This is a genomic window from Cytobacillus sp. FSL R7-0696 (assembly GCF_038006865.1).
Taxonomy (GTDB): Bacteria; Bacillota; Bacilli; order Bacillales; family Cytobacillaceae; genus Cytobacillus; species Cytobacillus kochii.
Window position 1 is genome coordinate 2,537,547 of sequence record NZ_JBBOWA010000001.1, and the last position, 54,733, is coordinate 2,592,279.

Here is a 54,733-nt window from a genome sequence, read left to right on the forward strand (position 1 = left end):
TTTCATGTCAGAAATTCGAGGCGAAATCGTTATTTAAAGTAAGGGAACAGATTTACGATAATAAATCTACGCAACACGATATATAACTTACGCAAGGAGTTGAGTGAATTTGAGTGGTGAATTAGTATTATTAGCACAAAAATTGTTAGACGAGGGTTATAGACCGAATAAGGTTTCGAAAATTTTAGGCGTTCATCATTCAAAGATTAATAGGTTAATTAGTAGGGGGATAATTGAAGTCTATACTCCGTTCGATGACGAAGAGGATAAAAAACACCTTTATCAAAATTTTGAATGGCTATGGGAGGAAGATGAGTTAGAGAAAATATTATGGAAAGCTTACGAAGGAGAATTTACATTTTCAAAAAACTATAATGAGGATACTATTCGAATAGGCAACTATGTTAATAAAAAATACGGTGGATTACATGAGTACTTTGATATGAAGGGATTTAGAAGAGTAAAAGAAAATATGCTTATCATATGCCCTAGATGCCAAACTGAAACAAATTTGAATAAATGGTATAGAGAGAAAGATAGACCTTTTGGTTTATATTATGAATGCCCTCAATGCAGAAAAGAAACGTCGAAAAAATATAACGGCAGTAATCCAGAGAGGATTTTCGGCTATAACTGTTCTAGGAGAGAACTAGTAGAAATGATGTTTACAGGAACGATGTTGTTAGCGGCCGGGTCGACGATTTTAATTGCGGCAGCAGACAAGACGGCAGAGACTTACGGGTTTCACGGAGTGGGAACAGTATTGCGGATTTTATTGCCGTTAGCTGGGCTAGTTGCAGGCGTGTATTTTATCGAAACGAACGCGTTAATCGGGTGGTTAAAATGACACTGCGCGAACTTGTTGCGAGTCTAAACGCAAGGAAACGCTTAGTCAACGCATTCAAAAGTGGCGAAATATATCTCGGCACAGCAGAGCGACCAGTCTTTCCGAAAATACATTCCGTTAAAATCAAAGCACACTCAACGCAATATACCTTCTCATTGCCAAACGGCTTAAATCCCGACAAATTAAAACGAAATTACTTTGCGATTATGCAACACTTTGGCGAGCAAGTGCGGTTAGATGGCGAAATAAAACTGTTCACATTGACGGTCTATGCGCAAGCACTTTCGAATGACATGCCTTATGATATCGATGAGATTCGCGAATATGTAGTAAAGCACAAACTTGGCATCATCTGCGGGAAAGAGAGGGCTGGCGAAATAGTATCATTCGATTTACTTAAGCAGCCACATATTTTGATTGCGGGAGAAACTGGTAGCGGTAAATCAACGCAGCTACGATCGATTCTAACCACGCTAATACTTACGAAAAAGCCTAGCGAGCTAGAGCTATATCTCGGCGACTGTAAAAAGTCGGAGTTTCACATTTTTCGCAAAGTAGAGCACGTTAAATCCGTTTTAAGCAGCGGCAAAGAAATTGCGCATATGTTAGCGCATATAAAGAGAGAGTTAGACGAACGCAGCGACTTAACGGAAACTTTCGAAGTAAGTCACGTTGATGATTTGCCGGCGGAACACAAGCGTCCCTATATAGTTGTATGTATCGATGAGTTCGTTATGTTGCGCAAAGACGAAACGGTTATGGAAATATTGACGGAGATTGTTGCGATAGGTAGGACGCTGGGAGTTTTCGCTATACTTTCGATGCAAAGACCGAACGCCAAAGTGTTAGACACGACTATACGCGCAAATTTGACGGTGAGCATGGGCTTTAAATTGCGGGATAAAACGGAAGCTCGCATTGTTAATACGCCGGATGCAGAAAAGTTAACGGAGCCAGGTCAGTTCATTATGAATAGCGATAGACTCTACGAATTACAAGCGCCATATCTCGAAATGGAGCGAGCTAAAGAGTTATTAAATCCGTTCATGATAGCGAAAGGTAAAAATAAGACTGTTATACAGGAGCAAGCGAATCTAACGGAAGAGGATGTGTTTAACGATGCCATTAACGAAGAGAGATAAGGAGATTATAGCGGACCTTAATCGATTCCGCGTAATGGACCGAGACAGCATAGCGGAAATCCATTTTACGCACAATAAACGTCCTAACTATTCCGCAAATAACGTATTGCTACGGCTATGTAGGGACGGACATATTACGCGTTCAAAAGCTTTCGTTCCTTTCCTATACTTCAGCGTAGAAACGCAATTAAAAAAGAACAGCGCAAAGATAGGTCACTTTCTCGCAATACTTGACGTCTACAAAGAATTGCGCAAGCTAGGCGCGCTAGAAACATTCGTAGTTGAGCCGAAGTATGGACGCAAAGGGACTGTTGAGCCCGACATTTATTGTCGCTATCGCAAAACGGGTTTCTTCGTTGAGGTACAGCGCACGCTTTATAGCGATCGTCAGATGACCGAAAAGCTTGATCGTTATGTTAAGTTTTATCGCGATGGTTCGTTGCCTGGAAACTTTCCGCATGTACTCATCCTCAGTGAACGCCCTTACGCGATAAATGCAATCGACTACCCATTCCGTATATTTCAAGCAAAGACATTTACCGCCTTCATACAGTCGCTGCGTAAGCCCGTAGAACAGAAGCCGAAACAACTGTCAGCGTCAGAAGGTATTCGAATGATCTTAAAGTGAACGAAGCTCAAGTAGCTCGCTAACGTCAGCTATTTCAAGCGCTTTAGCAATGCGCGCAATATGCTCGCGATTAATAGTCGTACGTTGGTTGTTGCAAATTTCGCTGATAACATTCGGTCGCAAGCCCGTCATTTCTGCGAGTGCCGACCGCGTAATATTTCTTTCAGCTAAAATATCCGATACCTTTACGTAAAGCATTCGGCTACACTCCTTGTCCTTATAAGTTGATTTGATTATAACGTTATATCGATATTTTGTAAATAAGTAATTGACATATTGGTATAGCGATATATAATAATATATAAATCGACGTAAAAAGGAGCGTAAACTGATGCACTATCTATCGGACTATCAGACTTTCAATTCGACACAGGAATTAAACGCAAATGTAGACGCACATTTAAAGAACAACGCGTTCAGCCTTAATGATACGGATAGCGCTGCCCTTAATACTATCGCTCGCTATGCGGTCAAGTTCGCAGGCGCTGCGCATTTAAAAGCGACGACGCTCGCGAAACTAATCGACAAGAGCGAAAAGACGGCGCGCCGTATCGTTAATAAGTTGGCGGAGCTAGGCATTATCGAAAAGGTTGCAACCATGCGCAAAGTAAACGGAGGCAAGGGCGCTAACATACTCCGCGTCCTTCCTTTTAAGCAAAATGAGCTGCGTGCTACTCGCAATGACCAGTCGACTTTGTCCAATCGTGAGGAACGCGAAATGCCTACGGAGACAAAGACGCAAACGACGAAAAATGAAAACGAACCTTTTAATTCTATTAATCTTTCAAAAAACAACGTATTAGATACGTCAGTCATTCCTTCGCAAGCATTGAAAAGCTCGCTACCAAGCGAAATATACGACGCAATGGAACGATATTTTGACGCTGAGGGAATCTATAAATATTACGGCATATTGCTTCGAGCTAAACGATCAATACATAACGATATCATCATCGAGGATAACGCTACTCCGTTTGTAGAAACGTTCTTTAACGCGATATTAAAGTACAAGCAGCGTAAATTACATAGCCTCGAAAATTATTTATACCGCGCTTGGCAGACGACAACATCGCAAGTATTGCGTCAGAATGCTTCCGTAGAGCCTTCGCCAGTGCCGGATTACGATTGGCTGAACTCGTAAAGAAATGCCGCGCTTTTCTTTTATAAAGTGGCGTGTTATACTCAAATGGTCGAAAGATCGGTAAATGACCGTACCAGTGACCGCATCAATTAACGGTTGATATAGCGTATGCTTCTTTTCGGGTCAGAGGTTCGAATCCTCTAAGGCGCGTCAAAGCTCTTAAATCTTCTATAAGGTTTATGAGCTTTTTTTGTATGATTAATTTTAAATTAAGCTTCTAGGCATCTAGTTGAAAGCGTTGTAGAAAAGTAAAAAAAAAGCTTCCATAAATGGAAGCCAACAAGGGGGATTTACACTTGTAATAGAAGTTTCTCCTAATAAATCTTTTTATATACCTATATTTTCTTTATTTTACATATTTCTCTCATTAACAAATTATTTCACTTTTCTAACACATATTATTAGTAAAATAGATGAGAAAGATTAGATGTTTAAGAAAGAGGGGCTTTTTATGAAGAAGTGGATATCAACGTTTTCTGTAATCATGATTATTTTTCTTGCTGCTTGTGGAAATGCGGGGAATGATGCAAACTCTAGTGGTGGCGAAGGATCAGTTCCTGCTGCAATCGATGCCAGTATCTCGATACCAAGTCAGATTAAAAGGAACGAAGAAGTACGCTTAGAAGTTACTGTTACACAGGGAGACGAGTCTGTGGAAGATGCAGATGAAGTAAAATTTGAATTGTGGGAAGATGGGAAAAAGGATAATAGTGAATTAATAGAAGCAGAACATGAGAATGATGGAAAGTATGTTGCATCCTATATATTTGAAAAAGATGCTATCTATCATATTCAGTCACATGTCACCGCAAGAAGTATGCACACTATGCCTAAAGTTAAAGTGGCGGTAGGCAGTGCTGAAATAGATAGCGAAGAAGAAAATCAAGGCCATAGCACACATGAGCATGATGGAAATGTAGCGATACATATAAGTCCTACTGCTGATATTAAGACGAATGAGGAAACTCCATTTGATATTCATATTACGAAAGAAGAACAAGGACTTGAAGAGGCTAATGTGAGGTTAGAAATCGTTCAAACGATTGATGAACATCAGGTGGCTTGGGTAGATGCAGTAGAGGAAACTAGTGGGATGTATACAGCAACACATGCATTTACTGATAATGGAACATACAAGATTGTCGTTCATGTTGAAAATGATGAAGGATTACATGAACATAGTGAATTTGAGGTCATAGTAAAGTAAATTAACAGTAAAAGAAAGATATTTGCATATGCAAATATCTTTTTTATCTTATTTAATAATGTACTTTTGTTACGCAAGTGAAGTTGCCTTTAATATTGATGAATTTTATACTAATCATAATCAAACTTTCACACTATAAAGAAGAAGCCCTTTATAATAGAAGTAAGTAATTGAAATCAGGAGAGAATAACTAATGACAAATACTCATTTATTTTTTAATACAAGCATTGGTAAACAGAAACCTAATAGTATAAGGAATAAAGAACAAGTGTGTCCGTTCTGTCAGAGAGAACAATTGACGAACATTATTGCGGAGGATGGTCCAATCATTTGGTTGGAGAATAAATATCCCGTATTAGAAAATGCTCATCAAACGGTCTTAATCGAGACAGCTGAGTGTGACACGGAACTTTCACAGTATGATGACAACCATTTAGTCAGATTGATTACATTTGGTTTAGACAAGTGGTTAAGTATGGAGAAAAGTGATAAATACAAATCTGTGATTTTTTTCAAGAATCATGGGCCGCATTCAGGTGGAAGCATTGCTCATCCTCATATGCAAATTGTTGGTTTATATGATGTCGTGTATCAAAATAAGGTGCAGGCTGACGATTTTGTAGGAGAATTGATTGATCAACATGGTGATACTGAATTTTCTTTATCGAATAAACCTCGTATTGGTTTTTATGAATTTAATGTTAAATTAGGACAGAAAAAGGATATTGCAGCGTTTGCTAAATATATTCAAATGGCAACCAAATATATTCTGAGGGATTTTCCTTTTACATGTAACAGCTATAATCTATTTTTTTATCATTTCGAGAATGAAATATATGCAAAAATCGTCCCTCGATATGTAACAAGCCCTCTTTTTATCGGATATTTCTTGCCACAAGTACCTAATAACATCATGTGGATGGTAAAGGATATTCAAAGTAAATATGTACAATTATAATAGGTATATTTCTTTGTTACAAAAAAGAAATATACGTAGCTGTTGTGATTTTCATCTAAAAAAAATATAATGAAGTATTGTACACAGATTATTTTTAATGAAGAGCCTTTGTTTCATAAGGAGATTGATTAATGACTTCTAAACGAACGACAACATCGAGAATTGATTATACTTTAGTTCTTATTTTATTTTTATTGTTTTTAGTGAGCTGTATTTCTATATATAGTGCACAAACGACTGAACAATACGGTGAGAATTTTTTACTTAAACAAATTGTATGGTATGTAGTGGGAATAGGGATTATACTAGCAGTCATTACATTAGATGCTGAGCAATTAAAGAAAATTTCTTGGTATGCTTACGGTTTTGGACTATTGCTACTTGGATTTCTTGTTGTCGCACCTGAAAGTATTGCTCCTGTAATTAATGGAGCTAAATCATGGATACGGTTGCCTGGTCTTGGACAAATACAGCCCGCTGAGTTAGTAAAGGTTTTTCTCATATTAGCTCTAGCCAGGGTCATCGATGACCATCATCAAAAGACACAATTAAAAACTGTGAAAACAGATTTTTTCCTATTATTTAAAATGCTAATTGTTACTGGCTTCCCCTTGTTGCTCATCATGCAACAACCAGATTTGGGGACTTCCTTGGTAATTTTAGCGATTTTGCTCGGAATGGTTTTTATCTCAGGTATCACTTGGAAAATACTCGCGCCTATTGTAAGTGTAGGTGTAACTTTAGTTGTTGGTATTTTTTATTTTGTATTGTGGCATCCAGAGTTGTTGGAAAAATATTTGGGCGTGAAGGAATACCAATTGGGGCGAATTTATTCTTGGATCGATCCTTATAATTATCAAAGTTCTACAGGTTTTCAACTAACGCGCTCCTTACTTGCCATCGGTTCTGGTGAGACAACAGGAAAGGGCTACGGCACAAGGGAAGTTTACTTACCAGAAAGTCACACAGACTTTATTTTTAGTATCATAGGAGAAGAGTTCGGTTTTATTGGGGCAAGTGTGGTTGTTAGTTTATTTTTCTTATTGATTTATCATTTAACTAAAATAGGCATCAGTACAAGAACGCCATTCTATACATATGTTTGTGTAGGGGTAATTAGTTTAATAACTTTCCATGTCTTTCAAAATATCGGAATGACAATTGGTGTTTTACCGATTACAGGAATCCCACTACCGTTCATTAGTTATGGAGGAAGCTCACTAATGGGTAATATGCTTGCCATGGGACTAATTTTTTCAATTGGTTTTCATAGTAAACGGTATATGTTTTCCAGATCTTCCTAAGAAAAAGAAACCCGAGAATTTAAAATTCTCGGGTTAATGCTGTTAGATAGATGCACCAGTATCCAGTATGATCACCTTCGGATCAACTTTAATATTTAAGTCAGGATATCCCTCTTTCCATTCTTTATAATCAAAATTCCTTATTTTTGTGCTATAAACCTTACCTATTCCGATTGGGTCGGCATTATCTTCTTGAAAAGACTTAATAAGCGCTGAACATTCATTTTTTATTTTTTTATTGATAAAATTCGTTATCTCTTTTATTTTTTTATCATCGATATTATTTCCGGAATATTCTTTTATATTACCTTGGACTTTAATTTTGATAGTGATGTTTGTTGGATCTTTTTTATCTAATTTATATTTATGATTGGAATGTATACTTTTAATAGCCACTTTTTCACCATCCGGCAAGTCGATAGAGAAGTCACCTCTACTATAACGATCAACGAGTAATTTAAAATAAAATAATTTATCACTTGGGAGAATTTTATATGCAGCATGATCTTTAAATAATGATATGCCCGCTAGTTCGATTTCCTGTTCATTTATTTTTTTGATATGTGGTAAGAAGATATCCTTCCCTTCCTGATAAAAATCTCTCATAAATAAGGTTAAGTTCGTTTTAGGTAAATCTCCATAGTCAATATTATGTTCAATTAAGTCAGAAATAAAGGTTCCATTTCCTTGTGGGCCATATTCTCCTTTTAAAATTTCCTCCGTACTACTATCAGTGGTTGCGAAGTAGATTCGTTTGCCAATGGAAGCATCTCGTTGATAGGCGTCTACATAAACAGTTAATCCACGTTCGGCAATGGCAATATTATATAATGTAAGCCTTAAACCTCCGACTACAATTGGATTGGGTGATTGCCGGTTTGCTTTATACAGTGTCTCTCTCCTGAGATCACCGGTTGTTGTAACAGTTTTGTTCTCTACACTCATTTCTTTGTTGAATATTTCCATAAGAAAGGTTGTCTTTAACAAATGCTCATCACTCGTATCAGGGTCAAAGCCAGTTGCGACTGCAATATTGAGCTCATCTATAATTCTTTTCTGTACACATCCAGTTAGTAAGAACAGGCAGCAAATGATACATATCCATTTTTTCATGTTTTCTTCACCTTCTTTATAATGAGGGATAAACAGTACAAAAAGGGAATATAAACAAATACAAAAGCAAAAGACATCCGTTCAACAATTTGATTAAACCTTTCAATGTCTACGCCTTTCTCAAAAAAAGTAACGATAATGACAGAGATGGCTGAAATCAGTATGGCTCCTTTTCTTTGTTTTAATTTAGTGGCTCTTTTAAGTAACCTTGAAGCAATCCAAAGAGAGAGACATATATTCGGTAATAATATCAAACACCAATTGGCGACCCCAATATACTCAAAGCGTTCAACAAATGGAAATTGCACCATTTGCCACATAGAAAGTGTAGCCCAAATCGTATTTTCTAATTGTTTTTTTGAGAAATAGGAAAAAGCAATAATCGCTAATATCGTATAAAAAATTGTCGTGGTGGCGACTCCAATATGGGCCCATTTTTTCGATTTCTGCGGTTGGTTAATAAAAGGATAGATAAATAAAATCGCTTCAAATCCAACAGAAGTTAGTGACATATGATAAGAAGCTTGAAGTAATTCGGTGATTTTATGTTCCCAAATCGGTAATAAGTGGGTGAAGTCAGCGTACTTTAGAGTAAAGGTGAATGTAAATACTAAATAGGCTGGCAAAATGGTTCCAAAAAAACAAATACCCACAACTGTCCTAAGTCCACCGTATACAATATATATTGCTAGAAGTAAGAACAATACCGAAAACGCAAAATTATTTATGTCTGGAAACATCCATATTTGAATGACTTCGATAAAATTCAATATAAAGGAAAGAAGGTAAGTGATATAAAATAAAACAAAGGCGAAGCTTGCTACCTTACTAATGAATCGCCCAAAAAGAAACTCATGAACGGTAATAATATCTCCATTAACCATTTCACATAATTTGTACATCATCCAAATGACGAGATGAATATAAACACCTAGAATGAGAATGGAAATCCATGCATCATGTCCAGCATAGTCGGCAATAATTCTTTGATATCCTAGAATACCAATGCCAATTTGCATAGAGATCATCACATAAAAAACGAGATAAGGAGATATTTTTAAGTTATTGGGAATCGTTTGGCTTTGCATATTCATCACCTCTACTAAGGCTAGGGTTATTCATCAATGTCTTTTGGGTTTTCAGCTTTCTTCTTATTGAATCGTTTTGGTTTTTGCGTTCTTAAAACATGTGGACGCCTGTACATTTTTTGTAAGGGTGCGCGAATAAGTGTATCCTTCATATCTGCTAATCTAAGTGGGTATATTGGCGCCAAAAAAGGTCTTCCTAGTGAGGTCAGGCGTAATAAGTGGGCAATGAGAATACAGAAACAAAAAAGAATTCCTAATACACCCCAAAATTGTGCAAACAGAAGAAAGGGAAAGCGTAAAACCCTAATTGTATTACCCATTTTATAAACAGGTGTTGTAAAGGAACCTAATGCACCTAATGCGACAAAGATTAACAGTACGTTACTAGTAAGACCGGCTTCAACAGATGCTGTTCCAATAACGATACCACCTACGATACCAATGGTTTGGCCGACTTTAGTAGGGAGCCGTGCCCCTGCCTCACGCAATAATTCAATCGTCAGCTCAAGAAATAATGCTTCGAGAATAGGGGGGAGCGGAATGGTTCTTCTTGATGTTACTAATATCCCTAATAAGTCTGGCGGTATGAGCTCGTATTGATATGTCATAGCTGCAACGTAAATCGGTGTAACCAGTACTGAAAAAACAACAGCAAAAAATCGTACTAAGCGAAAAAATGTAGCGACAATCCAATTGAGAAAATAGTCTTCGAAAGCGCTAAAAAATTCAATTAACGTCGTGGGCGCTATTAACACATGTGGTGAACCATCAACGATTATGGCGATTTTTCCTTCAGCAAGAATAGCAGCTACTCGATCAGGCCTCTCGGTGTCCAGTAATTGTGGAAATAGGGAATTGGAATTATCACTTAATAATTCAACAATATTAGAGCTATCAGAAATCGTGTCAATCTCAATATTTTTTATACGTTGTTTCACAGTATCAACATTGTCTTTATTAGTAATTCCTTCTATATGTAAGACAGCTACTTTTGTTTTCGAAAGTTTACCAACAGTGTATTCTTGTGAAATTAATTCTTTAATAGGTAATCTCTTCCTAATCAAATTTAAGTTTTGACCAATAGCCTCAACAAACGCTTCCTTAGGTCCTATTACAGAAAACTCAATTTCAGGTTGACTGAGAGATCGAACAATTTCTTTCTGAGCGGCAATAAATCCGAAACGATTTTTATCAGAATCTAGTGTAACAAGTACATATCCATTTAATAACTTTTGTTCTATATCGCTTGGATTTTTTAAAATATGAATATCTGCAATGGGAACTATTCTATGCAAATCATCCAGTGATTCAAATTTTTTTGTTAAAAGTGCTGGTAAAGCACTTTCCTGAATAATTTGTTCATCTACTAAAGTCGAATAAAAATGAAAACCAAATCGTTCATTCGTTTTTTCATTAAAATAATAGGTAGACTGAAAATCAGTTGACTGCTTTAATAAAGATTTCCAATCATCATTTTTGATTTTTTTAAACTTATCCCATATGCTCAAAGGTATCACCGTCAATCAGAAGTATTAAATGCATCTAATCAATATTGTTACCAAATTTGGTTGTGTTATGAATGATGATTAAAAAATGGTAAAGGAGAGATACAAGTTGGCTCACGATTTGGATCAGAAGATAGAAGCACTAGTGGAAAAATACACGGAATTGTTATTAGGAGAAAGTGACGAAACATTGCAAGAAGAAGTAAAATCATGGATTATTTATTCATTTATTGCTAAACAGATGCCACCTTTAGTAAAACATTGGAATCAATTGTACCCTGAAGGAAAACAAGAAATGATGGAGCTAATTACAAAGATTAAAGATTTAAATGAAAAACAGCGGCTTCAACAAAAGCCTGATGAAAAAAAGGGATAAAAAATAAGAACAGATGATGACTGTCGGTCAACATCTGTTCCTATTTTATTCCTCACTTATCTTAGCTATTGAATGTTACCGTTTGTTCCATATGGAAACTGTGTAGAGTATCCTTGGAATTGTTGGTAAGATTGTTGCAGACTTTGTTGATCTGCTGCATCAAGACTGTACCAACCTCTTTCAAACATGAGGTTATAAAGATGACGTTGTTCATTCTTTGTTTCAGTAAAAATACGCATAAAATCTTCATAAAGTGTTTGATTACTAACTTCATTTAAATAAATGCTATAAGAATCACTCATGTACTTTTCCATTGCAAGTAGGTCGTTTGTAAAATCACGATCATTCATTTGTGGTGTTTTAGCTATTTGTTTTTCAGGATTTTGTACTTTTTTTGAATTAGTCAACTGAGTTTCCTCCTTATTGCATATTATTAAACGGTTGTGTCGTATTTAGATGTTTCAAAATTTGCTCATAATGACGTTGATGCATTTGTCCACATTGCTCAAAAACAGTTTTTAAAGCAGGGTCTTGGCATTGTACCGCATAGAAATGAGCTTTTTTCATTGCTAATAAATTCCAAGAAAGCATATCATTAAAGTAAAGTGCATCTTTTGTTGATACCATAACTGGGGGTTGCTGCATGATTCCTTGTTGATTCGAGAAGTTTGTATTTTGTTGTTGCATCCCAATACCTCCATTTTGATGATTTTCTTCTAAAATAGTTTGTCAATTGCAGAAAAATTTATGCAGAAAGAAAAAAGTGAAAAAGAAATAAAAAATCTATAAGGAAAATGATTGATTAAATTTTTCAAATATTTTATTATTATAAGTATCAAAGGAATTTCCAAAATTTTTTACAGAAAAAATGAATGAGCATTCATTCAAAATAGAAGGAGGAAGAACAGTTGACCAAACAGATTAGAAAGGCTGCTGTTTTAGGCTCAGGTGTTATGGGCTCTGGAATAGCCGCGCATTTAGCGAATATTGGTATACCAACACTTTTATTAGATATTGTTCCTCGCGAATTAAGTAATGAAGAAGAAGTAAAGGGGATTACCCTTAAGGATAAACAGTTCAAAAATAAAATTGCCGAAAGTGGTAAGCAAAAACTATTAAAGCAAAAACCTGCACCGTTAACAGCAAAGAAAAATATTCATCTTATTGAGGCCGGTAACTTCGATGATGATATGGAGCGCTTGAAAGAAGTGGATTGGATCATTGAGGTGGTAGTAGAAAATCTCAGCGTGAAAAAAGACGTGTTTGCCCAAGTAGATAAATATCGACGTCCTGGAACAATTGTCAGTTCTAATACATCTGGTATTTCTATCGAAGCAATGGCTGAAGGACGTTCTGAAGACTTTAAGAAGCATTTCCTAGGCACTCATTTCTTCAATCCACCACGTTACTTAAAACTATTGGAAGTAATTCCAACTAAGGAAACATCGCCTGAGGTACTTTCTTTTATGCAAACTTTTGGTGAGGATGTTTTAGGAAAAGGTGTTGTTATCGCAAAGGATACACCTAATTTTATTGCCAATAGAATCGGCACATACGGTCTCCTTGTAACAGTACAAGAAATGTTAAAGGGTGGATTTACTGTTGGTGAAGTAGATTCAATTACGGGACCACTTATTGGTAGACCGAAAAGTGCGACTTTCCGTACATTGGACGTTGTTGGTTTAGATACGTTTGCCCATGTAGCTAAAAATGTCTATGACCAAGTAGAAGGTGAAGAAAAACAAGTATTCGATGTACCAGATTTTATTAATAAGATGTTAGACAAAGGCTGGTTAGGCAGTAAGACAGGACAAGGATTTTTCTTAAAACAGGGCAAAGAAATTTTAGAATTAAATCCTAAAACCTTGGAATATGGTCCTCGTAAAAAGTTGAAAACGGCAGCGGTAGAAATAGCTAAACAACAAAAAGGGACAGCAAACAAAATGAAAGCGCTTGTATACGCAGATGATCGCGCTGGAGAATTATTATGGAAGGTGTTATCACCAGCATTAGTATATTCTGCGCAACTCCTAGGGGAAATTGCCGATGATATTCAATCCATTGATGATGCAATGAAATGGGGATTTGGTTGGAATATGGGCCCATTTGAAACATGGGATGCTATTGGTTTGGAACAGTCAGTGAACAAAATGAAAGCAGAAGGATTAGACATTCCAGAATGGGTTGAGAAAATGATCGCTGATGGACATACACAGTTCTATAAGGAAGAGAACGCGACAACTTTTGTGTATGAAAATGGTGAGTATCAGCCGATTAAGTTAAACCCAAAAGTAATAAACTTAAAGCAATTAAAACAAAAACAAGGTGTCATTAAGAAAAATACTGGAGCAAGCTTAATCGACTTAGGCGATGGCGTCGCTATCTTAGAGTTCCATTCAAAGAGTAATGCGATTGGTTTAGACATTATTCAAATGATTAATTTCGCTATTGATGAAGTAGAGAAAAATTATAAAGGTCTTGTTATCTCCAATCAAGGAAAGAACTTCTGTGTCGGTGCCAATATCGGAATGATGTTAATGGAAGCCCAAGATGATAATTACTTCGAATTAGATATGGTGATCAAACAATTCCAAAATGCGATGACGAAAATCAAGTATAGTGCTAAACCAGTCGTAGTGGCTCCATTCGGTATGACACTTGGCGGGGGAGCGGAAGTAGCTTTAAGTGCATCACATGTTCAAGCATCTAGTGAAACTTACATGGGCTTGGTGGAAGCAGGAGTTGGATTAATTCCAGGCGGCGCAGGGAACAAGTCACTATATTTGAAACATTTAGCAAGCATGCCTAAAGGAGTTCAATTTGATCTACAGAACGTAGCCAATAAAGTCTTTGAAACAATTGCGATGGCAAAGGTATCTACATCAGGAGAAGAGGCGAGAGAAAATAACTTCTTGAATACTTCGGATGCAATTAGTGTAAATGGAGATCACCTCATTTATGATGCCAAACAAGCAGTATTAGCATTGGCAAATGCAGGTTACCTTCCACCAGCAAAAGTGAAATTCCCAGTTGTTGGTGAAACAGGGTATGCCGCATTACTTTTAGGTGCTAATTCTATGCATTTATCTGGTTATATTTCGGAACATGATTTAAAAATTGCCAAGGCACTGGCATATGTCATTGCTGGCGGCAAGGTTCCTTTTGGTACAGAAGTAGATGAGCAATATATGTTAGATCTTGAAAGAGAAGCATTTCTAAAACTTATTGCAGAGCCAAAATCTCAACAACGGATGCAACACATGCTCTTAAAGGGTAAACCACTCCGTAACTAATCATAGATTGCTAGAAAGAATAAAAGATACCGAGAGTAGAAGGAGAGGGAAAAAGCAATGAAAGAAGCTGTAATTGTTGCAGGTGCTAGAACACCTGTCGGTAAAGCAAAAAAAGGCTCACTTGCCACTGTTCGGCCAGATGATTTAGGTGCACTTGTTGTAAAAGAAACGTTGAAACGAGCTGGAAATTATGAAGGTAGTATTGATGATTTAATTATTGGTTGTGCCATGCCAGAAGCAGAGCAAGGTTTGAATATGGCCAGAAATATCGGTGCATTAGCTGGGCTTCCAGACTCGGTACCAGCAATCACAGTCAATCGCTATTGCTCATCAGGGTTGCAATCAATCGCTTATGGTGCCGAAAAGATCATGCTTGGTCACGCAGATACAGTAATCGCCGGTGGAGCTGAATCCATGAGTCTTGTACCTATGATGGGTCATGTTGTCCGTCCTAATTTAACTTTAGCCGAGACAGCTCCTAAATATTATATGAGTATGGGGCATACAGCAGAGCAAGTTGCTGGAAAATACGGCATTTCAAGAGAAGAGCAGGATGCATTCGCTGTACGTAGTCATCAAAAAGCAGCGAAAGCAATTAGTGAAGGTAAATTTGCTGATGAAATTACTCCGGTTGATGTCACACTCCGTCAAATTGGATCGGATAATAAAGTGAAAGAACACAACTTCCAGTTTTCACAAGATGAAGGTGTACGGAGTGATTCAACAGTTGCAACATTAGGGAAACTGAGACCAGCTTTTAATGTGAAAGGTTCAGTTACAGCGGGGAATTCATCACAAACAAGTGATGGTGCAGCAGCTGTAATGATTATGGACAGAGAGAAAGCAGATGCACAAGGATTGCAGCCTTTAGTGAAGTTTCGTTCTTTTGCTGTCGGAGGCGTGCCGCCAGAGGTTATGGGGATTGGGCCAATTGTAGCAATTCCTAAAGCTTTAAAACTATCGGGGTTAGAGCTATCAGATGTCGGATTATTCGAACTAAATGAAGCTTTTGCTTCTCAATCCATTCAAGTCATTAGAGAATTAGGGTTGGATGAAGAAAAAGTGAATGTTAACGGGGGAGCTATTGCTTTAGGGCATCCACTGGGGTGTACCGGGGCTAAGCTAACACTATCATTAATTCATGAAATGAAGCGTAGAAACGAGCAATTTGGTGTTGTAACGATGTGCATTGGTGGCGGAATGGGTGCCGCAGGTGTGTTTGAACTTCTTTAAAAACGACTAAGTTCTTTTTTTAAACCAATAGTGTTATAGAGCGGAAGACACTCGACTCCTGCGGTTAATAGATCAAAGAAATCTGAGCCCTGCAAAAAGTGAGTGTCTGATGCGCAATGAACCGAAGTGAAAATTTTATTTAATTATCTTTGAAAAACAAAGTTAACGAAAACTGCAAAAAGCATAAAGAATGAAGATGGAGGATGATGAACGTGTCAAATCAAACTGAAAAATTTATTAAAGGTGGAAGCTTTTTAATTGAAGATATTTCTTATGAAAATATGTACACACCAGAGGATTTTAGCGAAGAGCAAATCATGATTGCGAAGACGACAGAAGATTATGTGACAAATGAAGTGGTACCTCAAGTGGATTATTTAGAACAACATGAATTCGATCGCTCTGTAAAACTATTGAAAAAAGCTGGTGACTTAGGCTTACTTGGTACAGATGTGCCAGAGGAATACGGTGGACTCGGTTTAGATAAGGTAAGTTCAGCACTTATTGCTGAAAAAATGTCACGTGTCGGTGGTTTCTCTATCTCACACGGTGCCCATGTAGGTATTGGTTCTCTTCCAATTGTATTGTTCGGAAATGAAGAGCAAAAGCAAAAATACTTACCGGTGCTTGCGACAGGTGAAAAATTAGCTGCTTATGCACTAACAGAACCAAGTTCAGGATCTGATGCATTAGGAGCAAAAACAACTGCTAAATTAAACGCAGAAGGCACACATTATGTATTAAATGGGGAAAAACAATGGATTACGAATGCTGGGTTTGCCGATGTGTTCGTTGTTTATGCCAAAATAAACGGTGACCAATTCACAGCTTTTATTGTTGAAAGAGAATATCCGGGTGTATCAACAGGTGCTGAAGAAAAGAAAATGGGTATTAAGAGCTCTTCTACAAGAACACTTATTTTAGAAGATGCACAAGTACCAGTTGAAAATGTACTAGGTGAAATTGGTCGTGGTCATGTCATTGCCTTTAACATTTTAAATATTGGTCGTTACAAACTTGGTGTAGGTGCAGTGGGTGGTTCTAAGCATGCCTTTAAATTAGGGGTAGCTTACGCTAACCAACGTCAACAATTCAGTACGCCTATTTCTTCTTTTAATTTAACGAAGGAAAAATTCGGAACAATGGCAAGTAAAATTTATGCAGCTGAAAGCTCCGTTTACCGTACAGTGGGTCTATTTGATGACAGAATGAGTCAACTGAGTGATGAAGAAGTCCAAGACGGTAAAGAAGTAGCGAAGTCTATTGCTGAATATGCAATAGAATGCTCACTTAATAAGTTTTTCTCTACCGAAGTTTTAGATTATGTAGTTGATGAGGCAGTTCAATTACATGGTGGTTATGGCTTTATGGCAGAATATGAAGTAGAAAGAGCTTACCGTGATTCTAGAATCAACCGAATCTTTGAAGGAACAAACGAAATCAATCGTCTTTTAGTACCAGGAACGTATGTTAGAAAAGCAATGAAAGGTGAACTGCCTTTATTCGAAAAAGCAATGGCACTTCAAGAGGAATTGATGATGATGATGCCAGAAGAGCCAGGTACTGAAGCATTAGAGCAAGAGAAATACCTTGTAAAGAACGCTAAGAAAATCGCCTTACTTGCAGCAGGTTTATGTGCACAAAAATACGGAAAAGCTTTGGATAAAGAGCAAGAAGTTCTTGTAAATATTGCTGATCTTGTTTCTTACGCCTATTCTATGGAATCTACTGTTCTTCGTACTGAAAAAGCCATAGTAAAAGACGGAGTAGCAAAAGCGGAACAAAAGCTATTGTACACACAAATTTTCTGCCAAGAAGCATTTAATCAAATTGAGTTAATTGCGAAAGAAACTTTAGTAGGTGTGGAAGAAGGCGATACATTACGAATGATGCTTTCAGCACTTAAGAAGTTTACGAGACATACTCCAACAAATGTAATTGCGAAAAAACGTCAAGCGGCTGAGAAAATTATTGAAGCTGAAAGATTCGTAGTATAATATTTATCTTTAATGAATGGAAGGAAAGTAACCTGTTTACTTCCTCCATTTGCGAACTTTATAACTTGAGGCTCAAGAACGAATGTGGGCCTCTTTGTTTTGTTTTTAATATGATAATAATTACAATTCTTCGTTATGAAAATAAAAAGAAATATGTTATGCTAATGAAACGATAGTATTCATGAATATAGGTATGATAAAATAGGTGGTGAAAACATGGCACTTACTTTCTATTGGTATCCTAAATGTGGTACTTGCCGAAAAGCGAAAAAATGGCTAGATGAACATGAAATAGCCTATGATGCGATACATATAGTGGAAAATCCCCCATCCCGCAAGGAAATAGAAGATTTTTACAAAAAGAGCGGGTTAGAGCTGAAAAAGTTTTTCAACACAAGCGGTCAAAAGTATCGTGAGTTAGGATTAAAAGACCGAGTGAAAACGGCCTCAGAGTCGGAACTGTTGGATTTATTAGCATCGGATGGAATGTTAATTAAACGTCCATTAACAACAGACGGTACGAAAGTAACAGTCGGATTTAAAGAGCTAGAATTTGAACAAAATTGGCTGTAAATGGTGGATGCGCTTTATACGTTTTAAACGATCGTTTATTCGGTCATTAAAATAAACAATTTCCTAAATTAATGGAGGTATGAAACATGAGCACACCTAAAGAATTACGTTATTCAGAAGAACACGAGTGGGTAAAAACAGAAGGAGATAAAGTTCGTATTGGTATTACATACTTTGCTCAATCAGAACTTGGAGATATCGTATTTGTTGAGCTTCCAGAAGTAGGAGATGAAGTAACTGCTGATGAACCGTTTGGTAGCGTAGAATCTGTTAAAACAGTTTCTGAGTTATATGCACCAATTAGTGGTAAAATCGTTGAGATTAACGAAGAACTTAGCGATAGTCCAGAATTTGTGAATGAATCTCCTTACGAGAAAGCATGGATGATCGTTGTTGAGCCATCCGATGCAAGTGAAATTGACAAGCTAATGACAGCTGAACAATATGAAGAAATGACAAAAGAAGATTAATTGCAGTTAAATAAAGAAGGTCAAATCATTAAATGGTTTGACCTTTTTCTAAATTTCTATATAGACATACCAGCTAAGTGTTGAAAAGTTTTCAAATGTAAAAAGGCTTACTATTGTAAAATATATAAATGATATATATTAGGTGATGAGCATGCATATAGAACATGGCAATAAAGTCATTATTGTTGAAGGTAAATCTGACAAACGAAAAGTGAAAGGATTAATCAGAGAACCTGTAGAGATCTTATGTACAAATGGAACGATTGGCACTTCGAAGTTGGATGAATTAATTGATTATTTAATTGGGAAGGAAGTCTATATATTAGTCGATGCTGACGCATCAGGAGAAAAACTTCGTAAACAATTTAAGAGAGAGTTACCAGAGGCAGAGCATATCTATATTGATAAAATGTATCGTGAAGTCGAGGCGGCACCCGCGTATCATTTAGCTACAGCCTTAATAAGTGCAAATATAGATATATATACCGAGTATTTAGATAAAGGATGATAACATGATTGACTGGTCAAACAATGACTTAAATGATTTGATCGCAAGGAAGCAATCCGGCTTATTTTATTTATTCACTCCTATGTGTGGGACATGTCAAGTTGCCGGGAAAATGCTAACAATTACTGAGCAACTGTTGCAGAACCTTCCTATAGGTAAAGCCGACCTGAATTTTTTGCCAGGAGTAGCCGAAAAGTATGAAATTGAAAGTGTACCGTGTTTACTTGTGTTTAAAAAAGGAGAGTTAGTTGATAAGCTTTATGCTTTCCATTCCGTACCTTATTTACTTGAGCAAATTCAATCATATGAATTACAGTCTCAATTTTAAAACCACTTATTGTTTAGGAATAAGTGGTTTTCTTATGCTTTCAATCAAGGGGTTTTGCGCAAATATTTAAATATACCCTTCACTCATTCTATGCAGATGAACCGATGGGCTGTATCTTTTTTCTGTCGATAAGTCTAGCTTTTGACATATTTCTCGGGAAATAGGTTGTGAACATTGTTGGAAATAAAATGTTCTGTCGGTTAAAGTCGATAGTTAGGAGAAGGAAATCATTTCTTGGAACAGAATTATAGAATATAAGACGGGGCAGGAGGTGGTTTCAATAGAGAAACTCATTTATCATTTCAATCAATCTTTAAGAGTAAATGATCATATTTTAATGATGTTAAAGGAACCTATAAGGATTCGAGTAGAATTAGAACAAAATCTATTGTATTTGACATTAGACCGTAAAAGGCTGTTAATTAAACATGCTCGCCCATTGAAAAATTATCATATAAACATTCAAACTACTGCTGACCACTTTCATTCTTTGCTTCAAGGGCGTACAAGTCTAAAGAAACAAGTGGATGAAAAGCATATCATCCTTAAATCGACTTTTAGACAATTATTGAAATTAGATGCCATTTTCCTGTTAAATCAAAATTAATCAAAAATATATCAAATGTACTAAAAAAAGATTGACTTCCCAAAAAAAGGTTGTTATTCTATCCTTAGAATAATTAGAAAATTAAATATTCTTATCGAGAGTGGTGGAGGGACTGGCCCTATGAAACCCGGCAACCGGTTGTTTGATACACGGTGCTAATTCCAGCAGAGCATAAAAGCTCTGATAGATAAGAAGAGATGATAAACCCTCTTCTTTGTGAAGAGGGTTTTTGGTCGTCTTTTCTTTCCAATTTAAAAAAGAGGAGAGATGTAAAATGGCAGAAAAAGAAAAGCAACTTCGTTTTGAAACAATTGGTGTTCATGGTGGGCTAAAACCTGATCCAGTAACAGGGGCAAGAGCAGTCCCAATCTATCAAAATAATGCTTATCAATTCCAAAATACAGAGCATGCGCAAGACTTATTTGGCTTAAAAGAAACAGGATATATTTATTCTCGTATTCATAATCCAACGGTTACTGTGTTTGAGGAAAGAGTTGCATTGTTAGAAGGGGGAACAGGCGCATTAGCATTAGCAAGCGGGCAAGCAGCCATTTACTTAGCACTTCTTAATATTGTTCAAGCGGGTGATGAAATTGTAGCTGCCTCTAATTTATATGGAGGTACATATAATTTATTTACAGTCACTTTACCAAAGTACGGCATCAACGTTAGGCTTATCGATATGAATAATGAAGAGGAACTACGAGCAGCAATCAATGAAAAGACACGAGCTGTATTTGCCGAAACCATTGGTAACCCGAGTTTACAAGTACTAGATATTGAAACGGTTTCTAATATCGCCCATGAACATGGTGTGCCGTTAGTGGTTGATAACACATTTGCAACTCCTTATCTATGTCGGCCGATTGAGCATGGCGCAGATATTGTTGTTCATTCTGCTACGAAATGGTTACTGGGGAATGGGACGACAATGGGGGGAATCATTGTTGACGGTGGTAAATTTGATTGGAATTCAGAGAAGTATCCAGGATTAAGTCAGCCGGATACAAGCTATAACGATTTAGTATATAGTGAGGCACTTGGCCCTGTAGCATATATTACTAAGGCGAGAGTGCAGCTTCTAAGGGATTTAGGTCCAGCACTAAGTGCACAAAGCGCCTTCCAATTCACTTTAGGTTTAGAAACGTTAACGGTTCGAATGAAAGAACATATTGCTAATACGAAAAAAATTGTGCAATATTTGAATAATCACCCTGCTGTTAATTGGGTACTTTATCCGGGCGATGACAACCATCCTAATAAAGAATTAGCAGACAAATATTTATCTAAAGGTGCAGGGGCAGTTGTCGTTTTTGGCATATCTGGTGGGCGCGAAGCAGGTGCGAAGGTTATTAATTCGGTTGAGCTGTTCGCACATGTAGCGAATGTAGGTGATGCAAAAAGTCTTATTATACATCCAGCAAGCACAACGCATCAACAACTTAATCAAGATGGGTTAAAACAAGCAGGTGTACCTGAAGACTTAATCCGATTATCAATTGGAATTGAAAATGTAGAAGATTTGATCGATGATCTTGAATCTGCTATTGAAGCGGCAACTGGTATTGCTTCATTAAATATAAGGGCCTAACAACTATTATTTTCAGATTTGACACCTACTTCAATGACATGATACTATTACACAGGTACACAAAAAAATTCAATATATTCATAGTTTGCTCTTATTTAGAGAGGTGGAGGGAAGTGCCCTTTGAAGCCCGGCAACCGTCATTTAATTGAAATGGTGCCAATTCACTCAAAGCATTAGCTTTGAAAGATGAGAGAAAGGAATTTTCATAACAAGCCTTTCTGCTCATAAGCAGGAAGGCTTTTTTTATAAACAATGGATATGCTATAAATGTGTTGGTTTTTCTGGATTGAAGAGGTGAAGTATAAGATGATTTCAATAAAAGATGTAAAAAAGATTTTCTCAACGAAAAACGGGAAAGTAAATGCAGTAGACAATGTTAACCTCGAAATTAACGAGGGTGAAATATTCGGTGTAATCGGATACAGTGGTGCAGGTAAAAGTACATTGATTCGTATGTTAAATGGACTTGAAATCCCGACTGAAGGCGTTGTATCTGTAGCTGGGAATGAAGTTTCTCGCATAAAAGGTGCTAGCTTAAGAAAGGCTAGACAAGAAATAAGCATGATTTTTCAACATTTTAATTTATTATGGTCTCGAACAGTTCGAGAAAACATTGCGTTTCCATTAGAAATTGCTGGTGTACCTAAGAAAGCGCGACTAGAGAGAGTTAATGAATTAATTAAATTGGTCGGACTAGATGGTCGAGAGGATGCCTATCCTTCGCAATTAAGCGGTGGACAAAAACAGCGAGTAGGTATTGCTCGAGCACTTGCCAATAATCCTAAAGTACTGTTATGTGATGAGGCGACAAGTGCTCTAGATCCGCAAACAACTGATAGTATTCTCGACTTACTTGTTGATATTAATGAACGTTTAGGGTTAACTATTGTGTTAATTACGCATGAAATGCATGTCATTCGCAAGATTTGCCACCGTGTGGCTGTCATGGAAGGTGGAAGAATTGTTGAAATTGGCGAAGTGCTAGATGTGTTCCAAAAGCCAAAAGAACCTATTACGAAGCGTTTTGTTCAACAAGTGACCGAACCGGAAGAAACGAAGGAAACGATTACACATTTACTGAGTGCTTATCCAAATGGCCAAATTGTTCAACTTGGATTTGTAGGTGGTTCAGCGGAACAACCATTAATCACAAACTTAATTCGTCACTACAATGTAACAGTGAATGTATTACAAGGAAAGATATCCCAAACACAAAGTGGCTCTTACGGTACCTTATTTATTCATATAGATGGAGAGTCGGATGAGGTTACCCGCGCGATTGAATATATTCATTCGCAGAAGGTTGGCGTGGAGGTGATTTCCCATGCTTAATGAATGGCTACCAAATGTGGATTGGGAAAGAATGTGGGAAGCAACAAAAGAAACTTTATATATGACAAGTATTTCTGTTATAGCCACGTTTATTTTAGGAATTATTCTTGGATTACTTTTGTTCTTAACTTCTAAAGGAAATATATGGCAAAATCAGCTAGTTAATAAAATTATTGCGGCATTTGTTAATGTCTTTCGATCCATTCCGTTCTTAATCTTGATTGTGTTACTAATCCCTTTCACAAAAATGATTTTAGGGACAATGATTGGAGAAAATGCAGCATTGCCAGCACTCATTATTGGTGCAGCACCTTTCTATGCAAGAATGGTGGAAATTGGCTTACGTGAGATTGATAAAGGTGTCATTGAAGCCTCTAAATCGATGGGTGCAAAAACAAGTACAATTATATGGAAGGTACTCATTCCTGAATCTATGCCAGCGCTTGTTTCGGGTATTACCGTTACAGCGATTGCGCTAGTCGGATATACGGCGATGGCAGGTGTCATAGGTGCAGGAGGATTAGGGAATCTTGCCTACTTAGAAGGTTTCCAAAGAAGTAGATATGACGTTGTATGGATTGCAACGATTATTATCTTAATTATCGTGTTTATCATTCAAATGATTGGTGATTTGATTACTTCCAAACTAGACAAACGATAGGAGAGCTAAAAAATGAAAAAATGGTTATCTGTTTTAATGATTGCAGCTGTTGCATTATTTATTGCTGCTTGTGGATCTTCAGATGAAGGTAGCGAAGGATCTGATGAAGGAACAAAAACATTAAAAATTGGGGCATCTAATGTACCGCATGCTGAAATCCTAAATGAAGCAAAACCTTTATTAGAAGAAAAAGGAATTGAGTTGGATATCACAACCTTCCAAGATTATATTGTACCGAACCAAGCGTTAGAGGGTGGCGATATTGATGCGAACTATTTCCAACATATCCCTTATTTAGAATCTCAAATGGCTGAAAATGATTATGATTTTGTTAATGCTGGTGGTGTTCATATCGAGCCAATTGGTGTTTATTCACAAGAATATGATAGCTTAGATGATCTTCCAGAAGGAGCAACAATTATTATGAGTAGCTCTGTACCTGACCACGGTCGTATTTTGACAATGTTAGAAAAGGAAGGTTTGATTACACTAAAAGCTGATGTCGATAAAACGACAGCGACAATTGATGATATTGAGGAAAATACGAAAAATATAAAGTTTGATACGGAGTATGAAGCAGCACTTCTTCCACAAATATATAATAATGGAGAAGGTGACGCAGTTCTAATTAACTCTAACTATGCGATTGATGCTGGCTTAAATCCAGTGGAAGATGCAATTGCACTTGAAGAAAGTGATTCTCCATATGTGAATGTAATCGCAGTTAGAGCTGGGGATGAAGACAAAGAAGAAATTAAAGCACTACTAGAAGTATTACACTCTGAAGAAATCCAAGGTTTCATTGAAGAACAATATGAAGGTGCAGTTGTACCTGTTACTGAATAATAGAAATTTATTAAAGAAGTCTACTTAGTTGTAGGCTTCTTTTTTTGGTAAGGCGATGTATAGGGACTAACTAGTACTATTGATGCAAATAAAGGTAGATTAGACGGCTTTTGGAGAATCCCTAAATTCGATTTGATAGAAACAAGTAGTGAGGGAAATTTGTATTATTAAGAAAGAAAATAATAAATCAAGTTAAAACGCTTTTCCCCCATGATCGGGTTTCCGCGTTCATTAAGGTTAAGGATACGAAAAATTGCTAATAAAAGCGGCTTGCGCGTGCATCGAGAGAGAAAAAACCAAAGATAGCAGAACAAAATCGGTTTGCACGTACATCCAGAGGGAAAATATTAAAGATAGCAGAACAAAGTCTATTTGCACGTGCATCCAGAGAGAAAATCCAAAGATAGCAGAACAAAATCTCTTTGCTCGTATATCGGAAGTAAAAATACAAACCAGCTTAATAAAAAACAGATAAAAATTCTCTGTATATTGCTTAATCTTACAAAGGTGGCCTTAACTGTTGATTAGAGGTATTTTGCACAGACAAAATAGTCATTTCTAACTTGTGTATGAGTAAAGGTGAATATTTGTAAGTAATGACCCATGAATTTATGAATAAAAGAGGTGGATAAAACCAATCGCGATAAATTCAGTAAAAAAGCGTATTTTCATGTTTTATCGTGTTTGAGTGGGGTAAGTTTATAGTGTAGTATTTTTATTGTAATCATTATAACGCTTTAAACGGCGAAAATTTGAAAGGATTGATTCATTATTAGTCAGCTACAGCTGAATTACACAAGCGAAATGGAAAAGGCCATGCACGGAGCATACGGAGTAGGTTATGAAACGTATTGCCAAAGACAAGATGTAAGGATGCGCGTAGAAAAACAGCGTGAAAAAGATTACTTAAAGAGTCAAAGAATTGTTGCCGATATCGAACGTAAAGCACATGCTTAAATAAAGAGTAGAGCTGTCAGATAGACGGCTCTTTTTGTATACAATAAATGAACATGTGATTTCATTACGCCAATGTTAAAGAAGCGTGAAACTATTTATTATGTAAAAATCTGGCTTCTTTTTTTCATATAATTGCTTATGAACAAGGTGATTATGATGATTTTAATTTGGACATAAATGCAAGTAGAAACGAACTTAACAATAAGTCATATATAAATAGAAGAAAAATGAGTTATTTTCGCTAAATTTAGTGTAGAATAATGGATGGTGATAGGTTTACAACATATACATAGTGGAAATATCGTCTAATATGTGCAAAGAGTTGATATCACATTTAATTTGTTATAAGATTGTAATGAGAATAAAGTGAGAATTAAACTAGAAATGAGATTTGACTTAACAGGGCAAATCTTTTTTATTACGGAGGTATAAACATGGCATCTACATTAACAATTAAAGACCTTCATGTTGAAATTGAAGGAAAAGAGATTTTAAAGGGTGTTAACCTTGAGATAAAGGGTGGAGAAATCCACGCAATTATGGGTCCTAACGGAACAGGTAAATCAACATTATCTTCCGCAATTATGGGACATCCGAAATATGAAGTAACAAAAGGAAGTATTATTTTAGATGGTGAAGATGTACTTGAAATGGAAGTAGATGAGCGCGCGCGCGCAGGTCTATTCCTAGCAATGCAGTACCCAAGTGAAATCAGTGGCGTAACAAATGCAGATTTTTTACGTTCCGCAATTAATAGCCGTCGAGAAGAAGGCGAAGAGATTTCTCTAATGAAATTCATTCGTAAAATGGATAAAAACATGGAGTATCTTGAAATGGATACAGATATGGCCCAACGTTACTTAAACGAAGGCTTCTCTGGTGGGGAGAAAAAACGTAATGAAATCCTACAGATGATGATGATTGAGCCTAAAATTGCGATTCTTGATGAAATTGATTCTGGATTAGATATCGATGCATTGAAAGTCGTTTCTAAAGGGATTAACGAAATGCGCGGTGAAGAGTTTGGTTGCTTAATTATTACTCACTACCAACGTCTATTAAACTACATCACGCCTGATCACGTGCATGTAATGATGCAAGGTCGTGTCGTTAAGTCTGGTGGACCAGAATTAGCACAAAGACTAGAAGCTGAAGGTTATGACTGGATTAAAAAAGAATTAGGTATTGAAGACGAATCAGTTGAGCAAGAAGCGTAAGAGTTAGGAGGATCACTATGTCAACAGAAATAAAGTTACCATTTGATAAAGAATACGTACATTCTTTTTCAAAAGATATGGGCGAGCCTGCATGGATGACAGATCTCCGTGTAAACGCACTGGAGAAAGCTGAAGATCTTCCAATGCCTAAGCCTGATAAAACAAATATTTCAAAATGGAATTTCACTCAATTTGATAAGCATATCGTGGGAAGTGAAGATTACTCTTCATTAACAGATTTGCCAGAAGAAGTAAGAAGCTTAATCAATTTAGAATCAGCTGACCAAAATTTATATATTCAGCGTAATAATCGTCCGGCATATATCTCTTTATCAAAGACAGTTCTAGATCAAGGTGTTATTTTCACCGACATCTTTACTGCTGCTAGAGAGCACGGAGATTTGTTGCAAAAATATTATATGACAGATGGGGTAAAGGTTGACGAACATAAGTTAACAGCTTTACATGCTGCACTGATGAATGGTGGCGTATTTGTCTATATTCCTAAAAATGTAGAAATCAAAGAGCCACTACACTCTGTATTTATTCACGACGATCAAGAAGCAAACCTATTCAATCATGTATTATTGGTTGCTGAAGATAATAGTTCTGTTACTTATGTAGAAAACTACATTTCAACAATGGAAGAAAGCAAAGGCATTTTTAACATCATTTCCGAAGTTGTTGCTAATACAAATGCAAAAGTAACTTATGGAGCGGTAGACACTTTATCTGCTGGAACTACTGTATATGTGAATCGTCGCGGAGTTGCTGGCCGAGATGCACGTATTGAATGGGCATTAGGCTTAATGAATGATGGCGATACAGTTTCTGATAATAAAACGAATTTAATCGGCGATGGTTCATATGGAGATATGAAAACAGTCGTTGTAGGTCGCGGGAAACAAACGCAAAACTTTACAACAAACATTGTACACTTCGGTAAAGCATCTGAAGGTTACATCTTAAAACATGGTGTAATGAAGGATGCAGCTACTTCCATCTTTAATGGGATTGGCAAAATTGAGCACGGAGCGACAAAGGCGAATGCAGAACAAGAATCTCGTGTATTAATGCTAAGCGAAAAAGCACGTGGAGATGCGAACCCAATTCTATTGATTGATGAAGATGATGTAACAGCTGGTCACGCAGCTTCTGTTGGTCGTGTCGATCCGTTACAATTATATTATTTGATGAGTCGTGGTATTTCACAAAAAGAAGCAGAACGCCTTGTTATACATGGCTTCCTTGCTCCAGTAGTTAATGCTCTTCCTATCGAAGGGGTTAAAAAGCAATTAACAGCTGTGATCGAAGGGAAAGTTCAATAATGAATGCAAAAGAGATTCGCGAGCTATTTCCAATACTAAATCAAGAAGTCAATGGCCATCCATTAGTGTATTTAGATAGCGGTGCTACATCACAAAAACCAATTCAAGTGATTGAAGCGGTACAAAAATATTATCATAACGATAATTCAAATGTTCATAGAGGTGTACACACTTTAGGTACAAGGGCTACTGACGGCTATGAAGGCGCCAGAGAAAAAGTCCGCAAGTTTATCAGGGCAAAATCCACTGAAGAAATTATCTTTACTAGGGGAACAACGACTAGTATAAATAAAGTGGCTGCAAGCTATGCGAGAGCGAATCTTTCAGAAGGGGATGAGATTGTTATCTCCTATATGGAGCACCATAGTAATATTATTCCTTGGCAACAAGTGGCTAAGGAAACTGGTGCAACATTAAAATATTTACCATTACAAGAAGATGGAACAATTGCTCTGAGTGATGTTTCCGCTACAATTACAGACCAAACGAAAATTGTTTCTGTTACACTTGTATCTAACGTATTGGGTGTAATCAATCCTATTAAAGATATTGCCAAAATTGCTCATCAGCATGGAGCTGTAATGGTTGTTGATGCTGCACAAGGGGCACCGCATTTAAAAATTGATGTGCAAGATCTAGATTGTGATTTTCTTGCTTTTTCAGGACATAAAATGTGTGGACCTACTGGTATTGGCGTTCTATATGGTAAGAAACAACTTTTAGAAAATATGGAGCCAGTTGAATTTGGTGGCGAAATGATTGATTTTGTCGGCTTATATGAGTCTACATGGAAAGAACTTCCGTGGAAGTTTGAAGGTGGCACACCAATTATTGCTGGAGCGATTGGACTAGGTGCAGCGATTGATTTCTTAGAAGAAATTGGTTTAGACCAAATTGAGGCTCATGAACATAAGCTTGCTGCTTATGCTTTAGAGAGACTTTCTGAAGTAGAAGGCATGAAAATTTTCGGTCCAAAAACAGCAGCAAATCGTGCAGGGATTGTTACATTTAATTTAGATGATGTTCACCCGCATGATGTGGCAACGGTATTAGATGCTGAAGGAATCGCTATTAGAGCGGGACATCATTGTGCACAGCCGTTAATGAAATGGTTGAAGCAATCAGCAACAGCTAGAGCAAGCTTCTATTTATATAACACAGAAGAAGATATTGATAAGCTTACAGCAGGGCTTATTAAAACGAAGGAGTATTTCAGCGATGTCTTTTAATAACTTAGATACCCTCTATCGCCAAGTGATTATGGATCACTACAAGAACCCTCGAAACAAAGGCGTGCTTGAAGATGATAGCTTAACAGTTAATATGAATAATCCGACTTGTGGAGATAGAATTCAGTTAACCTTAAAGCTCGAAGATGGGAAAGTCGCTGATGCCAAATTTGAAGGTGAAGGCTGTTCTATCTCAATGTCATCGGCATCTATGATGACACAGGCGATTAAGGGAAAAACAAAGGAAGAAGCAGTAAAGCTATCTCATATTTTTTCTGATATGATGCTTGGGAAAGATTATGACGATGATATCGATTTGGGTGATATTGAAGCACTTCAAGGTGTTTCCCAATTTCCGGCACGTATTAAGTGTGCGACACTAGCGTGGAAGGCGATGGAAAAGGGAATGAACGAGGAAGATACAGCTAAGTAGTCATAGAGTTGTGACGTTAAAATAAATCATGGTGAAGGATGTTTCTAACCATAAGAATGGAGGAATACGAAATGGCAAAAAAAGCACCTGAAATCGGCGATTACAAGTATGGATTTGCCGATAAGGACATTTCCATTTTCCGGTCAAAACGCGGTTTAACAAAAGAAATCGTGCAAGAGATTTCTAAAATGAAGGAAGAGCCTCAATGGATGCTTGACTTCCGATTGAAATCTTTAGAGCACTTCTACAATATGCCAATGCCTCAATGGGGTGGCGATCTATCAGCACTAAACTTTGATGAGATTACGTATTATGTAAAACCATCTGAGAAAACAGAGCGTTCTTGGGATGAGGTACCTGAAGAAATCAAACAAACTTTTGATAAGTTAGGTATTCCAGAAGCAGAGCAAAAATATCTTGCTGGGGTTTCTGCTCAATACGAATCTGAGGTTGTTTACCATAATATGCAAGAGGATCTTGAGTCAAAAGGAATTGTCTTTAAAGATACAGATTCTGCCCTACGTGAAAACGAAGATATTTTCCGTGAACACTGGGCAAAGGTAATCCCACCGACAGATAATAAATTCGCTGCATTAAACTCAGCCGTATGGTCTGGTGGTTCATTCATCTACGTTCCTAAAGGAATTAAAGTAGATACACCATTACAAGCTTACTTCCGTATTAACTCTGAGAATATGGGTCAGTTCGAGCGTACGTTAATCATTGTAGATGAAGGCGCACATGTACACTATGTTGAAGGTTGTACAGCACCTGTTTATACAACAAATTCATTGCATAGTGCCGTAGTTGAAATTATCATCAAAAAAGGCGCATATTGCCGTTATACAACAATTCAAAACTGGGCAAATAACGTGTTTAACCTCGTTACAAAACGTGCAGTTTGTGAAGAAAATGCAACAATGGAATGGATTGATGGTAACATCGGATCCAAACTAACGATGAAATATCCAGCCGTTATTCTTAAAGGTGAAGGCGCTCGTGGTATGACATTGTCCATCGCATTAGCAGGTAAAGGACAACACCAAGATGCAGGTGCGAAAATGCTACACTTAGCACCTAATACATCTTCGACAATTGTCTCTAAATCAATTGCTAAACAAGGTGGTAAAGTAACTTACCGTGGAATTGTTCAATTTGGACGTAAAGCAACTGGCGCACGTTCAAATATTGAATGTGATACATTAATTATGGATAATCAGTCAACTTCTGATACGATCCCTTATAATGAAATCATGAATGACAATATTTCATTAGAGCATGAAGCAAAGGTATCTAAAGTATCTGAAGAACAATTATTTTATCTAATGAGCAGAGGTATTTCTGAAGAAGAAGCAACAGAAATGATTGTTATGGGCTTCATCGAACCATTTACAAAAGAACTTCCAATGGAATATGCTGTTGAAATGAACCGTTTAATCAAGTTCGAGATGGAAGGTTCAATTGGATAAATGCTTAAAACCCTTATTATATAAGGGTTTTTTGTTTGAAATAAAAGAGAAAAAATCTGTTCGTGCCGATTTCGTGCCGATTCAGATTTTTTTCTCGTTTATTTTAGTGTATGACGCGAACTTTTTTAGTTCGTCTTCTTCTATTTTTTCAGTGATATCCAGATAGGTATCTGCAGTTGTTTTTATTGTTTTATGTCCAAGTCTTTTGGATACGAATTTAATGGTAGCTCCTGCTTCTAATAAAAGTACAGCATGTGTATGTCTGAAAACGTGCGTCCCTTTGTAGTCCACTCCAGCAAGTTTGCAATATTTCTGCATACCTTCTCTTATTATAGAGGGTGTGAGGTATCCACCACGAAAATTTTGAAAGATTACCCCTTCTTCGCTTTTATTAAACCCTTTTTTTCCTAAAATAAGTTCATTCTGTGTGAGCTTGAATTTTCTTAGTTCCTTCAATAAATCTTCTTCTAGACCAATCATTCTGTAGGATGCCGAGTTTTTTAATGTTGAGACCTGTATCTTGTTGTTATTATCTCTTCTTATTTGTCTTTCTATTTTCAATTTGTTACCTTCTAAATCTTTCCACTGTAAAGCTAGGGCTTCACTTATACGCAAACCAGTTTGGCTCAACAAATACATTAACATGTAATATACTTTGTAATCTGGATACCGTTGATGTTTATAATCCTTCATAAATAGCAAAAGTTTATTAAGCTCTTCAAGAGTGAAGTATTTAACTTGTTTATGAATTGAATTATCATCCTGAACTGGTACTTTCAATTTATCGGCAGGATTTTTCTCTAACACTTCTAGTTCGTGGACAGCATAATGCAGTATTCCTTTCAAAACTGATAAGTATTTTAGACGCGCTCCATATGAATACGTCCCTTTGTCACTTTGAGAATCTCCAAATAGGTTAATCCATTTTTTGATTTCTGACCGACGCACCTTCATTATTTTCTTATCCCCAAAGTAAGGAAGTATATGTAAACGAACAATTACCTCAAGTTGTTCGAATGTTGATTCTTTCACATTTATTTTTTTATGATCATATAGCCATTCTTTTGCAACCTCTTTAAATAACATATTTCTATCGTTCAAGGATTGTCCATAGTAAATACGTTCTTCTACTTTACTGGCTTCAATTTCGGCTTCTTTTTTTGTTCTGAATGTACCAATACTAAATTCCTGTCCATCTTTCGAAACTCGTCCTTGCCACCTGCCACTACGCAACTTTCGGAAAGTAGCCAATTTGATCACTCCTTTAAAATCCATTTATATTTTAAGGGTTAAAAATAAGAATTCAACATCACCTTAAACAATTCAACTATTAGTTAAATGAAAGGTTTTCACTTTTTCATTAGGGATAGTACCTATAACTTCTAGTAAATCAGGTGCATAAATAATAAATTGTTCAATTATACTAGGGTCATGAATGTCTGGAGTTAATTTATGTTTGATAGATTTCAGATTGATTCCAATTCTATTTTTAATGTCTTTATTAACAATCAATTCAGAGAGAGAGATAGTACAGTTAATTAATGTTTCATCGAAATTAGTAAACTCTTTTGAGATAATTGGAGGCAATAAATCAAAGTGAAATACGTTTTTATTCCAATTTATTTCTCCTTTATAAGGTTTAATAATAAAATAAAATGGTTCTAAATTTCCATCAATATATTGATAGTCTAAAATTTGTTTAGGCACGTATTTTCATCCTTTCTTTTCTAGCTTTTAAGCTCAATGCTTTTTCAACTATTTTCATTGTTTCATTAGAGTACGGTGGAGCTTTAGGGTATCTTGATTCCATGTGTCTTCTGTGGTTTTCATCAGCATTAGCTTGAAATAATTGACTTCGAAAGTGTATTAATCTTTTTCTGGAGAATTCTTGGGTCACATTAAATGTTTTTGAAATAAAATCTACACCATCATTAATATTTGCATAGTTATTTACATCAAGACTTAATAGCATAAAAGTAGGTACACAAAAATGATACATAAAATTGTTAGCTTGGTATTCTTGCCTCATTCTGAATGACCTGCTTAAATTATGTTGAATGCCTACGTGATTAATCACATGTGCAAGTTCATGAGCAAAGTCTTGCCATTGTTCAAATTGATCTTTCTTTTCATCCAAAATGATACTATACATTCCATCCCTACAATTCATTATGCTTTTGTGTTCCCAATGGTGTACCCAAACATCAAGTTTCTCTGCAATTTTGTACATTTCTATCTCGCTAGGAGATTGAATTTCAAGAAATTTATAGAGTTTTTCGATATTTGTTTCTAAAGTTGTCATTTTATAATTCACTCAAATTACCTCCACGAAACGTATGTTCTATTTTTGTGTAAAAGAAAAGCCCATAAAGGGCAATTCTCATTTAATTGTTCACTTCGATCGTTTCTACTACATCTTCGCCTTTTGCATCAAAATTACTATCAACTGGCGCACCAATTCTTACCTCAATAGACTTGATATCACTAACATTTGATTTGTTTAAAATATATACGTTATGACCTTCGTGTTGGACCTGACCTAGGTATTCACCATCTATATGTTCTGATAAAAACATATCAGGCTCTAATTGTTCTTTAGTATCAGTAATAATAGTTGCTTGACCTAAGTAAAATGACATATCTTCTTCTGATGTATTTTCACCAGACATTTCAATTGTAATTGCTTGAACTGTATCACCAACACTCTTCTCGAACATTGTTGCAGCTGATTCAGATTTAATTTCAATTTCCTTTAGTTGTATAGCAGAAATTTCATAATTTAATGGTCCAGATGTTCCTGAAATATCAAGCTCTTTATTTGTGAAAGTGTTAGTTACTTTAGTATCGGCATCTTCTTGCACATCATCTGCCTCATCAGTTGATTTCTGCTCAGATTTATCTTCTTCTTTACTATCTTCGTTTTGATCAGCACCTGAAGTTGAGTCATCATCACTAACCTTAGTATTGTCTGATCCGCATGCTGCTAAAAATATTCCTAATCCTAAAATTAATGTTAAAAATAAGAATCTTTTTTTCATTAGAAATAATCCCCCTTATATATACTTAATGGATGAGATAACCATTAATTACAATCTTATATAAAAATATAAATCTTAAGTATATGAAACAATCAGCCTATAAAAATGAAAAAAATATAGAAGAAAATAAAAGTATTACTTTCTTCTTTGTTTTTGACCTGGTTTACGATCTCTTTCTCTCTCCAGTAGCCGTTCAAGTAATTTTACAGCTTCTTCGTCAGAAATATCGCCATCTCTTGCTGCGATTTGAGTGTTGGGGTCATTTAACATTTCTTTTGCTTTTAAGTGGTAATCTTCACCTTTAAGTAGATGGTCAGTTGATACTTCTAAAGCGTTTGAGATATTTATTATTTCTACATCAGTTAGCGGTCTAGTACCCTTTTCAATCCTATTCATTACACTAACATTTATGTTGACTTTATCAGCTAAATCTTTCTGTTTCCAGCCTTTTTTCTCTCTGAGCAAAACAATTCTTTCTCCGATATTCATTGTCTCACCATCTTTCTGTTTCAGCAACAATTTTAACATTTTTCTGTAACGGAAATGAATTAAATTTCTAAATAAGAAATTATTTTCTGTTTTTATGTTGACATTTCTATTTCAGCAATTTATTATTAAGTTATAAAGTTGCTGAAATAGAAATTTTATAGGAGGTATGTTATGAAGACACTAAATCTTCACTTTATAAAAAGCCAAAGACAATTGATGAATATATCTTTACAAGAAATGGCTGAAAACCTTGGCTTTAAGAACGCTTCAACATATTTGAAGTATGAAAATGGAACTTATGCCTTTAAAGCTGATCAACTACCAAGATTAGCATTAGCGCTTGGATGTAATATCACAGATTTTTTTGTTAATAAAATTGCTAAAACAGCAATTTAAAGGTAGTTAATATTAACCAATTGGTGGTGATTAGAGTGATTAAAATCCAACTGGATGAGCAACAATTGAAAGAAATATATCTTGATGAAATTAACAAACGTTTAAAAGAGATTGATAAAGAAATCTCTTTTTGGGACACAAAAGAGTTGAAGCGCCAGACAAATATGAGTTGGAACACCATTCAAGATAATTTTTTTCACGATCCTGATTTTCCAAAATTTAAATCAGGTCAGAAATGGTATTTCCCTGCATATGAGTGCAAAGTTTTTCTCAGAAACTGGGCTCTAAAACAACAAAAAAAATATAAATTTTTTAACAAGGAGGCTATGTAATGAAAGATTTAAAAATATTCAAAAGTAATTTATTCGAAGTAGCTGCAAAGATTGAGAACAACCAAATTTTATTCGATGCAGAACAAGTTGCTAAAAGTTTAGGTTTTGTTTCTAAGACGACCAAAAACGGTTTTACTTATGAAAATGTTAGGTGGTCACGAGTAAATAGTTTTCTGCCACTTGTGGCAGAAGTGAAAAAAGGTGATCTAATCCCTGAACCATTGGTTTACAAATTGGCATTCAAAGCTCAAAACGAAATAGCCGAAAAATTTCAAGATTGGCTAGCAATTGAAGTAATCCCACAAATCAGAAAAACTGGTTCTTACTCAAATAAAGTTGTTCCTTTAAACAATAAAGAGTCACTAATAGCGGCAATGAAGCTCTCTATAGAAACATCAGAAGAACTGGACCAAGTAAAAGGTGAAGTCGAAGAAATTCGCCACATGGTGGAAGAACAAATCACTCTGACAAGTGGTGAACAAAGGCGTCTCCAAAAGGGGGTTGCTAAGAAAGTATATGAAATTGAAAACGACCCTGAATACAGACCGTTGCTTTTCAGAGAGATACATCGAGAAATCAAAGATCGCTTTGGCGTTGCTAGTTACAAAGACATCAAGAGAAAAGAGCTGCAAGCAGCTCTCAACTACATAGAACATTGGGTTCCTCGAAAAGTTTCTTGAATCAGAAACCATCCGGTGAAGCTGCCAGGCAAAAACCGGATGTGTTCCTTCATAAATATATTTTATTCGAAAACTAGAAATCTAGCAGTACATAAATCGGAACATGACAACTAGAAAACCGAACAAATTGTTCTAACTTGGAACAGAAGGAGGATAGAAGATGCATTACGGTTCTTTTCTTAAGAAATTGAGGGTTATCAAAGGCTATTCGCAAGAGGAAATGGCTGAAAAAATGCTTATGCCACGAACGACAATATCAAAAATTGAAAACAACAAGATGGAATTGAAATTATCTGATGCAGTTAGATGGGGGCAAGTGACGAATGCACCTGAAGCATTAGCAGCTATGTTATGCGGTGTAGATATCGCTTCGTTAACACAAATATTAACGATGTTAGTAGGAGGTTTTAGTAGATGGATATGGTGATTCTAACAATCATGTTTACATTTATCGCATTTTTCTTAGGAGTTATGTTTGGAGATTTTAATAGTAAAAACAAAAAAGAGCAGTGAACTGGCGGGCTCACTACTCAACGACTCATATGAAATAACCAACTTAATTATACCATTCATACGGTGAGGAAACAAGAACTTTTGTTCCCACCGTGCAGGGTCAAAGTATATCTACCAATCCCACCCCATCCCCTTATTTTGGCTCTGCACGGTGCGAATAAAGCACCATGATCTTTGAAAGACGAACAGAAAGGAGAGAGCTATATGAGTAAAAAAGAAACAATTGATGCTCTAATCAATAGACTCAAAAAAGATGGCATAAAAATTGACTGGTGTGTCAAATTCACAAATCTGAAGGAGGGTTGATTGATGGAGCATCCTGAGGTTACACAGTTACGAAGAACAGGCTATCCGAATTTGGTTGCACAGCCAGAGCATGCCGGGATTGACTACTTTGGAGAAGAGATTCTCGAAGGTGATGAAATCGTTGAATATGACGGTGAGATTATCTTGGAGGGCAATCTTCAACGGTATTTATGCGAGGTACTTGGATTTGAGTTCAAAAGCGCATAAAAAAGACTCCTGCTAGCAACAGGAGCCGATAAAACAACAATATTTAAAGTTATTTTAGCACAAAGCTTTGATAACGGTAAAGGGAGGATATCAAATGCAAGCTCAAGTGTTAACACTGACTACTGATATGTCACATGAGAAATGGCTTCAAGCCCGTAGGAATGGAATAGGTGGCTCAGATGCTGCTTCTATTGCTGGATTAAATAAGTGGAAGTCTCCAGTTGGAGTTTACTTAGATAAGCTGGGGCAGTCGCCTGAAGAAGATACAACAAGCGAAGCTGCATATTGGGGTAACAAAATGGAGGAAATAGTCGCTCAAGAGTTTTCTAAAAGAACTGGCTTGAAAGTAAGGAAACGTAATGCGATTCTAAAACATCCAAAACATTCATTTATGTTAGCGAATGTAGATCGCTTAGTCGTTGGTGAAAAGATTGGTCTTGAATGTAAGACTGCTTCCGAATATTTGAGGGATCAATGGAAGGATGAAGAGATTCCTGCATCTTACTTGTTACAGTGTCAACACTATATGGCTGTCACAGGCTATAAAAACTGGTATATAGCAGTCCTTATTGGTGGGAATAAGTTTATTTATAAGAAAGTCGAGAGAGATGAGGAATTAATTGAATACTTGATTGATATAGAATCAACTTTTTGGAATGACAATGTATTAAAAGAAATACCACCAGAATTTGATGGTTCAGATTCATCAGTGGATCTACTCAAAGCTTTATATCCTGAGTCAGTGCCAGATAGCGAGATATCTTTATCACCTGATACCAACACATTTGTAGATGCATTAGAGCAAGTAAATATTGAGATTAAACAACTAGAAACTCAGAAAAAAGAGTACGAGAACAAGATTAAAGCGGTAATGGGAGAGCATGAGAAAGCTGTTGCAAGAGATAGGTTGATTACTTGGAAAACTGTCACTTCTAATCGCTTTGATAGCAAACGATTCTCTAAAGAATATCCTGAGCTTTACAACAAGTTCACTAAGCAATCTATTTCTAGAAGGTTTTCTATTAAATAAGGAGGGTTTCAAGTGGCAACGAATACTGATGTTAAAAATCAATTAGCTAAAAAAACTAATACAAGCGTACAAAAGCAGGTATCTCCAGAAAATACATTAAATGCCCTTTTGAAAAAAATGGGTCCAGAAATACAGAGAGCCTTACCAAAACACATGGATGCAGATAGGATTGCACGAATTGCCTTAACAGCAGTGAGAACAACACCAAAATTGCTTGATTGTGATCAAACTTCTTTCTTGGCCGCAATCATGCAGTCGGCACAATTAGGAGTCGAGCCAAACACGGGATTAGGGCAAGCATACCTTATTCCTTACGGTAAGCAAGTTCAGTTCCAACTAGGTTATAAAGGTCTAATTGATTTAGCAGTAAGAAGTGGGCAGTATAAAGCGATTTATGCTCATGAAGTATATACGAACGATGAATTTGAGTTCCAGTACGGTTTAACAAAAGATTTAATCCATAAACCGGCAACTATTCCAGAAGGTGATCCAATTGGTTATTACGCAGTTTATCATCTTCAAAACGGAGGCTATGACTTTGTCTACTGGACGAGGGAACGCATTGATAACCATGCCCACAAGTTCAGCCAGGCAGTACAAAAAGGGTGGACCAGTCCATGGAAAACGAATTATGATGCTATGGCTAAAAAGACAGTTTTAAAAGAAGTCCTTAAATATGCTCCTAAATCCATTGAATTACAGAAGTCTGTTGAAGCAGATTCTACTATCAAGAATGAATTTTCGAAGGATATGAGTGATGTAATCGACATCACCGATTACACAGTAGATGAGGGTAGCGATGATCAAAAGGATGACATAATCATCGATGAATAACCAAACAAACGTAGTGCTGCCTGCTTGGATTTTCGAGCAGGCACAGGACAAAGAACAGTTGAAAATGCTTGTACTAAATTATATGCGAAAGTACCCGGATTATACCGTAAAACGAATCACTAAGCGGTTTGCGGTTTGTGAGATTAATAGGTAAGGAGTGAGCATCTTGCACGGATGGGTAAGCATCCATAGAAAAATAAAAAATAATCCAGTTTGGCAAGATCCAAAGTTACTTAAACTATGGATGCTCTGCCTTCTGGAGGCATCTCATAAAGAACATGAACAATTGGTTGGTAAACAAGTAGTGAAATTAGAGCCTGGCCAATTTGTTACTGGTAGATACGCTCTATCTAAGAGCTTTAATGACGGCATGAAAAAAAACGATATGGTTCCAGAAACTACTTTATGGCGTTGGTTGAAATGGTTTGAGAGTAATGGATTCGTGAACATCAAATCTAATACAAAATATAGCGTTGTATCAATAGTTAACTGGAGGCAATATCAACAAAGTGAACAACAAATGAACAACGGAAAACAGGGGTTATCAGAAAGTATCCATCAAACTGACCTGAAAAATGAACATCAAATTAAAGCGAAAAATCCTAGTGTACCAACGGTTGAGGATAGTCATCAAGAAAATAATGAGCAACAAATGGACAACAAATGGACAGCAAATGGACAACAAGTGGACACAAACAATAAAGGTAATAAAGGTAATAATGACAATAAAAATATTACTACTACAACAGCGCCAGAAAATCCGGTCCAATTGTTCGAATATCTTCTTTGCAGATTATCACCAATTCAGATGAACTCTCTTTATCAGTGGGTTGATGATTTTAAAGGCAATCAAGAAATTGTTAATGCAGCTATTAAACTAGCTGACAATAAAAATAAACGAAACTTTAACTTTGTAGAGTTTCTCCTTAAAGAGTGGCATAGCCACAATCTAATGGATATCGATAGAGTACGAGCTTACGAGCGAGAGAAATTTAATAACTCTAAAGTGAAACCCTTCGCTCGTAAAGGCAAAGGCATTGTACGTACTGAAATGCTGCCTGATTGGTTTGAAGAGAATGAGCAACAATCTAAACCGCAACCTAGCGGTCAACCAGCAGTCAATGATGGTGAACAGATGAGCGAATTTGAACGCTTAATGGAGTTACGAAAAAATTCGGGGAGTTGAAGGAATGGGAAACCTTTATAAAGCTGCTGTAATGCAAAAGAAGTTAAAACGTGATTTTATTCTTGGAAAACTTAGAGCATTAAACGTCACAGCCAGTCAAGAAGGGCTTCCATTAGATGAACTAGATTATGAAGATTTGAAATACGAATATGTACTTGCTTCATTTAGACAAATAGATTCAGAGACAAGCAGTAACGCTTGGTTCTAAGGAGGAATATGGAATGACCATTCAAAATATTAAACCAGTTTTAAAATGTCCGCAATGTAGCACACAGGGATACCTACTAGCTCCGGCAGGAAAATTAGTGTTAATGGAATGTGATGATACGAAATGCGGCCAGCAATGGCATACCATGGCGAAGGTTTGCCCGGAATGTAAAAAGCCTAACGGTTACTTCGTCGAAGGACCATGTAGAAAATGTTACAAAGAGAAGTACATGTCGTCATGAAGAAGCGTAACCCCGTTATTCAGAAAGCTTATGAACAAGGCAGAACTGAGGGCTTTGCGTTAGGTGAGGATATGGGCGAATTAAAAGGCATTGCTAAGACAACATCATTTTTCCGCGAAAAATTTCTTGAGTTAGAAAAAACGCCAGGTATAGGACCGAAAACCTTGGATCGGATTCGCAAGGCAATCGGTGAGAAGTATTTTGAAGCAGGTGAGAGTAATGGTTCTTAAAAACGCAACAAAACAAAGACAAAAAAGAATCATTGTTTTAGAGGATTTGGATTTTTTATGGGATGAGTTGGAGCTAGAAGAAGTCGCTCGTCAGTGGAAAGTTGGAAAAGACGTTAGGTTGATTGCTAGTAGTTTTAATAGAGATCCAGACGAAGTGTTATTAGCTCTCATCCATTTAGCAAAAGAGGATATGGTCTTCAAAAGAAATGGGGGACTTACCCTTGGATTTTAGAAAAGCGACTCTAGGGCAGCTATATTACATATCACGACACACAGAATTAGCCTTAGAAGCTCTTAATGAGATTAATAGGAGGAAACCTATGCAAGATATAATCATTCGACGTGCAAGGAAATATGAAGCTGAAAAGGCAATTCAGGACCATGTGAAAAGAGGATGCGAAATCATTTTTCCTCTAACTGAGTTCTCAAAACAAGGTAAGACATTTGATCGTGATAGCTACAATCGTCATGTATTTGCTGGACATAATTATTCGTCAGTTTGGATGGCTAAATTAAGAAGGGTGGAAGGTTAATGTTAGATTTAATCGCAATGTACGAGGCGCAAAAGGCATTTAGAAACAGAATTGATTATAAAGGTAATGACCGTTTTGGAGAACTTATTCTGGCTCTTCAAGTGGAGCTAGGGGAATGTGCGAATGAACTTCCGGAATCATTCAAGTTTTGGGCACACAAAGAGAACAACCTACAAGACGCGTTAATCGAATATGCTGACGGACTTCATTTCATTCTGGATATCGGTCACGAAATATTCTTTGAAGACTTTGACATGATCTACTTGTTGTCTGGAGAAGATAAGGGGCGGCCGTTAGCAACCCAGTTCAGATACATTTTCGCTCTCGTATCTAAATTGGATAAGACGAAAAGTTCCATTACCTTTATCGAGCTACTCTCTGAATATATCGGTCTTGGTGAAATGATTGGCTTCTCTTTTGAACAGATCGAAGAAGCATTCTATGTGAAAGACTCAATTAATCATCAAAGACAGGATAATCAATATTAAGATGTTGGAAGAAAAATTCAAGCAAATGATAGGTTACAGTGGTTATTTGATAAGTGATCAAGGGAATATCTTTTCAACTAAAAGAGGGAGCAAACGAAAATTAAGGGTTTTTAGCAATCAAAAAGGATATAAGAGAGTAGGTCTAATAGATTCATTAGGAAATCAAAGGCAAGTATTTGTTCATCGACTGGTAGCAGAGAATTTTATAGGTCCAATAGCGAACGGATATGTAGTTAATCATATAGATGGAGATAAGTCCAATAATACTCTACCTAACTTAGAAATTATTACAGAAAGTGAGAATATTCTTCATTCTTGTTATGTATTAGGAAACAACGTTAAGGCTGTAATTCAGCTTGATAAGGAAACCTTTGATGTTATTGAGACATATCCATCTATTACATTAGCTTCTAAAGCTTTGCGTGTGGATGATGCAGCAATTTATAAGGTGTGTACAAATGAAAGAAATTTCGCCGGCGGATTCTCATGGATATTTAAAGATGACTACAACGTTGAGAATATAGAAATCAAAATACAAAAAGCTATGAGAAAAAATAAAGCTAGATGTAAAAAGGTTAAACAAATTAACCCGGTTAATTTCAAAACCATAGCTGTATATGAGGGAGCGAGAGAAGCAATTAGGCAGACGGGTATTAATTCAATTATTTCTTGCGCTTCAGGATATTGTAAAACAGCTGGCGGTTATATTTGGAGGTATATAGATTAATGGGAGCAAGAAAATACAACAAGTACGGCAACCACAAACAAGTTGTCGATGGACATGAATTTGATAGCAAAGCAGAAGCGATGTATTACGGCCAATTGAAATGGCTGTTGCAAGCTAAACAGATTAAAGGGTTTAAGTTGCAGCCGAGATACCTTCTTCAAGAGGGATTCAAAAAGAACGGTAAAGCATACAGAAAGATTGAATATGTTGCTGACTTTGAAGTCCGGCACTTGGACGATACCACAGAAGTCATTGATATTAAGGGTGTGGAAACAAAGGAGTTCATGCTTAAGAAAAAACTGTTCGAGTATCGCTATCTAGATAAATTATCCGTAATTGGATATGACAGCTCCTTGGGATTTATGGAACTTGATAAGTTAAATAAATTGAAAAACAAGGTGGTGAAGAAAAGTGCAAAGAGTAGTAATCGCCGACGATCGTCCAACGTGGGTAAAGCGTGAGGATAGAATGATGGCTTGTATGTCCCGGTGCAATCTTTATAGGTTTTGTTCTTCTCGTATCGGTAGTGATTGTAAGAGACTTGGTGGTTTAGAGATTCCTAAATTACAAAAATAGGAGTGATCAAATTGAATACCGTTCAACCCATACGCGATGTGGCAATGATTGAAGCGATGAAAAGAGTTTTGATGGCCCAGCATTATCGTAATTACTTCTTGTTCGTATTGGGGATTAACACCGGTTTAAGAATCAGTGATTTACTCGCTTTAAGAGTGGGGGATGTTAGAGGGAAATCTCACATCATTATCAATGAGCAAAAAACAGGTAAGTTAAAACGGTTCAAAATCAATAATGATCTACAACACCATATAAGCGATTTTACCTTGAGTAAGGGTGCAGCTGAGTACCTATTTAAGTCCAGAAGAGGCAATGACCGTATTCATCGAGTGCAGGCGTGGAAAATACTTAGTGCCGCGGCAACAGAGGTAGGACTTAATGAGATAGGCACACATACCCTTAGGAAGACGTTCGGATACCACTTTTATCAGAAGTATAAGGATGTTGCGGTGCTTCAACAAATATTCAATCATTCGTCCCCGGCCGTCACTATGAGGTACATCGGGATCAATCAAGACATCATAGATGAGGCCGTGGATGGCTTTAGTTTATAGATTTTGTATTGTGTTCACTAAAATTTAGGAGGAATGAACGTGCGTGAGATAAAGTTTCGTGCTTGGGATAAATCAAGAAAAGAAAAGGAATACATCAATAATATGTATTGGTTTGAAGAAAATGGTGTTGATGATATCAACAACAATGTATTTTTGGATTTCATGCAATACACAGGCTTAAAAGACAAGAACGGTAAGGAGATTTATGAGGGGGATATCCTCGCTTATAAAGGCTTAGACGGTAGAAATCTAAATCTAGTTGTGAAATGGTCAGAACGTGATGCAACATTCCTGTTTGGTGGAGTTAGAACTGATTACGCAATCACAGGTGAAGTTGTTGGCGACATTTACGAAAATCCAGACTTAATTAATCAGGAATCATAAAAAGAAGAGCCCATGCAGAGGCTCTTCAAGGAGATGCATTGATATAAACCATGTCCTCTAAATAATATGTGAAATTCGGATAAATGATTGGGTGCTTAAATTAACTTTTGAATTATTAAGTTTACTAGGATGGGTATGGACTTTTGAAAAAAGGAGCGCAAAGGCTCCAACGTTCATTTTTAACTTAGAAACTTTGATCCAAAGAGAAAATAAAGAATCATTGAAGCACCTAAGAAGGAAGAGAAAAATAAAATTTGCTGTGGTTTAGATTGGTTTTTAAGCCATTTCCATCTTTTGCTCTCCATATCCAGCCAAAGGAAATCGACAATTAGTGCTACAAAAATAATTACAAGGAATGTAATCAAATTCATGAATTGCTTTCTCCTTTCTTGTACAAGTAGATTATAACATATTATGGAAAAACAGAAGAGTTATGACAAGTTTAAATTATAAATAAACACAAGAGTAAAAACGTTAATTAGGAAGGATGCAAATGATGATTAAACCACTATCTGAGTTTGATGAACTATTTGCAAAGATGGAAGATATTCAAGAAGGTCAAGACTTAACCTGTAATTGCAAAGAATGTTATTGGAATCTTTGGAATCCAAATTTTAAAGATAAATATTATGCCAGTGAAGCAGCGCTGCAATGCGTTTCAGAAAGTTTAGCTGAAATTAAAATGAAACCTAACACTGAGGAGTGTCCGGGTTACTGGAGTTACAAAGAAGCGTGTGGACACAGAAAAGAAACACGATAAGCAAAATGTTCACTTAGGAAGGAGATAAAAATGAACAGGGACGAAGCTAGAGAGTATTTTAAAAATTCGGGTTTGTCTTATTCAGATATTGAGGTTGAAGATATTGCAACGCTCAACAATTTCTTAGCAGAAGAATTGGATTTGTATTTGAAAGAAGGAACTGAACATGCCAAAGCAATGGACATGAAGGTTCGGAAACCATTGGCGAAAGATTTGAAGGTACTCAAACGCACTGGACTAAAATACGCCTTTTTAAAAGTAAGAGGAAGCTATTTTGATTCAAGAGAAGCTATTTCTTTCAATGAGAATGGGTTTATAGGGTTCGGCGGAGAGCTTGATAGTAAAAATGTTCAACCAATATTACGAGGTTTTCGTAGGTGGGTTGATCTATTAGTTAGTTAACAAAATGATAGATCAATTGATTAGGAGGAGAGAGGATGAAAGTATTCAAAATGAACGATTATGATTGGGTGGCAGCCGAAAACGAAAAGCAAGCAAAGGAATTTTATAAAGAAGAATGTGGTTTTGATGATGATGATATTAATGAGGAATTTGTTGGGGAAGTCAGTTTAAAAGAAGAAATGCTTATAGAAGCAGACGATCTTCCAATTAAAGAACAAAAGGAACAACAAAAAACCATGACATACGGAAATGTATTGTGGGTGTATAAATCGTTCGAATGGGTGATTGCCCATGAAAAAATAGATAAACCCCGTGTGATTTGCTCCACAGAATATTAGATCAGTTGATTAGGAGGAATAAAAATGGATCTAAATTTAAAAGCAAGCAAAATCCTATTATTAGACACAGCATTCACTCCTAACATGTTGGAGAACAATCAAGCTGTGGTTGGCGAAATTGAAGGTAAGTCAGTATTGATGATAAACGTAAATTTAGAGGATATAGAAAAACAAGTTAGAAAGCAAGAAAAACCTTCAACATGTATAGACCCGTTTAATGATCCTAGGAGAGATTGGTTCGATATAAATGATTAATAGATCAGTTGATTAGGAGGGGAAAGGATTGAGGTTAAAAGTAGGAGATACGGTAAAACATGAAGATGCTGCATTCACTGAGGATTTTCGTGTCGTAAGTAAATGTCAGGACAAAAAGGGATTTTATATGATTCAAGGTCCTAAACCTAAATATAGTGAGCCGTTCATTGTAGCAAGGAAAAAGTTGATTAAGGCTTAGTAAACAAAAGGTAGGATCAGTATATTAAGGAGGAATATCATGCAGTCTTTTAAAGTTAATTTATTTCCTTATGAAACGATAATAATTAATCAAACACAAGTAGATTACGGAGAAATCCCTTCTGGTTTAATTGATGGTTACATTGGAACAGTTTTCTACTTCAAAACATCGGATGCTTTTGATAAAGATACTCATGAATCAGCGATCAAACCATTAATTAAACAGCTTCAATCTGCCAGTGAAGATTATGGGACTTCCTTAGAATTAAGTAAATGCGAAGCGCTTATTTGGAAGGAGTATAGACAGGTAACAGTAGCTAGTTTCAGAATAAGGGATATTTATTAAAGAAGTGGTAGGAGGTAATTCCATTGAATTACTCAATAGGCAGCACGCTGATCCACAAGGGTAATAGATTCACAGTTCAAGATATTACGCGCCTTGACCAGTTGACCTTTCTCTTCTTCTCAGAGAGTCCTGGTCAGGGGGTTAGAGAAGATTTGATTAAGTGGGATGAAATTACGGTTGAATAGGGGGAGTTAGATGTCGTTAGTTACAGAATTACAAAAGAAAAGGGAACAAGCTGTAGATGAAAAGGTAATGGAGTTTGCTGAGAAAATGGAACCACGCCTCTTAGAAAGTGCAGAGAACGGATATTCAAGTTTGAATATTCGCATTACCAGCGAACAAGAAGATGGACATATATTCAAATCGAATGAATTTGTAGAAAAACTTAATGACCTTATGGATGGAGTAAAAGTGAAATATGTTGTTAAAGAAAAAACGCATCTGATTACAAAATGGACGTATAAAGAACACTACCTTCTCTTCTCATGGGGAGATGTAAATTAATAAACACAAAATGAGGTGGAAATGAATTGATACGATTGTTTAATAAGATTTCAAGTTGGTCACTTTACGCATTTGAGAATTATTTGTGGAATCCAATGAAAAAGCATAAAAAGATAACATATTCAGTTTTGGCTCTAATGTTTATAACACCGCCTTTAATTAGATTCATCTTTTAATAAACACAAGATAGAGATAGTTTACTATGAAAAGAAAGAGCCTACCCAAGCTCTTTCTAATCAATTGACCATATTGAGGGTTTTGGTAAGGAAATACGTCTAAGTAGGTACTGTGGAAGAATATGTAATTCCTTACCTGATAGTAATTTAACCATGATTAATAAAAGTATGCATGAAAAATTATTTAACGATAAAGAAATCTATAGAGAGGGTTGATTATATGAAGAATAGATATGAGACACTCGGCGAGACCACCGTCATCTTCATAAAACGTAGAAACGGTGATGTGTTCAACACATTTATTGATACTTCTGATCTGGAAAAAGTAGATAGTTTCCCGGGTAGTTGGTTTGTAAATTACAACAAAAAGACAGAATCCTATTATGTGATGGGCAACACAAAAAACAAAGATGGGAAACCTGCTTTGATCGGCATGCATAGATATATTTTGGATGCGCCGACAGATAGATTTGTGGACCACATAGACAGGAACACTTTAAACAACAAAAGAAATAATTTGAGAATAGTAACCTTGTCCGAAAACAACCAAAATACAAGGATTCAAAAAAATAACACATCTGGTGCTAGAGGCGTCATTTGGGATAAAGATAAGAAAAAATGGAGAGCTACTGTCAAATATAATGGGAAGGTTTATTATTTCGGTTATCACAGAACTGTAGAAGGTGCTTCTCTAGCAGCTAGAGAAGGAAGAAAAAAACTTCTTCCTTTCGCAAATTAAAAAGTCCCTGCAATGCAGAGACATGACCAGGAATCCCCGGCACCCAATTATATTTTAACATAGGGGGTTCCTGTATGAAAGAAGCTGCCAGCAAACATATAGAATCGATATTAAAAGATTACCATTGGATGATGAACTCGATTAAGATTCTGAGGGACTCTATGAAGGATGCAGGGGAAGGGTTGACAGCTCAGTATGGTGATGAATCTGATATGCCAAAGGCTCAAGGAACTACAAGTGACCCTGTTTATAAAGAGACAGTAAGACGTGAGAAGAGGTATAAGAAGATTGCTCAGTATGAGGAAAAGGTACAAGTTATTCAAGATAGGATGTATGTAATTGAGGATGATCGTGAGTTTGAAGTGCTACATTGGTTGTTAGAAGGAAAGTCATATAAATGGATTGGGCTTCATATGGGGCTATCTGAACGGCATGTAAGAAGGATAAGGGATTCGATAATTGTACAAATGTCTCAAATGTCCAAGTTGTCTAAAACGTCTTGAAGTTGAAATGGTAATATTTGCGAGTGTAAAATGGAAGGCAGGACAGGGGAGGCAGTTAAACAAGCTGCTTCCTCTATTTTTGTGCGTTGCTCACCTTTCGGTGATTTTATAGGAGGATTTACCCCGTTTTATGGCGAATTATGTTATAAAAAGGGGAGGATTGCATATGGAACAGGTGAAACAAGGATTGTGGATTTGTTCTAAATGTGAGGCGGTAATCACAGATTATAATGAGTACCATGACAATGATGGCGTTTGTGATGTGTGTTATTCCATTCCTCTTAAAAAACGAAGGGGGCTTTTGAAATGAACTCAGGTGTAAAACCAGGTGGATATCACTTAGACCTTCCTAGAGGCGGTCATCATCAAGACCCACCTCAAGGTGGACATCATATCGATCCAGGTGGTGGAGGTATATGATAAGCAATACTATTTTAAAAGACCCTAAGCCAGGTGGACCTCCTTCTGACCCTCCACGAGGTGGATATCACCCAGACCCAGGTGGGGGTGGACACTGATGGGAAATAAAGTCGGTGGAAGTCCAGATAATAAAGGGTTGGGTATTCGGTAATGGATAAGAAAAAGCTTAGAATTGCAATCTTGAAAGAAATAGATAATGGTAACAAACAGTTATCTGAGAGTGATTTTAAAGTTGAAGAGGAAGTGTTTGATGAAGCAGTTAATTTCTTAGTAAGAGAGAAATACTTGGCTGGTATATTCTATGCTGATAATCGACCTCAGTTTTTTGAGGCTTCATGCAATTTGACTGAAAAAGGTGAAGAATATCTATCAGAAAACAGCGCAATAGCTAAAACTTATAAAGGTTTAAAAGAGATAAGAAGTTGGTTACCATAAGCATCCTTTCGAGGGTGCTTTTTTATGTTCCAAAACAACTCAAATATATGGAGGTGGCAGGTGATGTAGCATGGCTGAAAAACATGTACAAGCAGAAAAAGATTATGTAAAAGGCATGAAATATAAAGACATTGCAGAAAAATACGATGTCTCCATTAATACCGTAAAGTCATGGAAAAAGCGATATGGATGGAATAGAGATAGGGGTGCACCCAAAGAAAAAAGTGTGCACACAAAAAAGCGAGGTGCGCCAAAGGGCAATATAAACGCTAAAGGCAATAATGGCGGTGCTCCTAAATCAAATCAAAACGCTGTAACACATGGGTTCTTCTCCAAGTTCCTTCCTGCTGAGACATTAGAAATCATGGAGCAAATGGAAGAACGTTCACCTGCTGATTTGATTTATGACCAGATACAGATTCAATATGCTGCTATCATAAGAGCGCAAAAGATAATGTATGTAGAGGATAAAGACGAGATCATAAAAGTTCTCAAAAAGAAAAAGGATTCTGATTTTGCAGAAGAACGTGAATGGGAATATCAATTCGCTTGGGACCGCCATGCAACATTTATAAATGCCCAATCTAGAGCTATGAGTGAGCTTCGGTCTTTAATTAAACAATTTGATGAAATGGCACATTTAGAAGATGAACGCAGGCTTAAATTAGACCTGATGAAGGCACAAATTGATAAAACTAGAGCTGATGCAGAAAAAGCTAGTAACAATGATTCTGATAAGCCAATAGAAATTTTAATCAAGAGAAAAGGTGATGGAACATGATTGAAAAAGAGGTCAATCCACACTTTGAAGATTTTCTCTTTGACTGGAATCAAAAGTTTCAATTTCTTGTGGGTGGATACGGATCATCAAAATCTTATCACGTCGCTTTGAAGGTTATTCTCAAATTACTTTCTGAAAAACGTACAGCTCTTGTCGTCAGGGAAGTATATGAGACTATCAGGGAATCTTGTTTCTCGCTGTTCGAGGAAATCCTTATTGAGCTGGAAATTGACGATAGGGTTAAAGCTGTGACTTCTCCAATGCAAATACGTTTTCCGAATGGCAGTAAAATCATATTTAAAGGAATGGATAAACCACAGAAACTCAAATCAATCCATAATGTATCGCTAATTTGGCTTGAAGAGTGTTCAGAAATTAAATATGAGGGATTTAAAGAGTTAATTGGTCGTTTAAGACACCCAACTTTGCCACTTCATATGATTCTCTCAACAAACCCTGTAGATGAGGGCAACTGGACGTATTCACATTTCTTTATCAAAAATAAAGGCCAAGAAGATGAGGTTATATTTCTTGATGATGAGGATTTATATGAGAAAAGGACACTGGTTGTCGATGATACCTACTACCATCATTCAACAGCTGATGATAATTTGTTCTTGCCAGCTAGTTATGTGGAAGAACTAGAAAAAACAAAGATATATGATTTAGACCTTTACCGAGTTGCAAGGAAAGGTCGATTTGGTGTGTCTGGAACTAAGGTTTTACCTAAGTTTGAAAGCAGGCCACACAATGAGGTTATGGATGCTATTAATGCTATTTATAAACCTGTTTACCGAGCAGGGATGGACTTTGGTTTTGAAGAGTCATCTAACGCACTCCTTCGTATGGCTATCGATGACAGAGAGAAAATTCTCTATATCTATTGGGAGTATTACAGCAAAGGTAAGGCTGACCCAGAAATTGCGGATGACTTAGCTGGATTTGTTCAAACAAAAGAGCTAGTCAGGGGTGATAGTGCTGAACCGAAAACTATTTTTTATCTTAAAAAGCGTGGTATTAATATTAAACCTGCTAAGAAATTTCAAGGCTCGAGGTTACAGAATACAAAGAAAGTAAAAAGATTTCACAAAATCATCTGTTCAGACCAATGTAAAAACACAATTCGTGAACTGAAAAGTTTAACTTACAAAAAAGACAAGCAAGGAAATACAATTTATGACGAATTCAACATTGACCCACATACATTCAGCGCCATTTGGTATGGATTAGATGATTATGAAGTGGTTGATTTGAAAAACCACAAAGAAACATACAAAGCCCTACAATCATTGGGTCTGTAAAGGAGGGATACTATGGCAAAAGTAAATGATTTTGAACAAGCAAAGGATATTCAATATGGAGTAGGCAGTAAGCAACGTTTTCCCGACTCTGCAAATACTCATTACACTTTTCCAAGTGTTGATGATTTATTAAGTGATGCTGATCAGATAGCTGAAATGGTGCAACACCACATGTCCTACCAAAAGCCACGCCTACTAACATTGAGAAATTACTTCAAAGGAAATAACACCACAATTCTAAATGGTAAAAGGCGAAGAGAGGAACATGTTGCAGATAATCGCGCCACTCATAATTTTGCTAAATACGTGAGCCAATTTGTCCAAGGTTACATGGTAGGCATTCCGTTGAAAACAACTTACCCAGAGGAAACTATCAATGAAAAGCTAAGGGATATGAATCGAGCAAATGATGCAGATGAACATAATAGTGAATTGATTTTAGATCAATCTATTTATGGTCGAGCATATGAGATTCTTTACCGCAGTCAAGATGATCAGATTAAATTCACTACATTGGATGCTGTTTCTACTTTTGTTGTATACGACGATACAGTTGAAATGCTACCTTTAGCTGGTATTCGTTACATGGATAATCAATTTCGTGATAACGAAACCATTGTTTATGTCTATACAGCCAAAAAGATTTATATTTTTAAAGGTAATCAGAACCTAGACAATATAAAGCTTGATAGAGAGCAAGAACACTCATTTGATGGTGTACCAATCATTGAATATAGCAATAATAAATTTCGCCAAGGCGACTTTGAAGATGTCCTTAATTTGATTGATCTATATGATTCTGCTCAAAGTGATTTAGCCAATTATAGTCAAGATTTAAATGATGCCATGCTTAAGATAGTGGGAAATCTAGAGATAGATGCAGAAGAAGCGAGGGAGATGAAGGAGAAAAATCTCTTGCTGTTACGCACCGAACCAACCACAACAGGCACATCAACACAGGCTGACGCAGGCTATATCTACAAACAATATGATGTTGCTGGTTCAGAAGCATACAAGGACCGCATTGCTAATGACATTCATATGTTTACCGCCACTCCTAACATGAATGATGAAAACTTCGGTGGTGTTCAGAGTGGTGAAGCGATGAAATACAAACTTTTCCTACTTGAACAAAAGAGAGCCACCAAGGAACGGTTATTTAAAAAGTCTCTGCGTGATCGCTACCGACTGATTAATAACATCATGAGAGTTGCTGCAGAAGGTGAATTTGATGTAAATGATTTAACTATTACATTCACCGAAAACCTACCTGAAAACATCGCTAAAGAAATGGAATGGTTCACTGGTGCAGGTGGCCGCCTATCCAATGAAACTATGCTCAGTATGCTGACATTTATCGAAAATCCTCAAGAAGAAATCGAGAAAATCGAAGAAGAGGAAAAAAATAGTCCTTTAAACCAGCCGATGTATGATTACGAAGTTGCTGAGCAAGAAGAAGTGACCGAGAATGAGTAGTTACTGGCGAGATAGGGAGCTTGAGCATATTGAAAAGCTAATTAAAAACGAATCAACTATCGCCAAAAAGATTAAACGAAATCAACTCAACACAATGGCAGAAATTCAGAGACTCATAGAGAGTTTCTATGGCCGTTACGCATCTTCCGAAGGTATTTCTATGGAAGAAGCAAGAAAACGCATAGGAAAGATTGATATGGAGCGATACGAGCGATTAGCAAAGCAATATGTCAAAGAAAAGAACTTTACGAAGAAGGCAAATGAAGAAATGCGATTGTATAATGCGTCGATGCGTATTAATCGTCTTCAACTACTCCTTTTAGAAATCCAGTTAGAAGTAATTGCATCTACCAGCTCAGAGGAAAGATTACTCTATGAGGAAATGACAAAGATTGCAAAGGCAGAATATGCAAGACAAGCAGGCATACTAGGAGAGTCATTGAATCGTAACGCTAAATCAATTGCTTCAATCGTAGATTCTTCATTTTTGAATGCTACTTGGTCAGATAGGTTATGGTCCAATCAAACAGCCCTTCGCTCAGAATTAGAAAAATTGCTTAATAGAGGGATTGTGCAAGGAGTTAATTCAAGAGTATTAGCTAGGGACTTGAGAAAGGTATTTAACTCAAGTATCAGCAACTCCGAGCGTCTCATGCGTACTGAAATGGCTAGAGTGCAAGGTGATGTTTTTAAAGACAGTATGAATCAAGGTGATTTTGATTCTTACGAGTATATCGCTGAACCATCTGCCTGCCCTATATGCAAATCCTTAGATGGCAAAGTGTTTAACCTTAAAGATATGAAAGTTGGAGTAAATATGTACCCTATGCATCCGAATTGTAAATGCGCTACTGCAGCTGCTGTGGATCGCGATGCTTGGGATGCTGATTTGAGGAGTAGGGGATTATAGTTTGACCTAAGTAAGTCATTAAAAGGCTATGAAACTCACAAAATCAATCGTACATGGGCATTTAGCAACTAAATAGAGTATTTGTGTAGAAAAGTCGTAGATGGGCTGAAAAAGCGTTTCTGGGGCTTATTTTTATGCAATGAAATAGGAAGTAGCGATGTGTATGTGGGATAGGAGGAAGCTTGATGAATTTACCAATTAACGTTTTAAATAAATCATTCTTATTGAAGCTGAATTTACAAAACTTCGCTGATGATCCGCAAGGCGGAGGGCAGGATGAACCACCAGCTGATTCAGAAAAACTTGAATTAACCGCGGATGAATTACAGAAGAAAATTGAAGCTGAATCAGATCGTAAACTAGCTAGTGCTTTGCAGAAGAAGCGCGGAGAGTGGGAAAGTGAGTTACAAACTAAAATTGATGATGCTCTAAAAGAAAAAGATCGTCTTTCTAAGCTGTCTGATAAAGAGCGCAAAGATGAGGAGTTATCACAACGTGAAAAAGACATCGCGAAACGATTAGCAGAAATTGAAAGAAAAGAATTGAAGGCAGATGCTATTGCTGATCTCAATCAAAAAGAGTTACCTGCCTCGTTTGCTGATTTCCTTATAGCAGAAGATGCTGAATCAACTCTTAAAAACATCAATGATTTTAAAACAGCGTTTGATGAAGCTGTAAATGCAGCAGTTAAAGAGAAGTTACGTCAAGAAACACCAATTGCAGGAACAGGTTCTTTCGCAAACGGAAAAGTGCCATCCGTTGCTAACTTGGCACAAGAACACAGATTGATAAAATAGGAGGAATATATTTATGCCAACATTTAATCCAGATAACGTTTTATTACAAGACGCAAAAA

General features: G+C 36.6%; 74 protein-coding genes and 2 riboswitches (1 of these 76 running past the window's edge). Of the genes, 62 read left to right on the forward strand and 12 right to left on the reverse strand.

Annotated elements, in window-relative coordinates:
* Positions 1 to 109: 109 nt before the first annotated feature.
* From MKX29_RS13070 to MKX29_RS13080, 3 genes are read left to right on the forward strand one after another with little or no spacing between them, the layout of a single operon-like run.
* Entirely contained in the window at positions 110 to 847 is a 738-nt protein-coding gene (locus MKX29_RS13070; RefSeq protein WP_341105910.1) for a helix-turn-helix domain-containing protein, read from the forward strand.
* The gene (locus MKX29_RS13075; protein WP_341105912.1) at positions 844 to 1,989 is read left to right on the forward strand and encodes an FtsK/SpoIIIE domain-containing protein; all 1,146 of its coding nucleotides are present in this window, start codon (positions 844 to 846) and stop codon (positions 1,987 to 1,989) included. Before MKX29_RS13070 ends, MKX29_RS13075 begins: the two co-directional genes overlap by 4 nt.
* Positions 1,967 to 2,617, forward strand: coding sequence for a hypothetical protein (locus MKX29_RS13080; RefSeq protein WP_341105914.1), 651 nt, complete (start codon positions 1,967 to 1,969; stop codon positions 2,615 to 2,617). The genes MKX29_RS13075 and MKX29_RS13080 overlap by 23 nt, the downstream gene beginning before the upstream one ends.
* Here MKX29_RS13080 and MKX29_RS13085 read toward each other — a convergent pair.
* Positions 2,609 to 2,815, reverse strand: a complete 207-nt coding sequence (locus tag MKX29_RS13085; protein ID WP_341105916.1) for a helix-turn-helix domain-containing protein — start codon at positions 2,813 to 2,815, stop codon at positions 2,609 to 2,611. The genes MKX29_RS13080 and MKX29_RS13085 overlap by 9 nt on opposite strands.
* Positions 2,816 to 2,948: 133 nt before the next feature.
* Between MKX29_RS13085 and MKX29_RS13090 the strand changes: the two genes are divergently transcribed.
* From MKX29_RS13090 to rodA, 4 genes are all read left to right on the forward strand, one after another.
* Entirely contained in the window at positions 2,949 to 3,758 is an 810-nt protein-coding gene (locus tag MKX29_RS13090) for a helix-turn-helix domain-containing protein (protein ID WP_341105918.1), read from the forward strand.
* 451 nt (positions 3,759 to 4,209) lie between these two features.
* Positions 4,210 to 4,965 carry a FixH family protein gene (locus MKX29_RS13095; RefSeq protein WP_341105920.1) on the forward strand — a complete coding sequence of 252 codons (756 nt, stop codon included), beginning with the start codon at positions 4,210 to 4,212 and terminating at the stop codon, positions 4,963 to 4,965.
* 193 nt (positions 4,966 to 5,158) lie between these two features.
* Positions 5,159 to 5,923: a DUF4931 domain-containing protein gene (locus MKX29_RS13100; RefSeq protein ID WP_224938106.1), complete on the forward strand. Its 765-nt coding sequence runs from the start codon at positions 5,159 to 5,161 to the stop codon at positions 5,921 to 5,923.
* Positions 5,924 to 6,054: 131 nt separating this feature from the next.
* Positions 6,055 to 7,227 (forward strand): rod shape-determining protein RodA, encoded by a 1,173-nt coding sequence (gene rodA, locus MKX29_RS13105; protein ID WP_095371977.1) that lies wholly within the window; start codon positions 6,055 to 6,057, stop codon positions 7,225 to 7,227.
* A 42-nt stretch (positions 7,228 to 7,269) separates the two neighbouring features.
* On the opposite strand, the gene MKX29_RS13110 is transcribed toward rodA, so the two are convergent.
* The 3 genes from MKX29_RS13110 to MKX29_RS13120 are packed head-to-tail and all read right to left on the reverse strand — an operon-like array spanning position 7,270 to position 10,936.
* Positions 7,270 to 8,340, reverse strand: coding sequence for a Ger(x)C family spore germination protein (locus tag MKX29_RS13110; protein ID WP_341105924.1), 1,071 nt, complete (start codon positions 8,338 to 8,340; stop codon positions 7,270 to 7,272).
* Positions 8,337 to 9,428, reverse strand: a complete 1,092-nt coding sequence (locus MKX29_RS13115) for a GerAB/ArcD/ProY family transporter (protein WP_341105925.1) — start codon at positions 9,426 to 9,428, stop codon at positions 8,337 to 8,339. Before MKX29_RS13115 ends, MKX29_RS13110 begins: the two co-directional genes overlap by 4 nt.
* Positions 9,429 to 9,454: 26 nt before the next feature.
* Complete coding sequence (locus tag MKX29_RS13120) at positions 9,455 to 10,936, reverse strand: spore germination protein (protein WP_341105927.1); 1,482 nt, start codon at positions 10,934 to 10,936, stop codon at positions 9,455 to 9,457.
* Between the two features lie 106 nt (positions 10,937 to 11,042).
* Here MKX29_RS13120 and MKX29_RS13125 point away from each other — a divergent pair, with 106 nt between their 5' ends.
* Entirely contained in the window at positions 11,043 to 11,309 is a 267-nt protein-coding gene (locus MKX29_RS13125) for a DUF2573 family protein (protein ID WP_224938102.1), read from the forward strand.
* A gap of 65 nt (positions 11,310 to 11,374) precedes the next feature.
* Here the strand turns inward: MKX29_RS13125 and MKX29_RS13130 are convergent, their stop codons facing one another.
* Both MKX29_RS13130 and MKX29_RS13135 read right to left on the reverse strand, forming a co-directional pair.
* Positions 11,375 to 11,659 carry a spore coat protein gene (locus MKX29_RS13130; RefSeq protein WP_224938121.1) on the reverse strand — a complete coding sequence of 95 codons (285 nt, stop codon included), beginning with the start codon at positions 11,657 to 11,659 and terminating at the stop codon, positions 11,375 to 11,377.
* Between the two features lie 70 nt (positions 11,660 to 11,729).
* Positions 11,730 to 11,996, reverse strand: coding sequence for a hypothetical protein (locus MKX29_RS13135; RefSeq protein WP_224938101.1), 267 nt, complete (start codon positions 11,994 to 11,996; stop codon positions 11,730 to 11,732).
* Positions 11,997 to 12,217: 221 nt separating this feature from the next.
* Here MKX29_RS13135 and MKX29_RS13140 point away from each other — a divergent pair, with 221 nt between their 5' ends.
* From MKX29_RS13140 to sufB, 18 genes are all read left to right on the forward strand, one after another.
* A complete protein-coding gene (locus tag MKX29_RS13140; RefSeq protein ID WP_251163586.1) occupies positions 12,218 to 14,602 on the forward strand; it encodes a 3-hydroxyacyl-CoA dehydrogenase/enoyl-CoA hydratase family protein in 2,385 nt (794 codons plus the stop codon).
* A 57-nt stretch (positions 14,603 to 14,659) separates the two neighbouring features.
* Complete coding sequence (locus MKX29_RS13145; RefSeq protein WP_341105932.1) at positions 14,660 to 15,835, forward strand: acetyl-CoA C-acetyltransferase; 1,176 nt, start codon at positions 14,660 to 14,662, stop codon at positions 15,833 to 15,835.
* Positions 15,836 to 16,047: 212 nt separating this feature from the next.
* Positions 16,048 to 17,832 carry an acyl-CoA dehydrogenase family protein gene (locus MKX29_RS13150; protein WP_341105934.1) on the forward strand — a complete coding sequence of 595 codons (1,785 nt, stop codon included), beginning with the start codon at positions 16,048 to 16,050 and terminating at the stop codon, positions 17,830 to 17,832.
* Positions 17,833 to 18,048: 216 nt separating this feature from the next.
* The gene (locus MKX29_RS13155) at positions 18,049 to 18,405 is read left to right on the forward strand and encodes an arsenate reductase family protein (protein WP_224938097.1); all 357 of its coding nucleotides are present in this window, start codon (positions 18,049 to 18,051) and stop codon (positions 18,403 to 18,405) included.
* An 86-nt stretch (positions 18,406 to 18,491) separates the two neighbouring features.
* Positions 18,492 to 18,875 (forward strand): glycine cleavage system protein GcvH, encoded by a 384-nt coding sequence (gene gcvH / locus MKX29_RS13160; protein WP_095371986.1) that lies wholly within the window; start codon positions 18,492 to 18,494, stop codon positions 18,873 to 18,875.
* 145 nt (positions 18,876 to 19,020) lie between these two features.
* Entirely contained in the window at positions 19,021 to 19,383 is a 363-nt protein-coding gene (locus MKX29_RS13165; protein ID WP_373370966.1) for a toprim domain-containing protein, read from the forward strand.
* 4 nt (positions 19,384 to 19,387) lie between these two features.
* Positions 19,388 to 19,711, forward strand: a complete 324-nt coding sequence (locus tag MKX29_RS13170; RefSeq protein WP_341105937.1) for a thioredoxin family protein — start codon at positions 19,388 to 19,390, stop codon at positions 19,709 to 19,711.
* A gap of 271 nt (positions 19,712 to 19,982) precedes the next feature.
* Positions 19,983 to 20,318, forward strand: a complete 336-nt coding sequence (locus MKX29_RS13175) for a hypothetical protein (RefSeq protein ID WP_251163584.1) — start codon at positions 19,983 to 19,985, stop codon at positions 20,316 to 20,318.
* An 88-nt stretch (positions 20,319 to 20,406) separates the two neighbouring features.
* A riboswitch (SAM riboswitch) is annotated at positions 20,407 to 20,512 on the forward strand.
* Between the two features lie 80 nt (positions 20,513 to 20,592).
* Complete coding sequence (locus MKX29_RS13180) at positions 20,593 to 21,909, forward strand: O-acetylhomoserine aminocarboxypropyltransferase/cysteine synthase family protein (protein WP_224938094.1); 1,317 nt, start codon at positions 20,593 to 20,595, stop codon at positions 21,907 to 21,909.
* Between the two features lie 88 nt (positions 21,910 to 21,997).
* A riboswitch (SAM riboswitch) is annotated at positions 21,998 to 22,102 on the forward strand.
* Between the two features lie 113 nt (positions 22,103 to 22,215).
* A complete protein-coding gene (locus MKX29_RS13185) occupies positions 22,216 to 23,241 on the forward strand; it encodes a methionine ABC transporter ATP-binding protein (protein WP_095371991.1) in 1,026 nt (341 codons plus the stop codon).
* Positions 23,234 to 23,902 (forward strand): methionine ABC transporter permease, encoded by a 669-nt coding sequence (locus MKX29_RS13190; RefSeq protein WP_095371992.1) that lies wholly within the window; start codon positions 23,234 to 23,236, stop codon positions 23,900 to 23,902. The genes MKX29_RS13185 and MKX29_RS13190 overlap by 8 nt, the downstream gene beginning before the upstream one ends.
* A 12-nt stretch (positions 23,903 to 23,914) precedes the next feature.
* On the forward strand, positions 23,915 to 24,748 hold the full coding sequence (locus MKX29_RS13195) for a MetQ/NlpA family ABC transporter substrate-binding protein (protein ID WP_341105939.1): 834 nt from the start codon (positions 23,915 to 23,917) through the stop codon (positions 24,746 to 24,748).
* A gap of 804 nt (positions 24,749 to 25,552) precedes the next feature.
* The gene (locus MKX29_RS13200) at positions 25,553 to 25,705 is read left to right on the forward strand and encodes a hypothetical protein (protein ID WP_157733903.1); all 153 of its coding nucleotides are present in this window, start codon (positions 25,553 to 25,555) and stop codon (positions 25,703 to 25,705) included.
* A gap of 434 nt (positions 25,706 to 26,139) precedes the next feature.
* Positions 26,140 to 26,922: a Fe-S cluster assembly ATPase SufC gene (sufC, locus tag MKX29_RS13205; protein ID WP_095371994.1), complete on the forward strand. Its 783-nt coding sequence runs from the start codon at positions 26,140 to 26,142 to the stop codon at positions 26,920 to 26,922.
* Between the two features lie 17 nt (positions 26,923 to 26,939).
* The gene (gene sufD / locus MKX29_RS13210; protein ID WP_095371995.1) at positions 26,940 to 28,250 is read left to right on the forward strand and encodes a Fe-S cluster assembly protein SufD; all 1,311 of its coding nucleotides are present in this window, start codon (positions 26,940 to 26,942) and stop codon (positions 28,248 to 28,250) included.
* Positions 28,250 to 29,479, forward strand: coding sequence for a cysteine desulfurase (locus tag MKX29_RS13215; RefSeq protein ID WP_095371996.1), 1,230 nt, complete (start codon positions 28,250 to 28,252; stop codon positions 29,477 to 29,479). The genes sufD and MKX29_RS13215 overlap by 1 nt, the downstream gene beginning before the upstream one ends.
* Entirely contained in the window at positions 29,469 to 29,912 is a 444-nt protein-coding gene (gene sufU, locus MKX29_RS13220) for a Fe-S cluster assembly sulfur transfer protein SufU (protein WP_095371997.1), read from the forward strand. The genes MKX29_RS13215 and sufU overlap by 11 nt, the downstream gene beginning before the upstream one ends.
* A 71-nt stretch (positions 29,913 to 29,983) precedes the next feature.
* On the forward strand, positions 29,984 to 31,381 hold the full coding sequence (gene sufB / locus MKX29_RS13225) for a Fe-S cluster assembly protein SufB (protein ID WP_095371998.1): 1,398 nt from the start codon (positions 29,984 to 29,986) through the stop codon (positions 31,379 to 31,381).
* An 81-nt stretch (positions 31,382 to 31,462) separates the two neighbouring features.
* Here sufB and MKX29_RS13230 read toward each other — a convergent pair whose 3' ends face one another.
* The 5 genes from MKX29_RS13230 to MKX29_RS13250 all read right to left on the reverse strand — a co-directional run bounded on the left by MKX29_RS13230 (position 31,463) and on the right by MKX29_RS13250 (position 34,908).
* On the reverse strand, positions 31,463 to 32,632 hold the full coding sequence (locus MKX29_RS13230) for a tyrosine-type recombinase/integrase (RefSeq protein WP_341052074.1): 1,170 nt from the start codon (positions 32,630 to 32,632) through the stop codon (positions 31,463 to 31,465).
* 72 nt (positions 32,633 to 32,704) lie between these two features.
* Positions 32,705 to 33,088 carry a hypothetical protein gene (locus tag MKX29_RS13235; protein WP_341052072.1) on the reverse strand — a complete coding sequence of 128 codons (384 nt, stop codon included), beginning with the start codon at positions 33,086 to 33,088 and terminating at the stop codon, positions 32,705 to 32,707.
* Complete coding sequence (locus MKX29_RS13240; RefSeq protein ID WP_341052069.1) at positions 33,081 to 33,695, reverse strand: ImmA/IrrE family metallo-endopeptidase; 615 nt, start codon at positions 33,693 to 33,695, stop codon at positions 33,081 to 33,083. The genes MKX29_RS13235 and MKX29_RS13240 overlap by 8 nt, the downstream gene beginning before the upstream one ends.
* A gap of 70 nt (positions 33,696 to 33,765) precedes the next feature.
* Positions 33,766 to 34,419, reverse strand: coding sequence for a hypothetical protein (locus MKX29_RS13245; RefSeq protein WP_341052066.1), 654 nt, complete (start codon positions 34,417 to 34,419; stop codon positions 33,766 to 33,768).
* Between the two features lie 135 nt (positions 34,420 to 34,554).
* On the reverse strand, positions 34,555 to 34,908 hold the full coding sequence (locus tag MKX29_RS13250; RefSeq protein WP_341052064.1) for a helix-turn-helix domain-containing protein: 354 nt from the start codon (positions 34,906 to 34,908) through the stop codon (positions 34,555 to 34,557).
* 171 nt (positions 34,909 to 35,079) lie between these two features.
* Between MKX29_RS13250 and MKX29_RS13255 the strand changes: the two genes are divergently transcribed.
* The 18 genes from MKX29_RS13255 (at position 35,080) to MKX29_RS13340 (ending at position 44,333) form a co-directional block, all read left to right on the forward strand.
* Entirely contained in the window at positions 35,080 to 35,304 is a 225-nt protein-coding gene (locus MKX29_RS13255; RefSeq protein WP_341052062.1) for a helix-turn-helix domain-containing protein, read from the forward strand.
* 35 nt (positions 35,305 to 35,339) lie between these two features.
* Positions 35,340 to 35,636 carry a group-specific protein gene (locus tag MKX29_RS13260; protein WP_341105942.1) on the forward strand — a complete coding sequence of 99 codons (297 nt, stop codon included), beginning with the start codon at positions 35,340 to 35,342 and terminating at the stop codon, positions 35,634 to 35,636.
* Entirely contained in the window at positions 35,636 to 36,316 is a 681-nt protein-coding gene (locus MKX29_RS13265) for an ORF6C domain-containing protein (protein ID WP_341105944.1), read from the forward strand. The genes MKX29_RS13260 and MKX29_RS13265 overlap by 1 nt, the downstream gene beginning before the upstream one ends.
* Positions 36,317 to 36,476: 160 nt before the next feature.
* Positions 36,477 to 36,743: a helix-turn-helix domain-containing protein gene (locus tag MKX29_RS13270; protein ID WP_340977565.1), complete on the forward strand. Its 267-nt coding sequence runs from the start codon at positions 36,477 to 36,479 to the stop codon at positions 36,741 to 36,743.
* A gap of 395 nt (positions 36,744 to 37,138) precedes the next feature.
* Entirely contained in the window at positions 37,139 to 37,342 is a 204-nt protein-coding gene (locus tag MKX29_RS13275; RefSeq protein ID WP_341092042.1) for a YqaI family protein, read from the forward strand.
* Between the two features lie 94 nt (positions 37,343 to 37,436).
* A complete protein-coding gene (locus tag MKX29_RS13280) occupies positions 37,437 to 38,372 on the forward strand; it encodes a YqaJ viral recombinase family nuclease (RefSeq protein WP_341105946.1) in 936 nt (311 codons plus the stop codon).
* A gap of 12 nt (positions 38,373 to 38,384) precedes the next feature.
* Positions 38,385 to 39,206, forward strand: a complete 822-nt coding sequence (locus MKX29_RS13285; protein ID WP_341105948.1) for a recombinase RecT — start codon at positions 38,385 to 38,387, stop codon at positions 39,204 to 39,206.
* The gene (locus MKX29_RS13290) at positions 39,199 to 39,360 is read left to right on the forward strand and encodes a hypothetical protein (protein ID WP_251166495.1); all 162 of its coding nucleotides are present in this window, start codon (positions 39,199 to 39,201) and stop codon (positions 39,358 to 39,360) included. The genes MKX29_RS13285 and MKX29_RS13290 overlap by 8 nt, the downstream gene beginning before the upstream one ends.
* 12 nt (positions 39,361 to 39,372) lie before the next feature.
* Positions 39,373 to 40,392: a DnaD domain-containing protein gene (locus tag MKX29_RS13295; protein WP_341105951.1), complete on the forward strand. Its 1,020-nt coding sequence runs from the start codon at positions 39,373 to 39,375 to the stop codon at positions 40,390 to 40,392.
* A 4-nt stretch (positions 40,393 to 40,396) separates the two neighbouring features.
* Complete coding sequence (locus MKX29_RS13300; protein WP_341052048.1) at positions 40,397 to 40,600, forward strand: hypothetical protein; 204 nt, start codon at positions 40,397 to 40,399, stop codon at positions 40,598 to 40,600.
* Between the two features lie 237 nt (positions 40,601 to 40,837).
* Positions 40,838 to 41,071, forward strand: a complete 234-nt coding sequence (locus MKX29_RS13305) for a hypothetical protein (RefSeq protein ID WP_341105953.1) — start codon at positions 40,838 to 40,840, stop codon at positions 41,069 to 41,071.
* Positions 41,061 to 41,303: a hypothetical protein gene (locus tag MKX29_RS13310; protein ID WP_322910562.1), complete on the forward strand. Its 243-nt coding sequence runs from the start codon at positions 41,061 to 41,063 to the stop codon at positions 41,301 to 41,303. The genes MKX29_RS13305 and MKX29_RS13310 overlap by 11 nt, the downstream gene beginning before the upstream one ends.
* An 88-nt stretch (positions 41,304 to 41,391) precedes the next feature.
* Positions 41,392 to 41,604: a hypothetical protein gene (locus MKX29_RS13315; RefSeq protein WP_328199942.1), complete on the forward strand. Its 213-nt coding sequence runs from the start codon at positions 41,392 to 41,394 to the stop codon at positions 41,602 to 41,604.
* Complete coding sequence (locus MKX29_RS13320) at positions 41,604 to 42,092, forward strand: dUTP diphosphatase (protein ID WP_341105955.1); 489 nt, start codon at positions 41,604 to 41,606, stop codon at positions 42,090 to 42,092. The genes MKX29_RS13315 and MKX29_RS13320 overlap by 1 nt, the downstream gene beginning before the upstream one ends.
* 1 nt (position 42,093) lies before the next feature.
* On the forward strand, positions 42,094 to 42,819 hold the full coding sequence (locus tag MKX29_RS13325) for an HNH endonuclease signature motif containing protein (RefSeq protein ID WP_341105957.1): 726 nt from the start codon (positions 42,094 to 42,096) through the stop codon (positions 42,817 to 42,819).
* The gene (locus MKX29_RS13330) at positions 42,819 to 43,280 is read left to right on the forward strand and encodes a DUF1064 domain-containing protein (RefSeq protein ID WP_341105959.1); all 462 of its coding nucleotides are present in this window, start codon (positions 42,819 to 42,821) and stop codon (positions 43,278 to 43,280) included. The genes MKX29_RS13325 and MKX29_RS13330 overlap by 1 nt, the downstream gene beginning before the upstream one ends.
* 126 nt (positions 43,281 to 43,406) lie before the next feature.
* A complete protein-coding gene (locus MKX29_RS13335) occupies positions 43,407 to 43,949 on the forward strand; it encodes a site-specific integrase (protein WP_341105961.1) in 543 nt (180 codons plus the stop codon).
* Positions 43,950 to 43,988: 39 nt separating this feature from the next.
* Positions 43,989 to 44,333 (forward strand): YopX family protein, encoded by a 345-nt coding sequence (locus MKX29_RS13340; RefSeq protein WP_341105963.1) that lies wholly within the window; start codon positions 43,989 to 43,991, stop codon positions 44,331 to 44,333.
* Between the two features lie 179 nt (positions 44,334 to 44,512).
* Here MKX29_RS13340 and MKX29_RS13345 read toward each other — a convergent pair whose 3' ends face one another.
* Positions 44,513 to 44,704 (reverse strand): hypothetical protein, encoded by a 192-nt coding sequence (locus MKX29_RS13345; protein ID WP_341065720.1) that lies wholly within the window; start codon positions 44,702 to 44,704, stop codon positions 44,513 to 44,515.
* A 125-nt stretch (positions 44,705 to 44,829) separates the two neighbouring features.
* Between MKX29_RS13345 and MKX29_RS13350 the strand changes: the two genes are divergently transcribed.
* The 18 genes from MKX29_RS13350 to MKX29_RS13435 all read left to right on the forward strand — a co-directional run.
* A complete protein-coding gene (locus tag MKX29_RS13350; protein WP_341105965.1) occupies positions 44,830 to 45,093 on the forward strand; it encodes a hypothetical protein in 264 nt (87 codons plus the stop codon).
* A gap of 30 nt (positions 45,094 to 45,123) precedes the next feature.
* Positions 45,124 to 45,495, forward strand: a complete 372-nt coding sequence (locus tag MKX29_RS13355) for a hypothetical protein (protein WP_341105968.1) — start codon at positions 45,124 to 45,126, stop codon at positions 45,493 to 45,495.
* Between the two features lie 35 nt (positions 45,496 to 45,530).
* The gene (locus MKX29_RS13360) at positions 45,531 to 45,833 is read left to right on the forward strand and encodes a hypothetical protein (RefSeq protein WP_341105970.1); all 303 of its coding nucleotides are present in this window, start codon (positions 45,531 to 45,533) and stop codon (positions 45,831 to 45,833) included.
* 24 nt (positions 45,834 to 45,857) lie between these two features.
* The gene (locus MKX29_RS13365) at positions 45,858 to 46,088 is read left to right on the forward strand and encodes a hypothetical protein (RefSeq protein WP_341105972.1); all 231 of its coding nucleotides are present in this window, start codon (positions 45,858 to 45,860) and stop codon (positions 46,086 to 46,088) included.
* Between the two features lie 28 nt (positions 46,089 to 46,116).
* Entirely contained in the window at positions 46,117 to 46,287 is a 171-nt protein-coding gene (locus MKX29_RS13370; RefSeq protein WP_341105974.1) for a hypothetical protein, read from the forward strand.
* Positions 46,288 to 46,326: 39 nt separating this feature from the next.
* Positions 46,327 to 46,632, forward strand: coding sequence for a hypothetical protein (locus MKX29_RS13375; protein WP_341105976.1), 306 nt, complete (start codon positions 46,327 to 46,329; stop codon positions 46,630 to 46,632).
* A gap of 23 nt (positions 46,633 to 46,655) precedes the next feature.
* Positions 46,656 to 46,817 (forward strand): hypothetical protein, encoded by a 162-nt coding sequence (locus tag MKX29_RS13380; protein WP_341105977.1) that lies wholly within the window; start codon positions 46,656 to 46,658, stop codon positions 46,815 to 46,817.
* A gap of 10 nt (positions 46,818 to 46,827) precedes the next feature.
* Complete coding sequence (locus MKX29_RS13385) at positions 46,828 to 47,136, forward strand: hypothetical protein (RefSeq protein WP_341105979.1); 309 nt, start codon at positions 46,828 to 46,830, stop codon at positions 47,134 to 47,136.
* A gap of 396 nt (positions 47,137 to 47,532) precedes the next feature.
* The gene (locus MKX29_RS13390) at positions 47,533 to 48,051 is read left to right on the forward strand and encodes an HNH endonuclease (RefSeq protein WP_341105981.1); all 519 of its coding nucleotides are present in this window, start codon (positions 47,533 to 47,535) and stop codon (positions 48,049 to 48,051) included.
* A 74-nt stretch (positions 48,052 to 48,125) separates the two neighbouring features.
* On the forward strand, positions 48,126 to 48,554 hold the full coding sequence (locus MKX29_RS13395) for a helix-turn-helix transcriptional regulator (protein ID WP_341105983.1): 429 nt from the start codon (positions 48,126 to 48,128) through the stop codon (positions 48,552 to 48,554).
* A 166-nt stretch (positions 48,555 to 48,720) separates the two neighbouring features.
* Positions 48,721 to 48,864 (forward strand): hypothetical protein, encoded by a 144-nt coding sequence (locus tag MKX29_RS13400; protein WP_341105985.1) that lies wholly within the window; start codon positions 48,721 to 48,723, stop codon positions 48,862 to 48,864.
* A gap of 260 nt (positions 48,865 to 49,124) precedes the next feature.
* Positions 49,125 to 49,409, forward strand: a complete 285-nt coding sequence (locus MKX29_RS13405; RefSeq protein ID WP_341105987.1) for a YjcQ family protein — start codon at positions 49,125 to 49,127, stop codon at positions 49,407 to 49,409.
* Between the two features lie 70 nt (positions 49,410 to 49,479).
* A complete protein-coding gene (terS, locus tag MKX29_RS13410) occupies positions 49,480 to 50,190 on the forward strand; it encodes a phage terminase small subunit (protein WP_341105990.1) in 711 nt (236 codons plus the stop codon).
* Positions 50,187 to 51,491, forward strand: a complete 1,305-nt coding sequence (locus MKX29_RS13415; protein WP_341105992.1) for a PBSX family phage terminase large subunit — start codon at positions 50,187 to 50,189, stop codon at positions 51,489 to 51,491. Before terS ends, MKX29_RS13415 begins: the two co-directional genes overlap by 4 nt.
* 12 nt (positions 51,492 to 51,503) lie before the next feature.
* Positions 51,504 to 52,967 (forward strand): phage portal protein, encoded by a 1,464-nt coding sequence (locus MKX29_RS13420; RefSeq protein WP_341105995.1) that lies wholly within the window; start codon positions 51,504 to 51,506, stop codon positions 52,965 to 52,967.
* Positions 52,960 to 53,877 (forward strand): minor capsid protein, encoded by a 918-nt coding sequence (locus tag MKX29_RS13425; RefSeq protein ID WP_341105997.1) that lies wholly within the window; start codon positions 52,960 to 52,962, stop codon positions 53,875 to 53,877. The genes MKX29_RS13420 and MKX29_RS13425 overlap by 8 nt, the downstream gene beginning before the upstream one ends.
* Before the next feature lie 185 nt (positions 53,878 to 54,062).
* A complete protein-coding gene (locus MKX29_RS13430) occupies positions 54,063 to 54,674 on the forward strand; it encodes a DUF4355 domain-containing protein (RefSeq protein WP_341106000.1) in 612 nt (203 codons plus the stop codon).
* A 13-nt stretch (positions 54,675 to 54,687) separates the two neighbouring features.
* A protein-coding gene (locus MKX29_RS13435) for a phage major capsid protein (RefSeq protein ID WP_341106001.1) crosses the window boundary here: on the forward strand, positions 54,688 to 54,733 show its 5' portion. Its footprint extends 875 nt past the window's final position; the window shows 46 of its 921 coding nt (coding positions 1-46); the start codon lies at positions 54,688 to 54,690; its stop codon lies off the right edge, out of view.

Coding starts and splice junctions, on each gene's coding strand:
- MKX29_RS13075 (WP_341105912.1), top strand. CDS start 844: ATGACACTGCGCGAACTTGTTGCGAGTCTAAACGCAAGGAAACGCTTA.
- MKX29_RS13080 (WP_341105914.1), top strand. CDS start 1,967: ATGCCATTAACGAAGAGAGATAAGGAGATTATAGCGGACCTTAATCGA.
- MKX29_RS13085 (WP_341105916.1), bottom strand. CDS start 2,815: ATGCTTTACGTAAAGGTATCGGATATTTTAGCTGAAAGAAATATTACG.
- MKX29_RS13090 (WP_341105918.1), top strand. CDS start 2,949: ATGCACTATCTATCGGACTATCAGACTTTCAATTCGACACAGGAATTA.
- MKX29_RS13095 (WP_341105920.1), top strand. CDS start 4,210: ATGAAGAAGTGGATATCAACGTTTTCTGTAATCATGATTATTTTTCTT.
- MKX29_RS13100 (WP_224938106.1), top strand. CDS start 5,159: ATGACAAATACTCATTTATTTTTTAATACAAGCATTGGTAAACAGAAA.
- rodA (WP_095371977.1), top strand. CDS start 6,055: ATGACTTCTAAACGAACGACAACATCGAGAATTGATTATACTTTAGTT.
- MKX29_RS13110 (WP_341105924.1), bottom strand. CDS start 8,340: ATGAAAAAATGGATATGTATCATTTGCTGCCTGTTCTTACTAACTGGA.
- MKX29_RS13115 (WP_341105925.1), bottom strand. CDS start 9,428: ATGCAAAGCCAAACGATTCCCAATAACTTAAAAATATCTCCTTATCTC.
- MKX29_RS13130 (WP_224938121.1), bottom strand. CDS start 11,659: ATGAATGATCGTGATTTTACAAACGACCTACTTGCAATGGAAAAGTAC.
- MKX29_RS13135 (WP_224938101.1), bottom strand. CDS start 11,996: ATGCAACAACAAAATACAAACTTCTCGAATCAACAAGGAATCATGCAG.
- MKX29_RS13145 (WP_341105932.1), top strand. CDS start 14,660: ATGAAAGAAGCTGTAATTGTTGCAGGTGCTAGAACACCTGTCGGTAAA.
- MKX29_RS13155 (WP_224938097.1), top strand. CDS start 18,049: ATGGCACTTACTTTCTATTGGTATCCTAAATGTGGTACTTGCCGAAAA.
- gcvH (WP_095371986.1), top strand. CDS start 18,492: ATGAGCACACCTAAAGAATTACGTTATTCAGAAGAACACGAGTGGGTA.
- MKX29_RS13165 (WP_373370966.1), top strand. CDS start 19,021: ATGAGCATGCATATAGAACATGGCAATAAAGTCATTATTGTTGAAGGT.
- MKX29_RS13170 (WP_341105937.1), top strand. CDS start 19,388: ATGATTGACTGGTCAAACAATGACTTAAATGATTTGATCGCAAGGAAG.
- MKX29_RS13180 (WP_224938094.1), top strand. CDS start 20,593: ATGGCAGAAAAAGAAAAGCAACTTCGTTTTGAAACAATTGGTGTTCAT.
- MKX29_RS13185 (WP_095371991.1), top strand. CDS start 22,216: ATGATTTCAATAAAAGATGTAAAAAAGATTTTCTCAACGAAAAACGGG.
- MKX29_RS13190 (WP_095371992.1), top strand. CDS start 23,234: ATGCTTAATGAATGGCTACCAAATGTGGATTGGGAAAGAATGTGGGAA.
- MKX29_RS13195 (WP_341105939.1), top strand. CDS start 23,915: ATGAAAAAATGGTTATCTGTTTTAATGATTGCAGCTGTTGCATTATTT.
- MKX29_RS13200 (WP_157733903.1), top strand. CDS start 25,553: ATGGAAAAGGCCATGCACGGAGCATACGGAGTAGGTTATGAAACGTAT.
- sufC (WP_095371994.1), top strand. CDS start 26,140: ATGGCATCTACATTAACAATTAAAGACCTTCATGTTGAAATTGAAGGA.
- sufD (WP_095371995.1), top strand. CDS start 26,940: ATGTCAACAGAAATAAAGTTACCATTTGATAAAGAATACGTACATTCT.
- MKX29_RS13215 (WP_095371996.1), top strand. CDS start 28,250: ATGAATGCAAAAGAGATTCGCGAGCTATTTCCAATACTAAATCAAGAA.
- sufU (WP_095371997.1), top strand. CDS start 29,469: ATGTCTTTTAATAACTTAGATACCCTCTATCGCCAAGTGATTATGGAT.
- sufB (WP_095371998.1), top strand. CDS start 29,984: ATGGCAAAAAAAGCACCTGAAATCGGCGATTACAAGTATGGATTTGCC.
- MKX29_RS13245 (WP_341052066.1), bottom strand. CDS start 34,419: ATGAAAAAAAGATTCTTATTTTTAACATTAATTTTAGGATTAGGAATA.
- MKX29_RS13250 (WP_341052064.1), bottom strand. CDS start 34,908: ATGAATATCGGAGAAAGAATTGTTTTGCTCAGAGAGAAAAAAGGCTGG.
- MKX29_RS13255 (WP_341052062.1), top strand. CDS start 35,080: ATGAAGACACTAAATCTTCACTTTATAAAAAGCCAAAGACAATTGATG.
- MKX29_RS13265 (WP_341105944.1), top strand. CDS start 35,636: ATGAAAGATTTAAAAATATTCAAAAGTAATTTATTCGAAGTAGCTGCA.
- MKX29_RS13270 (WP_340977565.1), top strand. CDS start 36,477: ATGCATTACGGTTCTTTTCTTAAGAAATTGAGGGTTATCAAAGGCTAT.
- MKX29_RS13275 (WP_341092042.1), top strand. CDS start 37,139: ATGGAGCATCCTGAGGTTACACAGTTACGAAGAACAGGCTATCCGAAT.
- MKX29_RS13280 (WP_341105946.1), top strand. CDS start 37,437: ATGCAAGCTCAAGTGTTAACACTGACTACTGATATGTCACATGAGAAA.
- MKX29_RS13290 (WP_251166495.1), top strand. CDS start 39,199: ATGAATAACCAAACAAACGTAGTGCTGCCTGCTTGGATTTTCGAGCAG.
- MKX29_RS13300 (WP_341052048.1), top strand. CDS start 40,397: ATGGGAAACCTTTATAAAGCTGCTGTAATGCAAAAGAAGTTAAAACGT.
- MKX29_RS13305 (WP_341105953.1), top strand. CDS start 40,838: ATGAAGAAGCGTAACCCCGTTATTCAGAAAGCTTATGAACAAGGCAGA.
- MKX29_RS13310 (WP_322910562.1), top strand. CDS start 41,061: ATGGTTCTTAAAAACGCAACAAAACAAAGACAAAAAAGAATCATTGTT.
- MKX29_RS13315 (WP_328199942.1), top strand. CDS start 41,392: ATGCAAGATATAATCATTCGACGTGCAAGGAAATATGAAGCTGAAAAG.
- MKX29_RS13320 (WP_341105955.1), top strand. CDS start 41,604: ATGTTAGATTTAATCGCAATGTACGAGGCGCAAAAGGCATTTAGAAAC.
- MKX29_RS13325 (WP_341105957.1), top strand. CDS start 42,094: ATGTTGGAAGAAAAATTCAAGCAAATGATAGGTTACAGTGGTTATTTG.
- MKX29_RS13330 (WP_341105959.1), top strand. CDS start 42,819: ATGGGAGCAAGAAAATACAACAAGTACGGCAACCACAAACAAGTTGTC.
- MKX29_RS13345 (WP_341065720.1), bottom strand. CDS start 44,704: ATGAATTTGATTACATTCCTTGTAATTATTTTTGTAGCACTAATTGTC.
- MKX29_RS13350 (WP_341105965.1), top strand. CDS start 44,830: ATGATTAAACCACTATCTGAGTTTGATGAACTATTTGCAAAGATGGAA.
- MKX29_RS13355 (WP_341105968.1), top strand. CDS start 45,124: ATGAACAGGGACGAAGCTAGAGAGTATTTTAAAAATTCGGGTTTGTCT.
- MKX29_RS13360 (WP_341105970.1), top strand. CDS start 45,531: ATGAAAGTATTCAAAATGAACGATTATGATTGGGTGGCAGCCGAAAAC.
- MKX29_RS13365 (WP_341105972.1), top strand. CDS start 45,858: ATGGATCTAAATTTAAAAGCAAGCAAAATCCTATTATTAGACACAGCA.
- MKX29_RS13375 (WP_341105976.1), top strand. CDS start 46,327: ATGCAGTCTTTTAAAGTTAATTTATTTCCTTATGAAACGATAATAATT.
- MKX29_RS13385 (WP_341105979.1), top strand. CDS start 46,828: ATGTCGTTAGTTACAGAATTACAAAAGAAAAGGGAACAAGCTGTAGAT.
- MKX29_RS13390 (WP_341105981.1), top strand. CDS start 47,533: ATGAAGAATAGATATGAGACACTCGGCGAGACCACCGTCATCTTCATA.
- MKX29_RS13395 (WP_341105983.1), top strand. CDS start 48,126: ATGAAAGAAGCTGCCAGCAAACATATAGAATCGATATTAAAAGATTAC.
- MKX29_RS13400 (WP_341105985.1), top strand. CDS start 48,721: ATGGAACAGGTGAAACAAGGATTGTGGATTTGTTCTAAATGTGAGGCG.
- MKX29_RS13405 (WP_341105987.1), top strand. CDS start 49,125: ATGGATAAGAAAAAGCTTAGAATTGCAATCTTGAAAGAAATAGATAAT.
- terS (WP_341105990.1), top strand. CDS start 49,480: ATGGCTGAAAAACATGTACAAGCAGAAAAAGATTATGTAAAAGGCATG.
- MKX29_RS13415 (WP_341105992.1), top strand. CDS start 50,187: ATGATTGAAAAAGAGGTCAATCCACACTTTGAAGATTTTCTCTTTGAC.
- MKX29_RS13420 (WP_341105995.1), top strand. CDS start 51,504: ATGGCAAAAGTAAATGATTTTGAACAAGCAAAGGATATTCAATATGGA.
- MKX29_RS13425 (WP_341105997.1), top strand. CDS start 52,960: ATGAGTAGTTACTGGCGAGATAGGGAGCTTGAGCATATTGAAAAGCTA.
- MKX29_RS13430 (WP_341106000.1), top strand. CDS start 54,063: ATGAATTTACCAATTAACGTTTTAAATAAATCATTCTTATTGAAGCTG.